General features: G+C 69.3%; 53 protein-coding genes, 3 pseudogenes and 1 riboswitch. Of the genes and pseudogenes, 25 read left to right on the top strand and 31 right to left on the bottom strand.

Annotated elements, in window-relative coordinates; genetic code table 11:
* Nucleotides 1–43: 43 nt before the first annotated feature.
* Both AC1RIF_RS25930 and AC1RIF_RS25925 read left to right on the top strand, forming a co-directional pair.
* Complete coding sequence (locus tag AC1RIF_RS25930) at nucleotides 44–577, top strand: hypothetical protein (protein WP_492604248.1); 534 nt, start codon at nucleotides 44–46, stop codon at nucleotides 575–577.
* 1,148 nt (nucleotides 578–1,725) lie between these two features.
* Nucleotides 1,726–4,488: pseudogene (locus AC1RIF_RS25925) on the top strand (cation-translocating P-type ATPase); the annotation flags it as partial.
* 113 nt (nucleotides 4,489–4,601) lie between these two features.
* Here AC1RIF_RS25925 and AC1RIF_RS25920 read toward each other — a convergent pair.
* Nucleotides 4,602–4,670, bottom strand: a complete 69-nt coding sequence (locus AC1RIF_RS25920) for an Rv1535 domain-containing protein (RefSeq protein ID WP_370654908.1) — start codon at nucleotides 4,668–4,670, stop codon at nucleotides 4,602–4,604.
* 150 nt (nucleotides 4,671–4,820) lie between these two features.
* Between AC1RIF_RS25920 and AC1RIF_RS25915 the strand changes: the two genes are divergently transcribed.
* Entirely contained in the window at nucleotides 4,821–5,105 is a 285-nt protein-coding gene (locus tag AC1RIF_RS25915; RefSeq protein WP_492604247.1) for a hypothetical protein, read from the top strand.
* Here AC1RIF_RS25915 and AC1RIF_RS25910 read toward each other — a convergent pair whose 3' ends face one another.
* Together AC1RIF_RS25910 and AC1RIF_RS25905 are read right to left on the bottom strand one after the other, a co-directional pair.
* Entirely contained in the window at nucleotides 5,106–5,750 is a 645-nt protein-coding gene (locus AC1RIF_RS25910; RefSeq protein ID WP_492604246.1) for a response regulator, read from the bottom strand.
* Nucleotides 5,738–6,988, bottom strand: coding sequence for a sensor histidine kinase (locus AC1RIF_RS25905; RefSeq protein WP_492604245.1), 1,251 nt, complete (start codon nucleotides 6,986–6,988; stop codon nucleotides 5,738–5,740). Before AC1RIF_RS25905 ends, AC1RIF_RS25910 begins: the two co-directional genes overlap by 13 nt.
* Nucleotides 6,989–7,096: 108 nt before the next feature.
* On the opposite strand from AC1RIF_RS25905, the gene AC1RIF_RS25900 reads away from it, so the two are divergent.
* The 5 genes from AC1RIF_RS25900 (at nucleotide 7,097) to AC1RIF_RS25880 (ending at nucleotide 12,477) form a co-directional block, all read left to right on the top strand.
* Nucleotides 7,097–7,867, top strand: coding sequence for an ABC transporter ATP-binding protein (locus AC1RIF_RS25900; protein ID WP_492604244.1), 771 nt, complete (start codon nucleotides 7,097–7,099; stop codon nucleotides 7,865–7,867).
* 2 nt (nucleotides 7,868–7,869) lie between these two features.
* Nucleotides 7,870–10,380 carry an FtsX-like permease family protein gene (locus AC1RIF_RS25895; RefSeq protein WP_492604243.1) on the top strand — a complete coding sequence of 837 codons (2,511 nt, stop codon included), beginning with the start codon at nucleotides 7,870–7,872 and terminating at the stop codon, nucleotides 10,378–10,380.
* A gap of 166 nt (nucleotides 10,381–10,546) precedes the next feature.
* Nucleotides 10,547–11,797, top strand: coding sequence for an MFS transporter (locus AC1RIF_RS25890; protein WP_492604242.1), 1,251 nt, complete (start codon nucleotides 10,547–10,549; stop codon nucleotides 11,795–11,797).
* Nucleotides 11,794–12,090, top strand: a complete 297-nt coding sequence (locus tag AC1RIF_RS25885) for a DUF2470 domain-containing protein (RefSeq protein ID WP_492604241.1) — start codon at nucleotides 11,794–11,796, stop codon at nucleotides 12,088–12,090. The genes AC1RIF_RS25890 and AC1RIF_RS25885 overlap by 4 nt, the downstream gene beginning before the upstream one ends.
* A gap of 27 nt (nucleotides 12,091–12,117) precedes the next feature.
* Entirely contained in the window at nucleotides 12,118–12,477 is a 360-nt protein-coding gene (locus AC1RIF_RS25880; RefSeq protein ID WP_492604240.1) for a zinc ribbon domain-containing protein YjdM, read from the top strand.
* A 9-nt stretch (nucleotides 12,478–12,486) separates the two neighbouring features.
* Here the strand turns inward: AC1RIF_RS25880 and AC1RIF_RS25875 are convergent, their stop codons facing one another.
* Nucleotides 12,487–14,055 carry a carboxylesterase/lipase family protein gene (locus AC1RIF_RS25875; RefSeq protein ID WP_492604280.1) on the bottom strand — a complete coding sequence of 523 codons (1,569 nt, stop codon included), beginning with the start codon at nucleotides 14,053–14,055 and terminating at the stop codon, nucleotides 12,487–12,489.
* Between the two features lie 90 nt (nucleotides 14,056–14,145).
* Nucleotides 14,146–14,242, top strand: a riboswitch (TPP riboswitch).
* Between AC1RIF_RS25875 and AC1RIF_RS25870 the strand changes: the two genes are divergently transcribed.
* The 5 genes from AC1RIF_RS25870 to AC1RIF_RS25850 all read left to right on the top strand — a co-directional run bounded on the left by AC1RIF_RS25870 (nucleotide 14,236) and on the right by AC1RIF_RS25850 (nucleotide 18,562).
* Complete coding sequence (locus AC1RIF_RS25870) at nucleotides 14,236–14,976, top strand: TenA family protein (RefSeq protein ID WP_492604239.1); 741 nt, start codon at nucleotides 14,236–14,238, stop codon at nucleotides 14,974–14,976. Its footprint overlaps the riboswitch before it by 7 nt.
* A complete protein-coding gene (locus AC1RIF_RS25865; RefSeq protein ID WP_492604238.1) occupies nucleotides 14,973–15,998 on the top strand; it encodes an ABC transporter substrate-binding protein in 1,026 nt (341 codons plus the stop codon). Before AC1RIF_RS25870 ends, AC1RIF_RS25865 begins: the two co-directional genes overlap by 4 nt.
* A complete protein-coding gene (locus AC1RIF_RS25860; protein WP_492604237.1) occupies nucleotides 15,976–16,803 on the top strand; it encodes an ABC transporter permease in 828 nt (275 codons plus the stop codon). The genes AC1RIF_RS25865 and AC1RIF_RS25860 overlap by 23 nt, the downstream gene beginning before the upstream one ends.
* Nucleotides 16,800–17,561 (top strand): ABC transporter ATP-binding protein, encoded by a 762-nt coding sequence (locus tag AC1RIF_RS25855; protein WP_492604236.1) that lies wholly within the window; start codon nucleotides 16,800–16,802, stop codon nucleotides 17,559–17,561. The genes AC1RIF_RS25860 and AC1RIF_RS25855 overlap by 4 nt, the downstream gene beginning before the upstream one ends.
* A gap of 305 nt (nucleotides 17,562–17,866) precedes the next feature.
* Nucleotides 17,867–18,562, top strand: a complete 696-nt coding sequence (locus tag AC1RIF_RS25850) for a chymotrypsin family serine protease (RefSeq protein WP_492604235.1) — start codon at nucleotides 17,867–17,869, stop codon at nucleotides 18,560–18,562.
* A gap of 57 nt (nucleotides 18,563–18,619) precedes the next feature.
* Here the strand turns inward: AC1RIF_RS25850 and AC1RIF_RS25845 are convergent, their stop codons facing one another.
* From AC1RIF_RS25845 to AC1RIF_RS25830, 4 genes are all read right to left on the bottom strand, one after another.
* Complete coding sequence (locus tag AC1RIF_RS25845) at nucleotides 18,620–19,207, bottom strand: hypothetical protein (RefSeq protein WP_492604234.1); 588 nt, start codon at nucleotides 19,205–19,207, stop codon at nucleotides 18,620–18,622.
* 52 nt (nucleotides 19,208–19,259) lie between these two features.
* Nucleotides 19,260–20,798 (bottom strand): FAD-binding protein, encoded by a 1,539-nt coding sequence (locus tag AC1RIF_RS25840; RefSeq protein WP_492604233.1) that lies wholly within the window; start codon nucleotides 20,796–20,798, stop codon nucleotides 19,260–19,262.
* 63 nt (nucleotides 20,799–20,861) lie between these two features.
* Entirely contained in the window at nucleotides 20,862–21,398 is a 537-nt protein-coding gene (locus tag AC1RIF_RS25835; protein ID WP_492604232.1) for a VOC family protein, read from the bottom strand.
* Between the two features lie 89 nt (nucleotides 21,399–21,487).
* Entirely contained in the window at nucleotides 21,488–22,360 is an 873-nt protein-coding gene (locus tag AC1RIF_RS25830; protein WP_492604231.1) for a uracil-DNA glycosylase, read from the bottom strand.
* 99 nt (nucleotides 22,361–22,459) lie between these two features.
* Between AC1RIF_RS25830 and AC1RIF_RS25825 the strand changes: the two genes are divergently transcribed.
* On the top strand, nucleotides 22,460–23,230 hold the full coding sequence (locus tag AC1RIF_RS25825; protein WP_492604230.1) for an SIR2 family NAD-dependent protein deacylase: 771 nt from the start codon (nucleotides 22,460–22,462) through the stop codon (nucleotides 23,228–23,230).
* 5 nt (nucleotides 23,231–23,235) lie between these two features.
* Here the strand turns inward: AC1RIF_RS25825 and AC1RIF_RS25820 are convergent, their stop codons facing one another.
* Nucleotides 23,236–25,029 carry an AMP-dependent synthetase/ligase gene (locus AC1RIF_RS25820; protein ID WP_492604229.1) on the bottom strand — a complete coding sequence of 598 codons (1,794 nt, stop codon included), beginning with the start codon at nucleotides 25,027–25,029 and terminating at the stop codon, nucleotides 23,236–23,238.
* Complete coding sequence (locus AC1RIF_RS25815; protein WP_492604228.1) at nucleotides 25,022–25,564, bottom strand: MarR family winged helix-turn-helix transcriptional regulator; 543 nt, start codon at nucleotides 25,562–25,564, stop codon at nucleotides 25,022–25,024. Before AC1RIF_RS25815 ends, AC1RIF_RS25820 begins: the two co-directional genes overlap by 8 nt.
* Before the next feature lie 131 nt (nucleotides 25,565–25,695).
* On the opposite strand from AC1RIF_RS25815, the gene AC1RIF_RS25810 reads away from it, so the two are divergent.
* Nucleotides 25,696–25,965 carry a chorismate mutase family protein gene (locus AC1RIF_RS25810; RefSeq protein ID WP_492604227.1) on the top strand — a complete coding sequence of 90 codons (270 nt, stop codon included), beginning with the start codon at nucleotides 25,696–25,698 and terminating at the stop codon, nucleotides 25,963–25,965.
* Nucleotides 25,966–26,063: 98 nt separating this feature from the next.
* Here the strand turns inward: AC1RIF_RS25810 and AC1RIF_RS25805 are convergent, their stop codons facing one another.
* The 5 genes from AC1RIF_RS25805 to atzF all read right to left on the bottom strand — a co-directional run bounded on the left by AC1RIF_RS25805 (nucleotide 26,064) and on the right by atzF (nucleotide 31,420).
* A complete protein-coding gene (locus AC1RIF_RS25805) occupies nucleotides 26,064–26,762 on the bottom strand; it encodes a GntR family transcriptional regulator (RefSeq protein ID WP_492604226.1) in 699 nt (232 codons plus the stop codon).
* Between the two features lie 21 nt (nucleotides 26,763–26,783).
* Complete coding sequence (locus AC1RIF_RS25800; RefSeq protein ID WP_492604225.1) at nucleotides 26,784–27,599, bottom strand: ABC transporter ATP-binding protein; 816 nt, start codon at nucleotides 27,597–27,599, stop codon at nucleotides 26,784–26,786.
* Nucleotides 27,600–27,634: 35 nt separating this feature from the next.
* Nucleotides 27,635–28,468: an ABC transporter permease gene (locus tag AC1RIF_RS25795; RefSeq protein ID WP_492604224.1), complete on the bottom strand. Its 834-nt coding sequence runs from the start codon at nucleotides 28,466–28,468 to the stop codon at nucleotides 27,635–27,637.
* A 58-nt stretch (nucleotides 28,469–28,526) separates the two neighbouring features.
* The gene (locus AC1RIF_RS25790; RefSeq protein WP_492604223.1) at nucleotides 28,527–29,516 is read right to left on the bottom strand and encodes an ABC transporter substrate-binding protein; all 990 of its coding nucleotides are present in this window, start codon (nucleotides 29,514–29,516) and stop codon (nucleotides 28,527–28,529) included.
* Between the two features lie 173 nt (nucleotides 29,517–29,689).
* The gene (gene atzF, locus AC1RIF_RS25785; protein ID WP_492604222.1) at nucleotides 29,690–31,420 is read right to left on the bottom strand and encodes an allophanate hydrolase; all 1,731 of its coding nucleotides are present in this window, start codon (nucleotides 31,418–31,420) and stop codon (nucleotides 29,690–29,692) included.
* A 228-nt stretch (nucleotides 31,421–31,648) separates the two neighbouring features.
* Between atzF and AC1RIF_RS25780 the strand changes: the two genes are divergently transcribed.
* Nucleotides 31,649–32,293: a DUF4232 domain-containing protein gene (locus AC1RIF_RS25780; protein ID WP_492604221.1), complete on the top strand. Its 645-nt coding sequence runs from the start codon at nucleotides 31,649–31,651 to the stop codon at nucleotides 32,291–32,293.
* A gap of 8 nt (nucleotides 32,294–32,301) precedes the next feature.
* Here AC1RIF_RS25780 and AC1RIF_RS25775 read toward each other — a convergent pair whose 3' ends face one another.
* Nucleotides 32,302–33,444, bottom strand: coding sequence for an alpha/beta hydrolase (locus AC1RIF_RS25775; protein WP_492604220.1), 1,143 nt, complete (start codon nucleotides 33,442–33,444; stop codon nucleotides 32,302–32,304).
* Nucleotides 33,445–33,644: 200 nt separating this feature from the next.
* Between AC1RIF_RS25775 and AC1RIF_RS25770 the strand changes: the two genes are divergently transcribed.
* Nucleotides 33,645–34,763 (top strand): T3SS (YopN, CesT) and YbjN peptide-binding chaperone 1, encoded by a 1,119-nt coding sequence (locus AC1RIF_RS25770; protein ID WP_492604219.1) that lies wholly within the window; start codon nucleotides 33,645–33,647, stop codon nucleotides 34,761–34,763.
* 25 nt (nucleotides 34,764–34,788) lie between these two features.
* Here the strand turns inward: AC1RIF_RS25770 and AC1RIF_RS25765 are convergent, their stop codons facing one another.
* A complete protein-coding gene (locus AC1RIF_RS25765) occupies nucleotides 34,789–35,145 on the bottom strand; it encodes a hypothetical protein (RefSeq protein WP_492604218.1) in 357 nt (118 codons plus the stop codon).
* Between the two features lie 318 nt (nucleotides 35,146–35,463).
* Here AC1RIF_RS25765 and AC1RIF_RS25760 point away from each other — a divergent pair, with 318 nt between their 5' ends.
* A complete protein-coding gene (locus tag AC1RIF_RS25760) occupies nucleotides 35,464–35,982 on the top strand; it encodes an excalibur calcium-binding domain-containing protein (RefSeq protein WP_492604217.1) in 519 nt (172 codons plus the stop codon).
* Nucleotides 35,983–35,999: 17 nt separating this feature from the next.
* Here the strand turns inward: AC1RIF_RS25760 and AC1RIF_RS25755 are convergent, their stop codons facing one another.
* A complete protein-coding gene (locus AC1RIF_RS25755; RefSeq protein ID WP_492604216.1) occupies nucleotides 36,000–36,395 on the bottom strand; it encodes an AMP-binding protein in 396 nt (131 codons plus the stop codon).
* A gap of 49 nt (nucleotides 36,396–36,444) precedes the next feature.
* Here AC1RIF_RS25755 and AC1RIF_RS25750 point away from each other — a divergent pair.
* Nucleotides 36,445–36,822 (top strand): annotated as a pseudogene (locus tag AC1RIF_RS25750) (3-ketosteroid-9-alpha-hydroxylase); the annotation flags it as partial.
* Between the two features lie 17 nt (nucleotides 36,823–36,839).
* Here AC1RIF_RS25750 and AC1RIF_RS25745 read toward each other — a convergent pair.
* From AC1RIF_RS25745 to AC1RIF_RS25715, 7 genes are all read right to left on the bottom strand, one after another.
* Nucleotides 36,840–37,445: a TetR family transcriptional regulator gene (locus AC1RIF_RS25745; RefSeq protein WP_492604279.1), complete on the bottom strand. Its 606-nt coding sequence runs from the start codon at nucleotides 37,443–37,445 to the stop codon at nucleotides 36,840–36,842.
* Nucleotides 37,446–37,493: 48 nt separating this feature from the next.
* Nucleotides 37,494–37,736 carry a hypothetical protein gene (locus AC1RIF_RS25740; RefSeq protein WP_492604215.1) on the bottom strand — a complete coding sequence of 81 codons (243 nt, stop codon included), beginning with the start codon at nucleotides 37,734–37,736 and terminating at the stop codon, nucleotides 37,494–37,496.
* On the bottom strand, nucleotides 37,733–39,934 hold the full coding sequence (locus tag AC1RIF_RS25735; RefSeq protein ID WP_492604214.1) for an acyl-CoA dehydrogenase family protein: 2,202 nt from the start codon (nucleotides 39,932–39,934) through the stop codon (nucleotides 37,733–37,735). The genes AC1RIF_RS25740 and AC1RIF_RS25735 overlap by 4 nt, the downstream gene beginning before the upstream one ends.
* A 6-nt stretch (nucleotides 39,935–39,940) precedes the next feature.
* The gene (locus tag AC1RIF_RS25730; protein WP_492604213.1) at nucleotides 39,941–40,807 is read right to left on the bottom strand and encodes an amidohydrolase family protein; all 867 of its coding nucleotides are present in this window, start codon (nucleotides 40,805–40,807) and stop codon (nucleotides 39,941–39,943) included.
* On the bottom strand, nucleotides 40,804–41,664 hold the full coding sequence (locus AC1RIF_RS25725) for an SDR family NAD(P)-dependent oxidoreductase (protein WP_492604212.1): 861 nt from the start codon (nucleotides 41,662–41,664) through the stop codon (nucleotides 40,804–40,806). Before AC1RIF_RS25725 ends, AC1RIF_RS25730 begins: the two co-directional genes overlap by 4 nt.
* The gene (locus AC1RIF_RS25720) at nucleotides 41,661–42,896 is read right to left on the bottom strand and encodes an amidohydrolase family protein (protein ID WP_492604211.1); all 1,236 of its coding nucleotides are present in this window, start codon (nucleotides 42,894–42,896) and stop codon (nucleotides 41,661–41,663) included. Before AC1RIF_RS25720 ends, AC1RIF_RS25725 begins: the two co-directional genes overlap by 4 nt.
* A 192-nt stretch (nucleotides 42,897–43,088) precedes the next feature.
* Nucleotides 43,089–44,312, bottom strand: a complete 1,224-nt coding sequence (locus tag AC1RIF_RS25715) for a DegT/DnrJ/EryC1/StrS family aminotransferase (protein ID WP_492604210.1) — start codon at nucleotides 44,310–44,312, stop codon at nucleotides 43,089–43,091.
* 381 nt (nucleotides 44,313–44,693) lie between these two features.
* Here AC1RIF_RS25715 and AC1RIF_RS25710 point away from each other — a divergent pair, with 381 nt between their 5' ends.
* On the top strand, nucleotides 44,694–45,290 hold the full coding sequence (locus AC1RIF_RS25710) for a TetR/AcrR family transcriptional regulator (protein WP_492604209.1): 597 nt from the start codon (nucleotides 44,694–44,696) through the stop codon (nucleotides 45,288–45,290).
* A gap of 19 nt (nucleotides 45,291–45,309) precedes the next feature.
* Nucleotides 45,310–45,537: pseudogene (locus AC1RIF_RS25705) on the top strand (pyridoxal 5'-phosphate synthase lyase subunit PdxS); the annotation flags it as partial.
* A gap of 114 nt (nucleotides 45,538–45,651) precedes the next feature.
* Here the strand turns inward: AC1RIF_RS25705 and AC1RIF_RS25700 are convergent.
* From AC1RIF_RS25700 to AC1RIF_RS25690, 3 genes are all read right to left on the bottom strand, one after another.
* Nucleotides 45,652–46,830 carry a hypothetical protein gene (locus tag AC1RIF_RS25700; protein ID WP_492604208.1) on the bottom strand — a complete coding sequence of 393 codons (1,179 nt, stop codon included), beginning with the start codon at nucleotides 46,828–46,830 and terminating at the stop codon, nucleotides 45,652–45,654.
* A 73-nt stretch (nucleotides 46,831–46,903) separates the two neighbouring features.
* A complete protein-coding gene (locus AC1RIF_RS25695; protein ID WP_492604207.1) occupies nucleotides 46,904–47,104 on the bottom strand; it encodes a hypothetical protein in 201 nt (66 codons plus the stop codon).
* Nucleotides 47,105–47,280: 176 nt separating this feature from the next.
* Entirely contained in the window at nucleotides 47,281–48,147 is an 867-nt protein-coding gene (locus tag AC1RIF_RS25690; RefSeq protein ID WP_492604206.1) for an SDR family NAD(P)-dependent oxidoreductase, read from the bottom strand.
* A 141-nt stretch (nucleotides 48,148–48,288) separates the two neighbouring features.
* Here AC1RIF_RS25690 and AC1RIF_RS25685 point away from each other — a divergent pair, with 141 nt between their 5' ends.
* The 3 genes from AC1RIF_RS25685 to AC1RIF_RS25675 are packed head-to-tail and all read left to right on the top strand — an operon-like array spanning nucleotide 48,289 to nucleotide 50,914.
* Nucleotides 48,289–49,524, top strand: coding sequence for a CaiB/BaiF CoA transferase family protein (locus AC1RIF_RS25685; protein ID WP_492604205.1), 1,236 nt, complete (start codon nucleotides 48,289–48,291; stop codon nucleotides 49,522–49,524).
* Nucleotides 49,524–50,483 carry a hydroxymethylglutaryl-CoA lyase gene (locus AC1RIF_RS25680; protein ID WP_492604204.1) on the top strand — a complete coding sequence of 320 codons (960 nt, stop codon included), beginning with the start codon at nucleotides 49,524–49,526 and terminating at the stop codon, nucleotides 50,481–50,483. Before AC1RIF_RS25685 ends, AC1RIF_RS25680 begins: the two co-directional genes overlap by 1 nt.
* Nucleotides 50,480–50,914, top strand: coding sequence for a PPOX class F420-dependent oxidoreductase (locus tag AC1RIF_RS25675; protein WP_492604203.1), 435 nt, complete (start codon nucleotides 50,480–50,482; stop codon nucleotides 50,912–50,914). The genes AC1RIF_RS25680 and AC1RIF_RS25675 overlap by 4 nt, the downstream gene beginning before the upstream one ends.
* 332 nt (nucleotides 50,915–51,246) lie before the next feature.
* On the opposite strand, the gene AC1RIF_RS25670 is transcribed toward AC1RIF_RS25675, so the two are convergent.
* Entirely contained in the window at nucleotides 51,247–52,140 is an 894-nt protein-coding gene (locus tag AC1RIF_RS25670; protein ID WP_492604278.1) for a shikimate dehydrogenase, read from the bottom strand.
* Between the two features lie 132 nt (nucleotides 52,141–52,272).
* Here AC1RIF_RS25670 and AC1RIF_RS25665 point away from each other — a divergent pair, with 132 nt between their 5' ends.
* Nucleotides 52,273–52,968 (top strand): TetR/AcrR family transcriptional regulator, encoded by a 696-nt coding sequence (locus tag AC1RIF_RS25665; RefSeq protein WP_492604202.1) that lies wholly within the window; start codon nucleotides 52,273–52,275, stop codon nucleotides 52,966–52,968.
* A gap of 205 nt (nucleotides 52,969–53,173) precedes the next feature.
* On the opposite strand, the gene AC1RIF_RS25660 is transcribed toward AC1RIF_RS25665, so the two are convergent.
* A complete protein-coding gene (locus AC1RIF_RS25660) occupies nucleotides 53,174–55,078 on the bottom strand; it encodes a sugar phosphate isomerase/epimerase and 4-hydroxyphenylpyruvate domain-containing protein (RefSeq protein ID WP_492604277.1) in 1,905 nt (634 codons plus the stop codon).
* Nucleotides 55,078–55,524 (bottom strand): type II 3-dehydroquinate dehydratase, encoded by a 447-nt coding sequence (aroQ, locus tag AC1RIF_RS25655; protein WP_492604201.1) that lies wholly within the window; start codon nucleotides 55,522–55,524, stop codon nucleotides 55,078–55,080. Before aroQ ends, AC1RIF_RS25660 begins: the two co-directional genes overlap by 1 nt.
* Between the last annotated feature and the right edge of the window lie 324 nt (nucleotides 55,525–55,848).

Here is a 55,848-nt window from a genome sequence, read left to right as displayed (position 1 = left end):
ACTGCAGCCGCGCTCCGACTGCGATTCCGACGATGGGCGTTCGATGGAACAGACTGGGAACACCTCGCACAACGGTCACAGATCCGGCAACGGGCGAATGTCGTTCGCCGACGGAGCCGTGCGGACCGTCTCCGGGATCGCGGAGGTGACCACCGCCTCGATCGGCGCGGTCGGCGGCGCAGCTGTCGGCAGCGTCGTCGGTGGGGTCCGCGGCGCGGTCGGCGGAATGGCCGACGGAGTACGCAGAGGCGTCGAGACCGGGAGTCACTCCACACCGGCCGCTGTGCTGACGATGGCCGCCGCGGGCGCGGTGGGGCTCGTCGAATGGCCGGTGGTCCTGACCGTCGGGGGCGCCGCGCTCGTGTTGAGGCAACTCCACGAGCGCGGCGCGCACCCGGAAGCGGCGATGGCCACCGCTCGATCGAACGCGCCCGCGAAGCCGCAGCGAGCCGGCCCGACGCACACCGCGAAGGCCACGAAAGCCACGAAAGCCACGAAGTCGGCGGCGAGAAAGCCCGCCAAGACAACCGCCACGAAGAGCACGGCATCCCGGCCACGGGGGCGTACCGCTCGGTGAGGATCGCGGGGGTCGGGGCACTTCTCGGGCAGGCACGCGCACTGCCCCGCCGGAGCCTGGACACCGCGCTGACGACAGCGGTCGTCGGCACCGCGGCCACCGCAGGCGTGCTGACCGCGCTCCTCGCACCTCGACAGACCGACTCCCCCGACACCGTCCGTCCACCGCCTCCCGCCTGGGACGACGCCGTGCTCCGTGCGCGGGTGGTCGCGCTCGCCGCCCACTCCGTCGGGTTCGGCGTCGCGGCGGCGGGACGGGTCCTGGCCGTGCCGCGACTGCCCCTCGCGCTGGCCGCGCCGGTGACGGTCCTCGACTACCAACCGCGGCTGCGACGACTCCTGGAGGCCGGGCTCGGACGGGTCGGCGCCGATCTGATCCTCTCCACCGCGACGGCCGCCGGTTTCGCGGCTGCGCAGGCACCGGCCCCGCTCGCGGTCGAATCGCTGTTGCGCGCGTCGGTGGTCGGTGAGGTGGTCGCCAATCGGCACGCGTGGCACCGCAGCCCCCTTCCTCGGAGCACCGGTACCGGCACCGCGGCCCCCGGCGGTGCGGTCGATCGCCATCTCGAACGGGCCGCGTGGGTGCAGCTCGCGGGTTCCGCGGCGGTCGGCGCCGCCACCGGCAGCCTGCGGGCGGCAGGGACGACGGCACTGGTCACCGCCCCGAAGGCCGCCCGCATCGCGCGTGAGTCCTTCGCGAGCACGCTCGGTCGCGGACTCGTCGCCGATCACCGCGTGCTGTGCCGGGGCCCGGACGTGCTGCGCCGCCTCGACGACGTGACCGCGTTGGTCGTCGACCCGTGCGCCCTGCTGACGGCAGATCTGCGGGTGAGCCGGATCCGGGGCGTCGCCGAGGACCGTCGGGCCCGCGTCTGGGAAGTGGCCCGCACCGCCGTCGACGACGGCTCGCTCGGTCAGGGCTGGCATCGCCTCGCGGAACTGCCGGAGGCGGCGGACCTCGCCGACGACCCCGATGCCGCGGTGCTGATCACACCCGTCCGCGATCCCCTGGCCGGCGCACTGCTCGAACAGATCCGACGGTCCGCGGTCACGGTCCACTCGATCGACGACGAAGCCCTCGGGACGCTGCGTTCGGCATTCGACGAGCTCCGAAAACCCAGCAGTGCAGTCGATTCCGACCTGACGGCGATGGCGCTGAACCTGCAGGACGGCGGCGAGGCTGTGGCGGTTCTCGCCGCGGACTGCCCCCAGGCGCTTTCGGCCGCGGACGTCGGGATCGGCCTCGTGCGCAGCGGCACCGTCCCGGCTACCGACTGCGATCTCCTCGTTCCGGATCTGGCCGCCTCATGGCGCGTCGTGCGCGCCGTCCCGGCCGCCCGGACCGCCGCTCGCCGCGGAATCGAGATTGCCACTGGCGCTTCGCTTCTCGGATCTCTCCTGATGCTGCCCGGGACACACGGCCGCGGTCCGGGACCCGTCAGCGCCGGCGCCGGCGCCGCGCTGTGGACCGGCAACCGGCTGGCACGGCGGGTACTGCGCGCGGAGGCGCCCCTGCCGGATCCCCAGCACGACTGGCATTCGATGCCCGTCGACCGCGTCCGCAGCATGCTCGGGACGCCCGGACCGCGGTCGGAGACGGTCGGGGCGGGTCGCATCGTCGCGACGGCGACCTGGATGCGGCGACCGGTGGAAGCCGCGTGGGATTTCGGCCGTTCGCTGCGCACCGAGCTGTCCGACCCGTTGACGCCGATCCTGGCCACGGGCTCGGCGGCGAGCGCCGTGCTCGGCTCACCGGTGGACGCGATCCTGGTCGGATCCGTCCTGGTCGGCAATGCCGCCCTGTCCGCTGTCCAGCGCCTGCACGCCGAGCGGCTGCTGCGCAAACTTCTCGCGGTGCAGGACACCCCGGCCCGCGTGGTCCGCGGAGGGCACGGTGGATACGACGCCGTGGCCGCCGGGTTTCTCCGCGCCGGCGAGGTGATCGAGGTGCGGCCGGGCGAGGTCGTGCCCGCCGACGGCCGTCTGATCGAGGCCGACGGAGTCGAGGTGGACGAGTCCTCACTGACCGGGGAATCCCTGCCGGTCGACAAGCAGACCGAGGCGACGCCGGGCATCCCGCTCGCCGAACGCAGCTGCATGCTCTACGCGGGCACCACCGTGCTGACCGGCACCGCGACAGCGGTGGTGACCGCTGTCGGGGCGGCGACCGAGACGGGCCGCGCAACCGCGCTGTCGCCGACACCGGTCGGACGGACCGGGCTGCAGGCCCAGCTGGGCGAGCTGACCCGGCGGGTCCTGCCGGTCAGCGTCGGCGGCGGCGCGCTGGTCACCCTCACCTCGATGCTGCGCGGCGGCGGGCTCCAGGCCGCGATCACGAGCGGGGTCGCCGTAGCGGTAGCGGCCGTGCCCGAGGGCCTGCCCCTGGTCGCGACCCTCGCCCAGCAGGCGGCGGCCCGCCGGCTCACGCATTCGTCGGCGCTCGTGCGCGCACCCCGCTCGGTCGAGGCCCTCGGCCGGGTCGACGTCGTGTGCTTCGACAAGACGGGCACGCTCAGTGAGGACCGTCTGCGGGTCACCGCCGTCCGCCCCCTGGGCTCCCACGACCGCGACGTCGTCGTCGACGCCGCCGCACGCACGTCGGTCACCGCGGACGGGCAGGCGGCCGCGCACGCCACCGACCGTGCCGTGGTGGAGGCCAGGGCGGAGTCGGGGACCGTCGCGCCGGCCGCCGCGCTGCTGCCGTTCCGGTCGGGCCGCCCGTACGCCGCCGCGATCACCGGCACCGACCTGGTGGTCAAGGGTGCCCCCGAAGTGATCCTGGCCGCCTGCACCGGCACCGCCCCCGCGCGACTCGAGTCGATCGTCGCGGACGTGCAGGCGATGGCCGAGGAGGGCCTGCGGGTGATCGCGGTGGCCCGCCGCACCGTCACCGAGGAACAGGCGGCGGCCGCCGCCGACGATCCCGACGCCGTCGAATCGCTGTGCCGCCGCGGTCTGGAGCCCCTCGGCCTGCTGGGCCTGTCCGACACCGCGCGCCCGGAGGCTGCCGGATTGCTGCCCACGCTCGAGGAACGGGACGTCTCGGTGCGGCTGATCACCGGCGATCACCCCGTCACCGCCGCCGCGATCGCCCGGGACCTGGGCCTCGAACTCGACGCCGACGACGTGCTGACCGGGACCGAATGGGAGGCGCTGTCGCACCGACGGCAGGAGACCGCGGTGCGCGACCGCAAGGTGTTCGCGCGGATGTCGCCGGAGCAGAAGGTGCAGATCGTGCAGACACTCGAACGCACAGGACACGTGTGCGCGATGGTCGGGGACGGCGCGAACGACGCCGCCGCGATCCGCGCCGCGAGCATCGGGATCGGCGTCGCATCGCACGGCAGCCACCCGGCCCGCAGTGCCGCCGACATCCTGCTGCTCGATGGGCACGTCGACGCGATCCTGGACGCGATCGACGAGGGTCGGCAGCTGTGGCAGCGGGTGCAGTCGGCGGTCTCGGTGCTGCTCGGCGGCAACGCCGGCGAGGTCGCCTTCGCCCTGGTCGGGAGCGCGATCAGTGGGCGGGCCCCGCTCAACGCCCGACAGCTGCTGCTGGTGAATCTGCTCACCGACGCGCTACCGGCGGCGGCGCTGGCGGTGAGCCCACCCAACCCGGACCGCGCCTACGACGGCCGCGGGCCGGACACGGCCGCGCTGTGGCGGACGGTGGCCGTGCGGGGCGCCGCGACCGCGGCCGGGGCGGGCGTCGCGTGGGGTCTGGCCTCGGTCACCGGGCGCCCGCGCAGGGCGTCGACGGTGGGACTGGTCGCGCTCGTCGGCGCGCAGTTGGGTCAGACGTTGATCGATTCCCGCAGCCCGCTGGTGGTGGCGACGGCCGTCGGGTCACTCGCCGCTCTCGGCGCGGTGGTCAGCACGCCCGGGGTCAGCCAGTTCCTCGGCTGTACCCCGCTCGGTCCCGTCGGATGGACGCAGGCCCTCGGTTCCGCGGCCGGTGCCACCGCGGCCGCCGCGGCCGCGCCCCGCGTGCTCGGGTGGTGGCAGGCCCGGGGCTCGGCGCCGGCTCAGTCGACGACCAGCACACCGGCACGCAGCAGCACGGCGTACGCGTGGCGCAGCGGGGGCGTCAGCACCGCGGCGACGGCACCGGTCAACGGATCGGTCCGCGACGGAGCGAGAGCCGACGCGACCGCGGACAGCGAAGATAACGAAACGATCACGACTCCCACGATGGCGGGCGCAGGTGTCCGGCAGGTGAACGGCGAGGATGGGCAGGGGAAACGATGACCGAAACAACCATGGACCTGCAGCACCGACTCGATTCGCACCGGGCCGCGCTCGAACAGATCGCCCAGGGCTCGCGCTTCGCGATCCGACTCCCCCTCGTCGGGGACATCGGCGTGCCCCGCCCCGAACAGCTGGCCTACTTCGCCGCCCTCGGTGTCCTCGTCGCCGTCGAGTTGATCGACTGGCCGGTGGCCCTGGCGATCGCAGCCGGGCACGCGCTCGCTGCCGATCAACACCACCGCGCGCTGCACGAGGTCGGCGAGGCGCTCGAGAGCGCCTGATCAGGAGCGCAGGTGCGCGAGGACCGCGAGCACGCGCCGGTGCCCGCTGTCCGACGCCGACAGTCCGAGCTTCGCGAAGATGTTGCCGATGTGCTTGCTCACCGCGGTGTCGCTGACCACGAGCTTGCGGGCGATGTCCGCGTTCCCGAGCCCCTCCGCCATCAGCCCCAGCACCTCCGCTTCACGCGGCGTCAGGGTGCGGACGGGATCGTCGGCGCGGCGCCGGCTCATCAGCTGCGAGATCACCTCGGGATCCATCACCGTCCCACCGTCGACCACCCGGTGCAGCGCGTCGACGAACTCCTCGACCTTACCGACCCGTTCCTTGAGCAGGTAGCCGACGCCGGACGCGCCGCCCGACAGCAACTCCCCCGCGTACCGGTCCTCGACGTACGCCGACAACACCAGCACCGGGAACCCAGGCCGCCGTCGCCGCGCCTCGATCGCCGCCTTCAACCCCTCGTTGGTGAACGTCGGCGGCATCCGCACGTCCAGCACGGCGCCGTCCGGCGGATCCGCCTCGAACGCCGCCAGGAACTTCTCGGCGTCGTCGACCGCAGCCGTCACCTCGATACCGACGCTGCGCAGCAGGAGCGCGAGGCCCTCCCGGAGCAGGGCGTCGTCCTCGGCGATCAGAATCCGCACGGCAGTGTCACCTCGAGTCTCGTCGGCCCGCCGAGCGGGCTCTGCATCGTCATTGCTCCCTCGAACGCTGCCACGCGGCGCCGGATCCCGGCCAATCCGCCGCCCGCGGTCTCCACCGCACCGCCGCGCCCGTCGTCGAGGACCTCGATCGCCATGGTCGCCCCCGCCGCCTCGTCGCGGGTTCGGATCGTCAGCTGCACGTGCTCGGCACCGCTGTGCTTGACGACGTTGGTGAGCGCCTCGGCGACGACGAAGTACGCGGCGGCCTCCACCGCGGCGGGCGCGCGTCGCAGGCTGTCGACGTCGAGCACGCACGGCACCGTGCTGCGCCCCGCCAGCGCCGACACCGCGCCGTCCAGCCCCAGCTCGTCGAGGATCGGCGGATAGATGTCGTGCACCAGCGTCCGCAGCTCCGACAGCGCATCCGACGCGGCGTCCTGCGCCCGGAGTAGCTGTGGCAGCGCCTGATCCGGGTCCACCCGCAGCGACCGCTCGGCGAGCCCGAGCATCATCACCACCGCGACCAGCCGATTCTGGGCGCCGTCGTGCAGGTCCCGTTCGATCCGCCGCAGCTCCGCGGCGTGCGCGTCGAGAGCGGCGGCGCGACTCGCCGTGAGCGCCGAGACCCGTTCGGACAGTTGCGTTTCCCGCCGCGGAGCAAGCAGACGAGCGGCGAGCGCCGCGATGCCGCGGGCCATCGCCGGGATCAGCCACCACCCCAGCACCGCGTACGCGAGCGCGACCAACGGCATGGGCGCCGCGCCCCACCACGAGGTGACCGGGTAGATGCTGCTCACCGGCTCGTCCGGCGGCAGCGCCCACCAGTAGAACGGGATCGCGAGCGAGTTCACGGCCGCGAGCGGGAGAGCGATCGCGAGAAGCCCCGACGCGAGCGCCGCGATGGAGTGGACCGCCACCCACCCGAAGTCGCGGCGCGTCGACGATGCGGCGAGCAGCCGGCGCAGGTCGTCGAAGCCCGGGCTGCCGGGGATCGGCGGATACCGCTCGGACACGTCGCGGCCGGTGTAGGCGGACGACCGTCGCCGGGCCCGGCCCGCCCACCACCGCAGCGCCCGCAGGTAGGCGGGCACCGCGATCCAGCCGACGATCAGGATCAGCATCGACCCGATCACCAGCCCGACCACCAGGAAACAGAGCGAGACGACGGCGGCGCCCGCCTCGACCGCGAGGAAGCGGACGGCGCGCCAACGCTCGTTCAGGCGTTCGGTCCACTGCACCGCTCCAGCATGCCCCACGACGGCGGCGCTGTCGGTACAGCCAGCTACACCATCGATCGGGTACCGCGCAGGATGGTTCGCGCCCGACGCGGTTCCTAGCGTTGAGCCATGCCCTCATTCACCGCCACAACCCCGCTCGTCCAGAGCCCGCCACGGGCCGCCGTCCGCCTCGACGCCGTCACCAAGTCGTACGGCTCGGGCCGCACCGAGGTCACCGCGCTCGACAACGTCAGCCTCACGCTCGCGCCCGGCAGCTTCACCGCTGTCATGGGGCCGTCCGGCTCCGGCAAGAGCACGTTCCTGCACTGCGCCGCCGGGCTGGATCAGCCGACGCGCGGTTCGGTGTGGCTGGGCGACACCGAGATCAGCGCACTGAAGCCCAAGGCCCGCACGGTGTTCCGCCGCGATCACATCGGCTTCGTGTTCCAGGCGTACAACCTCATGTCGGCGCTGACGGTGGAGCAGAACGTGACGCTGCCGCTGCTGCTGGCCGGCCGCGTCGCCGACCGGGCGCACCTCGACTACGTCCTGGACGCGGTGGGGCTCGACGGCAAGCGGGACCGCCGCCCGGCCGAGATGTCGGGCGGACAGCAGCAGCGCGTCGCGATCGCCCGCGCCCTCATCACCCAGCCGCACGCGGTGTTCGCGGACGAGCCCACCGGGGCACTCGACAGCCGGACGGGCCGCCAGGTACTCGACCTGTTGCGCCGCACCACCGCCGACCTGGGCCAGACCATCGTCATGGTGACCCACGATCCGGTCGCTGCCGCCCATGCGGACCGGGTGCTGTTCCTCGCCGACGGACGCCTCGTCGGCCGCATGGACTCCCCCACCGCCGCCGGGGTCGCCGACCACATGACCCACCTCGGGGAGTGGTGACGATGCGGAGGTCGAGGCTGCGGCCCCTCGCCCGCGCCAACATCCGAGCCCAGCGCGGTGGCTTCGCGGCGATGTTCGTCGCGGTGTTCTGCGCCGCGTTGCTGACCTGTGCGCTCGGAGTGTTGTTCGAGTCCGGGATCCGCGGCGGCGTCACCCCGCACCGATACGCCGGTGCCGACGTCGTCGTCGGTGCGCCCCAGGCGCTCGAGGTGAAGGAGGATATCGACCAGCCGTTCGCCGAGCGCGCGCTACTGCCGACCGCGGCCGTCGACGAGTTGGCCGCACTGCCGGGTGTCCGTACCGCGGTGGGCGACGTGAGCGTGCCGCTGACCACCGACGACGGCACGCTGTTCGACGGGCACGGCTGGGGATCGGCCGTGCTCGCACCGTACTCGCTCACCGCCGGACGCGCCCCCGCGTCCGGGTCGGAGGTGGTCGTCACCGGTGGCGCAGTCCCGGGCGATCGGATCACGTTGCGGCACGGCGGCATCGGCGACACCTACACCGTCGTGGGCGTGGCGGCCGCACCGTCGGCCGAACCGGCGGAGCGTGCGCCGGCGGTGTTCCTCTCCGACGCCCGCGCCCGGGAGATGTGGCCGCACGACGACCGCGTCGCGACGGTGGGACTGCTCGCCGAGGAAGGATTCGATGCGTCGTCGCTGGCCGCCCGCGCCCGCGACGCGCTCGCAGGCCAGGAGGTCCGCACCTACACCGGTGACGCGCGCGGCGACGTCGAGTACCTCGACGCGGGCGCGGCCCGCAGCGAGCTGATCATGCTGTGCGGTTCGTTCGCCGGCCTGGCGATCCTCATCGCGATGTTCGTGGTCGCGAGCACACTGTCGCTGTCGATCCGACAGCGACACCGCGAGTTCGCGCTGCTGCGGGCGATGGGCGCCACCCCCGGCCAGATCCACCGGCTGATCGGCAGTGAGGTACTGCTGGTGGCCGGGATCGCCGCGGCGCTCGGCGTGTGGCCGGGCTTCGCCGTCGCCGGGCTGCTGCGGGCGCAGTTCACTGCGGCCGGGGTGCTCCCGTCGGACTTCGCGCTGGCGTACGGACCGCTGCCTGCGATGGTGGGTGTGCTGCTCGCCGTCGGCACCGCGCGGATCGCGGCCGCGATCGCCGCGCGACGTCCGGCCCGGCTCGATCCCACCGAGGCGCTGCGCGAGTCGGCGGTGGAACCGGCCGCCCTCGGGCGCGGTCGGCTCGTGACCGGGCTGGTGTTCGCCGCGGGTGGTCTGGCGACGTCGCTGCTGCCCGCCGTCCTGCCGGGTCAGGCCGCGCTGGCCGGTGCGGGAAGTTCCGCTGTGCTGCTGGTGATCTCGGTTTCCCTGCTCGGCCCGGCCCTGGTCTCTGCCGCGATCGCCCGCTTCGGTGGACCGATGCGGCGCAGTTCGTCACCCGCACTCGTCCTCGCGGCCGCCAACACCGGCGCGCGGGCGCGGCGGCTGGCAGCGGCGATCACCCCACTGGCGCTGGCCATCGCGATCGGATCGGTGCAGCTGTTCTCCCAGAGCACCATCACCGCGGCGGCCGACGACCAGTCCCGCAGCGGCATCACCGCCGATCTCGTCGTGAGTGGTGCCGCCGGACTGGCACCGGACATGGTCGACGCCGTCGCAGCCGAACCGGCTGTGCGCGAGGCGAATCCGATCACCCGCAGCCAAGCGCTGTTCACGAGCTCCGGCAGCGAGGCCCCCACCACCGAGCCGTACCCGGTCCAGGGCATCGATCCGGCCGCCACGGCGTCGACGCTCGATCTCGATGTGCGCGACGGCGACCTGGACGGGCTGCGGGACGGCACCGTCGCGCTCAGTCTCGACGCCGCGTTCGCCATGGGCGCCGACGTGGGCGAGACAGTCCCGCTCCGACTGGGCGACGGAACACTGATCACCCCGACCGTCGTGGCGACGTACGGGCGCGGTCTCGGCTTCGGCGACGTCACGTTGCCGGCCGGGCAGGTCCGCGCCCACACCACCGCCGGCACCGCCGACGTCGTCCTGGTGACCGCCGAACCCGGTCGCGTCGACGAACTGCGACGAGCGCTGCAGGCGATGCCCGGCATCGCCGTCGCTGACCGCGCCGAATTCGCGGCCGCCGGTCAGGACCAGCGGCGCACCCAGTCGTGGGTGAGCATCGTCGCGCTGGCGGTCCTGCTCGGCTACCTCGCGGTGGCGGTGGTGAACACGCTCGTGTCGGCAACCGCCGAACGGGGCCGGGAGTTCGCGCTGCTGCGCCTGGTCGGTGCCAGCAAGCGGCAGGTACACCGGATGATGCGGACGGAGTCGGTGATCGTGGTGTCGGTCGCCGCCGTGGTCGGCACGCTCATCGCGATCCCCCCGCTCGCCGGCATCGCGGCGGCCGTATCGGGTACGCCGATCCCGAGTGTGTCCCCCGTCGTCTACGGCGGCATCATCGCGGCGACCGTCCTGCTGGGTCTGTGCGCGATCGCACTGCCGACACGTGCCGCGCTGCGCCGGGACCCGGTCGAGGCCATCGGCACCCGGGAGTAGCCTCCGCGGACGTGTGATCCTGAAGGATTCCTCCCGGGATCGCGAGAGGAATCCTCCAGGATCGGAGGGAGGGTAAAACCGGTCGCGTACCCACCGCGGGCACTGTTAACTTCGGAAGGCATCACCCATCCGACTCGAAGGCAAGCGCACAGTGACCGTCCCGGACGTGACCACCTCCCGACGGTTCGGGCCGTTGATCCTGCTCAACCTCGCGACGCTGCTGTCCGCGACCGGCAACGGCATCGTCATCGTCGCGCTCCCGTGGCTGGTGCTCGAACAGACCGGACGGGCCACCGACGCCGCGATCGTGGCGGGTGCGGCCACCGTTCCGCTGCTGCTGGCCAGCCTGTTCTCGGGCACGGTCGTCGACCGGTTCGGCCGCCGACCCACCTCGCTGGTGTCGGATGCGCTGTCCGCGCTGTCGGTGGCCGCGATCCCCGTCGTCGCCGGCACCATCGGTCTGTCGGTGCCGGTGCTCGCGGTGCTGGCCGCGGTCGGTGCCACGTTCGACCCGGCCGGGATCTCGGCGCGCGAGTCGATGCTGCCGGCCGCGACGCGGGCGGCGGGGTGGAAACTCGACCGCGTCAACAGCCTGTACGAGGCCAACTACAACGTCGCCTACCTCGTCGGACCCGGAATCGGCGGTGTCCTGATCGCGTGGGTCGGCCCCGAGAGCACCCTGTGGGTCACCGCGGTCTGCTTCGTCCTGTCGATCGTGACGATCGCGTTCCTGCGCCTCGAGCACGCCGGGCGCCCCGACCACGCCACCCGGCCCGCATCGATGTGGACGGGCACGCTCGAGGGCCTGCGGTTCGTGTGGAACGACCGGTTGCTGCGCACCCTCGCACTGGTCGACATGGCGATCGTCGCGCTGTACCTGCCGATCGAGTCGGTGCTGTTCCCCAAGTACTTCACCGACCGCGGCGAGCCCGCCCAGCTCGGCTGGGTGCTGATGGCGATGAGCGTCGGTGGGCTGGTCGGAGCCCTCGCCTACGGCGCGTTGGCGCCGTATCTCAAGCGCCGCAACCTGATGCTGATCGCGGTCAGCGGCCTGGGGTTGTCGATGCTCGGCATGGCGTTCCTGCCACCGCTGTGGGTGCTGCTGGGGCTGTCCGTCGTGATCGGCCTGGTGTACGGGCCGGTGGGTCCGATCGCCAACTGGGCCATGCAGACCCGCAGTCCCGAGCACATGCGCGGCCGCGTCGTCGGCGTGATGACCTCCACTGCCTACGCGGCGGGACCGCTCGGCTTCCTGCTGGCCGGTCCGCTCATCGATCAGCTCGGTGTACGGACGACGTTCTTCGTCCTGGCGGTACCGGTGCTCGCGGTGGCGCTCGTGTGCTTCACGCTGCCGGTGCTGCGCGAGTTGGACGCCGACCGGATGCCACCCACGGTGCAGTTAGGATCGCGCCCATGACATCCTTCGATGCCGCCGTCGTCGCCGCCGTGACCGGCCACATGAACGGCGACCACGCCGCCGACAATCTGATGATCGTGCGCGCGTTCGCCGAGCCCGCCGCGACCGCCGCCCGCATGACCGGGCTGGACACCGAGGCCGGCGAGTGGGCGGTCGACGTCGACGGCGCCGAGCGCGCCGTGCGGGTGCCGTGGATCGGGACGGTCACCGACCGCACATCCATCCGCACCGAGGTGGTCGCGCTGTACCAGGCGGCGTGCGAGAAGCTGGGCGTCGCACCGGACCGGCACTGAGCCGTCCCCGCGCACTACGATCTCCACGTGGACCATCCCCTGCCGCCCTGCCCCAGTTGCTCGTGTGAGTACACCTACGAGATGGGCGCACTGCTGGTCTGCCCGGAGTGCGCGCACGAATGGGCGTCCACGGACGGCAGGGTCGGCGGGGCCGACGGCGACGCGGACGGCGTCATCCGCGACGCCGTCGGGAACGTCCTCACCGACGGTGACACCGTCACGGTGATCAAGACGCTCAAGGTCAAGGGCAGCCCCACCGGCATCAAGGCCGGCACGAAGGTCCGCAACATCCGACTGGTCCAGGGCGTGGGCGACCACGACATCGACTGCAAGGTCGACGGGATCGGCCCCATGCAGCTCAAGTCGAGCGTCGTCAAGAAGGCGTGACCGAGTCTTCTAGCTGAACCCCATCACCTCGTCGCCCCACGCGATGCGCATCGCGTGGTCGGGATCGACCACCAGGCTGTCGTGGGTGTCGATCAGCAGGGTGGACCGGGTCTCCTCGGTGTACGGCGCCCAGTGCTTGGAGCCGTCGAGGGCCGCGGGTACCCGGTGGCGCGCGAAGGCCAACCAGCGTCGCTGCACCCGGCCCGCCACCTCGAGCGCCGTCTTGCGGCCGCCGAGCCAGAAGGTCGGGTCCGGGTTGAGTGTCCCGAAATTGCCGAACACATAGGGCAACTCGGTGGCGTGACCGGCACCGACGCGCGCGGCCTTGAGCATCGGCGCCGCATGGTCGAACCGGTACACCCACGTCGGCGAGTGCCGACTGTGCGCGTCGGCGACCCACAGCGCCGGCATCCGGAACGCGGCATCCCGCGAGATCGCCAGGGCTCCTCGGGGTTTCGCACCGTCCGGATAGGCGGCAGCGATCTCGGCCAACCGCAGCGCCGACAGCCCCGGATTGTCCTGCGCGAGCCCGGCGAACATCTGCTGGACGGCCTCCGCACTGACCGGCAGCAGCGGCGATCGCATGAACTTGAAGATCGACGCCTCGTCCTTGTTGGAACCGATGATGAGCGGGATCCGGTGCGAGTACCCCTTCTGGAAAGCCGCGACCGGGTAGTGCGGGACGAGGTCGCGGTCGACGACGGGTGCCATGGCCAGGGTGCCCGGCACCTTCGTCGGCACCTCGTCGACGAGCAGGTCGCCCGCCTTCACCAGACGCTCGTAGGGCATGTCGAACAGCTCGGCGACCCGGTCGGCCGGCAGGTCGAGGATCTCCAGGAACCGTCCCGCGACGGAGGCCGCGCGCTCCGCGCCGTACACCGACGTCGACGGCGGGCTCTGCGCGATCGCCCGGTGGAACAGGCCTTCGGCGCGGGGCACCGTCATCAGTGTCGTGATCGAACCGCCGCCGGAGGATTCGCCGAAAAGCGTCACCTCACCGGGGTCGCCACCGAAGGCTCGGATGTTGTCGCGCACCCACTCGAGAGCCGCGATCTGGTCGCGGAGACCGAGGTTGGACTCGAACGTCCGCTCGGGCGTCGAGAACGACGACAGGTCGAGGAAACCGAGCGTGCCCAGCCGGTAGTTGAAGGTCACCAGCACCACGTCGCCACGCTCGGCGAGCAGCCGGCCGTCGTAGATGGGCTGGGCCGACGATCCCAGGCAGTACGCGCCACCGTGGATCCACACCATCACCGGGCGCGGTGTGCCGTCCGGCCGCGGGGCCCACACGTTGACGGTCAGGCAGTCCTCGTCGATCCGCATGTCCGGGTCGAGCGGCACCGACGTGTCGTGACCCTGCGGTGCCATGGGACCGAACACCCGGCCGTCGCGGATCTCGGTCCACGGCTGCGGTGGACCGGGGCTGCGGAAGCGGCGCTGACCGGTCGGCGCTGCCGCATACGGAATTCCCTTCCAGGAGAAAACCGAGCCGTCGGCATATCCGCGAACCGGACCGAGCGGCGTCTCCACCACGAGAGTGTCGGGTGCCTGTGTCTCGACGATCTCCACGGCTTCCATCACGCGGCCCTCCTCACCTTCGACCGCCCGCCGACCGAGGCTGACAGCCGACTGCCAACGTACCAATCCGGCGGTGCTAGGGTCGGCTCGTTCACCGACACGGGGTGCTCCGCACGGGCGGGGCTGAGATCACACCCGGGAACCTGCATCAGGTAATGCTGACGAAGGGATGTCACGGCGATGACCACGCCTGTCCACGACAAATCTGTCCACACCAGCGTCGACGCCGCACCGGCCGACACGCGTTTCACCGATCACCTGTGGGAGCGCACCGCAGTCCTGCGCGGCGCGATCGACGACATGGAGTTCCTGCGCCGCCTCGGCGACGGCACGCTGCCACTCGACGTCTTCCGCACGTACGTCGAGCAGGACGCCCTCTACCTGGCCGAGTACGCGAAGGCACTCGCGCTGCTGGCCGCCAAGTCACCCGATCCGCAGACCGCGGCGTTCTGGGCGACGTCGGCGTCGACGGCCGCGGTGGTGGAGACCGAACTCCACGAGAGCCTGCTCGCCGGCGGTGTCCTGCCGGAGGGGGGCGGCGCTCCCGAGCACTCGCAGGCCTGCCTGGGGTACGTGTCGTACCTGACGGCCACCGCCGCCACCGAGTCGTACGCCGTGGCCGCCGCGGCAGTGCTTCCGTGCTTCTGGATCTACGCCGAGGTGGGCCGCAAGCTCGCCGCGAGCGCCGCTGACGTACTGGCCGCGGACCCGTCGCATCCGTACGCGCAGTGGGTGACCACGTACGACGCCCCCGAGTTCCAGGAGTCCGTCGCGACCGCGCGCCGACTGGTCGACGCCGCGGCAGCGGCCACGACGGCCGAGCAACGTGAGGCGATGGTGCGCGCGTTCGTGATCGCCACGCGCTACGAGTTCATGTTCTGGGACACCGCCCTGAACCCGCAGCCCTGGCCCGCATCGTGACGTCGGTGTCCCGGCTGCGCCGGGTCCTGGCGACGTCGGCGATCGTCGCGTCCGCGCTGAGCGTCCTCACCGGGTGCGGCAGTGACGATTCCGCGGACACCATCCGCTTCGCACTCGACTGGACGCCGAACACCAACCACACCGGGTTGTACGTCGCGTTGCAGGAGGGGTTCTTCGCGGATGCGGGTCTCGACGTGCAGGTGCTGCCCTACAACAACACCTCCCCCGACACCCTCGTCGATGCGGGTAACGCCGAGTTCGGTTCCAGCTTCCAGGATTCGGCGACGTTCTCGCGTGCCGCGGGCGCGCAGACCGTCTCCGTGCTGGCACCGCTGCAGCACTGGGCCACGGGCATCGGAGTGAAGGCGGACCGCGCCGATCTCGCGAGCCCGAAGGACCTCGACGGGAAGACCTATGCCGGGTTCGGCGATCCCGGCGAACGCGAGATCCTCCGCCAGGTCATCCGGAACGACGGCGGCACAGGAGATTTCGAGACGGTCGTGCTGGGGACGTCGGCGTACGAGGCCGTGTACGGGGGTCAGGCCGACTTCACGGTGTCCTACTTCGCGTGGGAGGGGGTCGAGGCGGCCCGCCGAGGCACTCCGATGCGCTACTTCCACTACACCGACTACGGATTCCCGGACGCGTACGCGATCGTGGTGAACGGCAACGAGGAATGGTTGGCGGCACACCCCGAGCAGGCCCGCAAGTTCGTGCAGGCGTTGCAGCGCGGCTACCAGGTGGCCGCGGACGATCCGGACCGCGGCGCCAAGGCACTTATCGCCGCGAATCCCGGGGTTTTCAGCGACGAGGAGTTGGTGTTCGAGAGCCAGCGGATGCTGGCGGCCGACTACATGAAGGACGCGTCGGGCCGGGTCGGCACCCAGACACTCGAACAGTGGTCGGGCTACTCCGGCTTCCTGTTCGAGCACGGCCTGCTCGCCGGCCCCGACGGCAAGCCCCTCACCACCGAGCCGGACTGGTCGACGTACTTCACCGATGAGTACCTCGCAGCGCCGTAGGCGCGGAGCACCCGCGGTGCGCGGTGCGGTGCGCCGGTCGCTGCCGGCGATCGTCGTGGTGATCGCGCTCGTCGCGGCGTGGCAGGTCTACGTCGCGGCGAGCGGGATCCGCCCGCAGGTGCTGCCGTCTCCGGTGCGGGTGCTCGAGCAGGGATGGGCGCACCGCGACGACATCGCCGTCCACGCGTGGGCCACCGTCCAGGTGACCCTCGTCGGGTTCGCTGTGTCCCTCGCGGTGGCGTGGGCGCTGGCGATCGCCGTCGACTTCTCCCCCTGGCTGCGAAGAGCTTTCGTTCCCCTCTTCGTGATCTCGCAGACCCTGCCGATCATCGCGATCGCGCCACTGATGATCATCTGGTTCGGGTTCGGCCTGCTGCCGAAGATCCTGGTGATCGCCCTCGCGACGTTCTTTCCCATGGCGATCGGGTTGATCGAGGGGTTCGCATCCGCCGACCGGGATGCGGGCGCACTGCTGCGCAGCATGGGCGCATCGCGACGGCAGCAGTTCCGCTACGTGCGGCTGCCGTCCGCCCTCCCCCGCTTCTTCACGGCGCTGCGGATCGGCGTCACCTACGCCGTGGTGGGCGCGGTGTTCGCCGAATACGTCGGCGCCACTTCCGGTCTGGGCATCTACATGAGCATCCAGAAGAACTCGTTCCGCACCGATCTGGTCCTCGCCGCCGTCTTGGTGACGGCGACGATCAGCGTGGCGCTGTACCTGTGCACGTTCGCGATCGAGCGGATCGTGGCGCCCTGGATCACCCAGCCCATGCAGCCGAGAACGCTCGGTCGGGAGGCGCGATGACCGACTCCCCGATCGTCGAACTGTCGGACGTCACCAAGTCGTTCGGCGCTCGGCGTGTCCTCGACGGCATCGAGTTCGCGGTCCGGCCCGGCGAATTCGTGTCGGTGATCGGCCCCAGCGGATGCGGCAAGAGCACGGTGTTCTCGATCGTCGCGGGACTCGAGGCCCCGGACTCGGGGACCGTGGCCGCACCGACGTGCGCGCACATGCCGCAGAAGGACCTGCTCTTCCCATGGCGCTCGGTGCTCGACAACACCACCCTCGGCCTCGAGGTGCAGCGGATGCCCCGCAAGCAGGCCCGGGCCCGCGCCGCCGAACTCTTTCCCGCATTCGGCCTGGCCGGGTTCGAGGACGCCCGTCCGCATCAACTGTCGGGCGGCATGCGTCAGCGGGCCGCGCTGCTCCGGACCGTGGTCCAGGACCGCGAGGTGCTGCTGCTCGACGAACCGTTCGGCGCGCTCGACTCCCTGACCCGCACCGAGATGCAGACGTGGCTGCAGGACGTGTGGCAGCGGTACCGCTGGACGGTACTGATGATCACCCACGACATCCGCGAGGCGGTGTTCCTCTCGGACCGGGTGATCGTGCTGTCGGCCCGGCCCGCGACGGTCCGCCGCGAGGTGCTGGTGAATCTGCCCCGTCCTAGGGAACTGTCGGTGATGACGTCGCCCGAGTTCGCGGCGATCGAGCACGACCTCATCGAGGTCCTGCACGAGGAATCCCGCCGGGCACTGGCGGAGCAGGAGACCACCGGCTGATCGCAGAACCGGCCGGTCTCGACGTCACGAACCCGAAACTGCCTGCTACTCAAGCGAACCGGTCGGTTCAGACCCGATCGTGATGTATGTCGGCCGACCCTCGACGGATCGATACATCCCCGTTACCCTTCTGTTATGGCGCTGCCCGGAAATGTGACTCCGTAACAGCACCACAACCACGTCGTGACCCCGACCGACGTACTCGGCGTGCCACGACACCCGACCGACCGAAGACTCGCGCAGCTCGCTGCCCCGCCGGTATCCCACCTCGTCTCCGGATGGTCACCATCCGACAGGAAGTGAAGATGACGAAACGAGTCCTGCTGGCCGCACTCGCCGCGTTCGCCGCTCTGGTGCCGGCGCTGGCCGTCACCCCGTCCGCTTCGGCGGCAACGGGGACCATCTCCAACGGCATCGCCTGGACGGCGAAGCCGGACGCCGGTCCGTCGAACCCGCTGGTGAATCAGGAGTACTGCACCCTCGGCGTCGTCGGCACCGACGGTCTCGGCAACAAGATCGCGATCTCCGCGGGGCACTGCGTGTCCACCGCCGCCGGTGGGGCGGCCGACTTCCCCGACGGGGCAACGGTCTACCACTTCGGACCGACCGGTACCGGCGATCCGATCGGAACCATCGCCTACCGTGATCCGAGCATCGACTTCGTGGTGATCGAACTGAACCCGGACGCGGTCCTGTCCTCGAACGGGCCGGAAGTGCGGATCGACAGCATCGGACCGTCCAATCCCGACGGCATGCTGTGCAAGGCCGGAGTACGCACCGGCGTCACCTGCGGCCCGATCTACGGTCAGGCCCCGCCCCGGATCAACTCGTTCGCCACCGCCAACGGCGGAGACTCCGGCGGCCCCGCGTTCGTCAACGACTCCCAGCTGGTGGGGATGACCCGGGGACCGTTCGAGTTCGTCGACTTCGCCGCGGTGCTCGACAGCATCGCCGCGCAGTCCAACCCGGTCGGCAAGGGATTCGTGGTGACGAACAACTAGCCCGGACGCCGTCCGCTCACGCTTGCGTGTGAGCGGACGGCGTCGTCGTCGGCACGTCTACGCGCCGATCAGCTCCTTGGCCGCGGACACCGCGGCGGGACCGTCCAACGGCGGCATGTCGTCCCACTGCCCGCCGGTGATCGTCACCTTGACATCCGGTGTCTGGACCGTTGTGACGATCACGCCGACGACGGACGTCGTCACCGGGAGGGTGTAGGCGACGCCGCCGACCTTCTCGAGTTCGGCATCCGGAAGGACGACGAGCCGGCCGGCCTCGAGGTCGGCCACCGCCGGGACCTCTCCGGTGCCGGGCTCGATGAGGACCTCGACGCCACGGACCTCACTGAGATCCGTGGCGCCGTCGGGGGTCTCCCAGTTGCACAGCGCGCCGTACTCGTCGACCGCGTTCGACGGGCTCTCCTGCAGGCCCGCAATGTACGGCGCGACCGCGGGGGCAACGTCGGCGCAACTCGTGAATCGCGCCAGCACGTCCGCTCCCGACGCGCCCTCCGCGCCTCCTTCGGTCACCGCGACCTCGTCGGCCACGACGTCCTGCGCCGACGAGTCGGTGTCGTCGGAACCGCAGGCACTGACCGCCGCCGCAAGTAGCAGCACCACAGAAACAAACCGGGCATTTCGAATCATGCGGGCAATCTAGCAAGGCGGGCGGTCGGCGGAGAGCACCGGCGCGGAGCGACTACTTGCCGGCCATGTCCATCACGGCCAGGTGGCTGAACAGCATGCTGGTGCCGATCGGGTTGCCACCGCCCGGGTAGGTGGTGCCACTCGGAGCGGCCATCGTGTTGCCCGCCGCGTACAGACCCTGGATCGGGTTGCCCGAGGTGTCGACGACGCGTGCCGAGGTGTCGGTGCGCAGACCGCCCTTGGTGCCGAGGTCGGAGATGCCGAATGCGGCGGCGTGGAACGGGCCCTGCTCGATCGGGACCAGTGCCGGACCGCCCCCGGTGAACGCGCGGTCGTACGCCTCCTCACCACGGCCGAAGTCCTCGTCGACGTCGTTGGCGGCCATCGCATTGAAGCGCTCGACGGTCGCCAGGAGGTTCTCCGCAGGCACACCGATCTTCGCGGCGAGCTCCTCGAGCGTGTCGGCGGTGTGCCACAGGCCGGCGTCGACGTACTTCTCGGTCTCGACCATCGACACGTTCGAGGCACCCACCGGCGGACGCTCGCCCGCGCGATCGTCGTAGATCATCCAGTACGGCAGCGTGACCGAGCCGTCCTCCATGCCTGCGATGATGTCGCGGCCGAGACGGTCGTACGGCGCGTACTCGTTGACGAAGCGCTTGCCGTCGTCGTTGACGAAGATGCCACCGGTGAAGCACAGCGCGAACGCCGAACGCCCGTCCGGATGCGTCAGGCCCGGCGACCACCAAGCCTCACCCATCAGATCGGTGTCGGCGCCGACCGCGATACCGGCCTGGTGCGCCTTACCGAGGTTGCCCCACGGACCCATCGTGTCGCGGGCGACGCCCGGGACGCCGTACTTCTGGCGCAGCTCGTCGTTGCCCTCGAAGCCACCGGCCGCCAACAGAACACCCTTGCGGGCACGGATCGCGATCTGCTCCCCGTCACGTTCGACGAGCGCACCGACCACGGCGCCGTCCTCGACGACCAGCTCGACGAGTGGGGTGTCGAGGTTCAGCTTCGCGTTCGGGTAGTTCCCGATCGCCTTGAGGAAACGTCCGACCAGCGCGCGACCACCGATCAGCATCTCGGGCAGCTCCGCGCCGAGGCGATCGAAGTCGAGCGGGCCACGAACCAGCTTGTGCAGGTCACCGACCTCGGAGCTCGGCAGCGGGCTCGGGATGGTGTGACGCTGGCCGTCGTTGCGAGCCTTGGGCGCCTTGCCGTAGTAGTCGGGCCACGGGTAGGTGGCGAACTCGAGGTTCTCGTCCTGCTCGAGGTACTCGACCAGCGGGCCGCCGCCGCGGACGTATGTGTCCTGCAGTTCGCGCGGGGTCCGGTCACCGACGACGGCATGGTAGTACTCGAGCGCGTCCTCGATCGTGTCGTCGACGCCGGCACGCTTCAGCACCGGGTTGCACGGGAACCAGAAGCCGCCGCCACCGGAGTAGGCGGTGGTGCCACCGAACTTGTCCGTCGCCTCGACCAGGATCACGTCGAGGCCCTCACGAGCCGCGGTGTACGCGCCGGTGACGCCACCCGCGCCCGACCCGGCCACCAATACGTCACATTCTTCGTTCCAGTTGACCATCGTTCAGCCTTTCCCGGCCGTGCCGGATTCTGTTTCCACTCAGTGTGTCTGGGGTGCCGCAGGTCAGGCGATGACGCGAACCGGGTCGGTGCCGTCCCAGGTGCGCGCCTGCTCGATCCCGTACGCGAGCATCTGGCGCATCGCGGGACTCTGGATGTACTCGAAGACGACGCCCGGCTCCGCCGGCGCCCGCAGATAGGCCACCCGCGTGCCCGCGCCCTCCGCGACGAACAACTCCTCGAGGCCCTTCTCCCGCGCCGCCGCGAGAGATGCGTCCAAGTCCTCGGTGATCCACGCGAGGTGGTGTGGGCCCGCGGTCGGCGCACCGGACTCGTCGACGTACGGCGACGGACCCGACGAGGTGGGCTCGATCAACTCGATCTGCATGTCACCGGAGTAGCCCATCGCAACGTCCATGGTCACCACGGTTTCGATGCCCTCGTACCGGCCGTGCAAGGTCACCCCGCGGAACACCGTCCACGGACCGACGCCGACGGAGCCCACCCAGTGCGCGATGCTCGCGTCGAGGTCCCCGACCACGTACCCGACCTGCACTGCGGGTTCGGCCACCACGTGACTCATCAGGACCTCCAACGGCATTCGGACGAAGTGTGATCCTAGCCACGCACCGGGGAGGTGAATCAAGCCTCGTCCCACTGAGAGGACGTTCGCCGTTCCGGGCGTGGCGGTCAGCGGCCCGAGCCGCCGCACCCCCAGCCGAGGCCGGCCAGTTCCTGGCCGCGTGCGAGGACGTCGTCGAGCATCTTCTCGGTGAGTCTGCCGGTGAAGGTGTTCTGCTGACTCGGGTGGTAGCAGCCGATCACGTTGAGCGGTTTGCCGTCCGCCTTGTGGACGACGGCGACCTCACCGTGCCCGAACTTCGGCTTCGGCGAGGGCACCGCGCCGCCCGCCCGCCGCACCGCGCTCAGGGTCGCGTCCCAACCGAAGCCGCCGAGCACGACGACGGCACGCACCCACGGCAGCACCAGCGCGAGTTCGGCGTCGAGCCAGCTCGCGCAGCAGTCACGCTCGTCGACACTGGGCTTGTTGCCGGGGGGTGCGCAGCGTACCGCCGAGATCATCCGCACCCCGAACAGCTTCTGCCCGTCTCCCGCGTACTCGACCTCGCCCTTGCTCGCGATACCGGCGCGGTGCAGTGCGCGGAACAACCAGTCCCCCGCCTGATCGCCGGTGAACATCCGTCCGGTGCGATTGCCGCCGTTGGCTGCCGGCGCCAGACCCATGATCAACAGTTTGGGGAACACGTCGCCGAAACCTGCCAGCGGGCGGCCCCAGTAGGGCTGGTCCGCGAACGAACGGCGCTTGACCTCGGCCGAATGCTCGCGCCAGTCGACCAGCCGAGGGCACGCCCGGCACACACTGATCCGGGCATCGAGCTCCGCGAGGTTCTTCGCGGCGGCCGCCTCGGCGACGACGTCGGCACACGAGTGCGCGACCGGGGTGTCCGGGCCCGCCGGATCGCCCGGCCAGCCGCTGCCCGCAGCAACCGGGGAGGTGAACAGTTCACCGGTGCCGGGGTGCGGCAGGAACTGCACGGTCATCGCAGCACACAGGTAGCCATGAGCCAATTGAACCCGATCCGCCCGGGTGTGCCCCAGTCCGGCTCGGCGCCCGGTCGACCCACCTGCACAATCGTCGGTATGACCGCACACGAACCTGATCCCGCCCTCGTCGACGCCGTCCGCGCCGCCCGTCGCGTCGTGGTGTTCAGCGGCGCCGGGATGTCGGCCGAGAGCGGCGTGCCGACCTTCCGTGACGCGCAGACCGGGCTGTGGGAACGCTTCGAACCGGCCGAGTTGGCGACCCCGGAGGCATGGAACCGCGACAGCGGCCTGGTGTGGGCGTGGTACCAGTGGCGGACCGGACTCGCACGGCGCGTGCAACCCCACGCCGGTCACGACGCGATCGCGCAGTGGGCCGGGCACACCGGAGTGACGGTGATCACCCAGAACGTCGACGACCTCCACGAGCGGGCGGGCAGTCCCGTCGCCGCACACCTGCACGGCAGTCTGTTCTCGCCGCGATGCAGCGACTGCGGTTCGTCCTTCCCCAGCGACGGCGGCGTCGACGCCGAGCCCACCGGCCCGCTCGCACCGCCGACGTGCGAGAACTGCGGCGGTGCGGTTCGGCCCGGCGTCGTGTGGTTCGGCGAGGCGCTGCCCGAGGACGCGTGGGCGCTGGCCACCGAAGCGGCCGAGGACTGCGACCTCATGGTCGTCGTGGGCACGTCCGCAGTGGTGTATCCGGCTGCGGAACTGCCACTACGTGCCGCGCGGGCGGGCGGGACCGTCGTCGAGATCAATCCCGAGGCAACCGGATTGAGCGACCACGTGCACCACTCGTGGCGCACGACTGCGGCCGTGGGCCTGCCGGCGCTGGTCGCCGCCGGTGGCGCCGAACGTCGCGGCTGACGCGGTCAGTGCCCCCGGTAGATCGCCTCGATCTGCTCGGCGAAACGCTCGGAGACCACCTGCCGCTTGATCTTCAGTGTGGCGGTCAGTTCGCCGGACTCCTCGGTGAGGTCGTGCGGGAGGATCTCGAACCGCTTGATCGCCTCCGCGTGGGAGACCGTCGAATTCGCGTCGTCGACGACGGCCTGCAGGGCGGCGCGGAGATCGGTGTCAGTAGCGAGGTCGGCGACCGTCGCCGCGACCGGCTTCCCGTTCGCCGACTTCCAGTTCCCGAACGGCTCGGGGTCGAGGGTCAACAACACACCGATGAACGGTCGGCCGTCGCCCACGACGACAGCCTGTGAGACAAGCACGTTCGACCGCAGGCGATCCTCGAGCGGGCCAGGCGAGACGTTCTTTCCGCCGGCGGTGACCAGGAGGTCCTTCTTCCGCCCGGTGAGCGTCAGGTAGCCGTCCTCGTCCAGTTCGCCGAGGTCCCCGGTGCGGAGCCAGCCGTCGCGGAGGGCGTCCGCCGTGGCCGAGTCGTTGCGCCAGTACCCGGCGAACACGACACCGCCGCCGAGCTCGATCTCGCCGTCCGGCGCGATCCGCACCGAGTTACCGCTCATCGGACGGCCCACCGTGCCGATCTTCTGCTCGCCGGGCACGTTGACGCAGTGTGCGGCCGTGGACTCGGTGAGTCCGTAGCCCTCGTAGATCGGGACGCCGGCACCACGGAAGAAGTGTCCCAGCCGCGGCATGAGTGCCCCGCCGCCGGAGATGGCCCACCAGCACTGATCCCCCAGCGCGGCGCGAAGTTTGGCGTAGACCAGCCGATCGGCGATCGCGTGCCGCACCTTCAGGAGCCGGGACGGGCCACCGGTGTCGAGGGACTCGCTGTAGGCGATCGCGGTGGCCTCGGCGAAGGCGAACACGGCCCCGGGGATGCGGCCCTTGGTCTGGGCCGCATGTGCGGCGCTGTCGCGTACCTTCTCGAAAACACGTGGCACACCAAGGATCACGTGGGGCCGGAAACGTTGGAACTGTCCCGCCACCGTTCCGAAGTTCGACCAGTGCGCCTGGATTCCACCGGCCTCGAACATCGCGAGGGAGACCGCACGGGCGAGCACGTGGGCCAACGGGAGGAAGGTCAGCATCCGGTTGCCGGGTTTTGCCACGTCACCGATCGACGCAGCGAGGATCCCGCGCACCTCGGACAGGAAGTTCCGGTGCGTGAGGATGCAGCCCTTCGGCCGCCCCGTCGTCCCCGACGTGTAGACCAGGGACGCAAGGTCGTCTGCTCGGATCCCGGCCAGCCGCTCGTCGACGGCGGAGTCGTCGATTCGCGCGCCCTCGGCGACCAGCTTCTCGACGGCCCGGTCCTCGATCTGCAGCACGCGCCCCGGACCGGACATGACTCCGTCGAACCCGGCCGCGTGGCTCGCGGTCTCCACGATCGCGAGGACGGCCCCGGAGTCCTCGACGATCCATCGGATCTGGTCCGGTGACGACGAGTCGTAGATCGGCACGGACACCGCTCCCGCCGCCCAGATCGCGAAGTCGAACAGCGTCCACTCGAATCGTGTCGCGGACAGGAGCGCCACCCGGTCGCCGGGACCGACGCCCGCCGCCACCAGACCCTTCGCCACCCCGGTGACCAGGTCCGCGAACTCGTCCGCGGTGACGTCCACCCAGCGGTCCTCGACCGGCCGGGAGAACAGCACGCGATCGGGACTGCGTCTCGCGTGCTCGAACACCGTCCGGACGATCGACTCGTCGTCACCGATGGTGAAGCGGGCAGGGGCGCCGTACTCACGCATGTGTGTCATCTCCAGCAGGTGCAGGGGACCCGGGGGCCCCGTGAATCACAGGTATCTCGGAACCGGCGGGATGTTCCAGGGTTCCGGACGTCGCCGGGCCCACAGCCGCGGCCGGCCCGTCCCGGAAACGCCGCAGAATCAGAGCGAACTGCGCGATCTCGGTCGTGGACCAGCCGTCCACGCGCGCGCGGACGTCGTCGAAGCGACGGCGGTCGGCGGCGGCGAGCACCGCGATGCCCTGGGGCGTCAGGTGCAGGGGGCGACCGGAGCGCACGGGCCCCGAATCGGCTCGCACCCATCCCCCGTCGGTGCATCCCCGGAGCTGCCGCGAAACGGTCGACCGGTTGACACCGAACGCGTCGGAGATGTCGGTGGCGCGGCATCCCGGGTTGCGTGCGACGAACGAGAGGACCGAGTGCTGAGCGAACGACGGACCGCCCTGCGCGTCACGGCCGCCGGCCACCAGTTCCCGGGCCAACTGCACCAGTTCGGCGTGCACCGCCGCCACCTGATCGACCTCGCCGCCATGTTGCACAGTGCAACTCTACGCCGTCGGTCTCACCGTGCAGCGGTCGCGTACCGGAAGTAACGTTCGAACGGCAGATGCGACTAATTGTGTGACAGCAACGCATCAGCGCCTGCCCGACCGAGACCCGAGGAGACGACTTGTCCGTTCAGACCGACTCGATCGCCGTCCGTGCCGTTGGATCGCACCGGACCGCCGACGCGGCTGCTCTCGACCGCCTCGAGCAGGAGATTGTCGACCTGGATGCGCAGATCCTGGCCGCGGTGCGTCGCCGCGCCGATCTCGCCCGCGCCCTCGCACCGGCCGAGTCGGAGCTGACCGACACCGCGTCACGCTTCGACGAGCTGGGCTCGGACGGCCCCGTCCTCGGACGCACACTGACGCGCCTGAGCTCCACCGAATCGCGGTAGCGACAACCCCAGGGCTCACACGCAGAAACCGCCTCCGCTCAGTGACTTCGGTCACCCCGCGGAGGCGGTTTCGTCGTCTGCGGCAGGTCTCCCGGCCGTCAGCGCCAGCCGTGCAGCGCGTGTGCGGTCACGGCGTGGACGGCACGCTCCTCGACGACGTCCAACGACTCGCCCACGTGGGCGTGCAGCGCAGCGAGGGCACCGTCCAACGCTCCGTCGAGGACCTGCTCGACGATGGCCAGGTGTTCGGTGATCGTCGATTCCACCCGCTCGGGCGTTTGGTAGTCGTGCATCCGCACGAGCCGGATCTGACTGTTCACCGCCGCCAGCGCCCGGGTCAGCGCCGGGTTTCCCGCCGCCGTCGACAAATCGAGGTGGAACTGCTGATCCAGCTGGACGATGTCGCGCGACGGTGCCGGCGGGTCGGCCTTCAGTGCCTGCCACTGCGCGCGTATCGCTTCGAGCAGGGCCACGTCGAACTCCAGATCCGCATTCTCGAGGTGCCGGGAGATGCCCCGCAGTTCCAGCGTGATCCGCAGCTCGTACAGGTCACGGATGCTGCCGAGATCGGGGAACGCCGGATAATAGCCGTCCTCGCGGCGGGTGACGATACCGTCGGAGTGCAACCGGACCAGCGCCTCCCGCAACGGCGTACGGGACACCCCGAGCGACTCGCACAGGCGTCCCTCCACCAGTCGGGCGTGCGCGGGAACCTGCCCGCTCATGATCTGCTCCCGCAACTCCAGGTACACCTTCTCGCGCAGGCTGATGCCCGACGATCCGTCGGCAGTGGTCATCTCGTAGCTCCCTTCGACGGGTCAGTGAATCGGCTCGTGCACCATCGCCGCGATCCGGCGTTCGAGGTCGTTGAACGCCACCGACGTGACGTCCCGCTCGTCGCCGAGGTCGATCTCGACGATGTCGCGGATGTGCCCGGGAACACCGTGTGAGGCACCCCCGGTCATCACGACGACACGGTCCGAGAGGTACACGGCCTCCTCGATGCTGTGCGTGACGAAGATGACGGTGGTGCCCTCCGCCCGCTGGATCCGGGCGAGTTCGTGCTGCAGCGTCGTGCGGGTCAGCGCGTCGAGGGCACCGAACGGCTCGTCCATCAACATCACTGCCGGGTTGTTGGCGAGGACCCGGGCGATCGCCACACGCTGCTGCATGCCGCCGGAGAGCTGATGCGGGTACTGGTCCGCGAAGCGTTCGAGTTGCACCGCCCGGATGTACTTGTCGGCCTGTGCGGTCGACTCGGAGCGTCCGAGCCCGCGTTGGCGTGGCCCGTAGGCGACGTTCTCGCGGACCGACATCCACGGGAAGAGACCGTAGTCCTGGAACACCACACCGCGGTCCGGGCCGGGCCCCCGAACCGGGGTTCCGCCCACCAGGAGCTCTCCCCCACTGTGAGATTCGAATCCGGCGAGCATGCGCAGGAGCGTGCTCTTGCCACATCCGCTGGCACCGACGAGGCAGACGAACTCGCCCGACGCGATGGTCAGGTCGACACCGGCCACCGCCTGCACGGCTCCGGTCCCCTCCCCGTACCGCTTGGCGAGGTCGCGGATGACGATGTCTGCGGCCTGGTTCGACGTGGCACCGGTCGGTGCCGTCGCGACTGGATAGGACATGGGATGGCCTTTCGTCGAGAGAAGTGTGTTGCGGGTCAGGACAACCCGGGGCGGCCGCGTGTCGCGACCCGCAGGAGTCCTCCCATCAGCCGATCGGTGGCGAAGCCCGCGAGTCCGATGAAGACCATGCCGGCGATGATCAGGTCGGTGCGGCTCATGTCGCGTGCCTGGGTGATCAACGCACCCAGACCGGTCGAGATGCCGACGGTCTCACCGACGACCAGCACGACCCACGACAGGCCCAGCGCGATCCGCAAGCCGCTGGTGATGCTCTGCATCGCGCTGGGGATGACGATCTTGTAGAGCGTCTCGGCCTTGGGCGTGCCGAGCATCGCGGCGGCCTCGAGCAGTCGCGGAGGCACCTGGGCGACACCGACGGTGGTGTTGAGCAGGATCGGGAAGAACGCCGCGACGAAGATCAGGAAGATCGTGGAACGGTCGCCGTAGCCGATGATGAGCAGGGTCAGCGGTGCCCACGCGGTCACCGGAATGGGGCGGACCAGATTGACGGTCGTCTCGAGTGCCCGGCGGACCGGACCGAACCGGCCCATGAGGACACCGAGCGGAATCGCCAGTGCCGCCGCCGACAGGAAGCCGTTCAGCACGCGGAGCGTACTGGCCGCGAGGTGCCTCCACAGCGAACCGCTGTAGGCGTCGTCGTGGACTCCACCGACCGCGACGTCCCACATCCGTCCGGCCACCTCGCCGGGCGGAGGCAGGTACTGCATCTGGATACCCAGTGGCAGCGTCCATCCGAAGCGGACGCCCACGCTCCAGAATCCGGCGAGCAGAATCAGTGCCGGAAAGCCGTACAGCACTGCAGCTTTCTTCTTCAGGGCGGCGGCGATCGGGGCAGAGGCTGTGGCCACGGTGACTCCTCGAACTGGTGGCGGAACGGCAGGTTCAGGGGGGCTCGCAGGAGACCGGTCAGGCATGAGCGGACGCGGTCAGGAACGAGTCGTCGACGAAGGCGGCGAGGTCGGGTTCGACCGGGATCTGTCCGAGCGCCGCCATCTGACGAGTCAGCGCGCCCACCTGGCTGCGGTAGTCGGCGGACAGGTCCGCACGCGGCCAGATGTTCGCGATCGCGGTCGCGGCGACGTCGCCGTCCAGACCGAACTCGTCCACCACACCGCGGTGCCAGGCGTCACGGTCGCCGTCCATGAAGGCCGCGGTCTGCACGTGCACATCGACCATCGACTGCACCAACTCGGGCCGCGCATCGATCGTGCGCTGGGTGGTCGCCAGTCCGATGTTCACCCGCCCGACCGGCGTGTCGTACGGCGAGACCAGGCTGTGCGCCCCGGCCTCGATCGCGGTCGCCGGTCCCAGCTCTGCCGACGCGAACGCCGAGATCTGTCCGGTGGCAAGCGCCTTCGCCATGTCCGAGAACGGGAGATTGACCAACTGGACGTCACGGGCGGGGTCCAGGCCCTGCCGGGCGAGTGTGAGCCGCAGGAGGATCTCCTGCGACGAACCGAGCGGGAACCCCACCTTCTGCCCGCGCAGGTCGTCCACCGTGTCGATGCCCGGTGCCGCGACGATGCCGGTACCTCCGTCGGCCGCCGACGCGATCAGCCGGATGTCCTGTCCGGCCGCCGATCCCGAGAGGAAGGCGGGGACACCGGCGACACCGAAGTCGATCGCGCCGCTCACGAGCGCGTTCTTGATGTCGGGCGAACTGTCGAACACGACCACGTCGACCGCGGTGCCGGCCGGCGCGAACCGTTCGTAGAAGAAGGGATGGAACAGATGCGGCTGGCCGCGGAGGGTGCCGACCTTGACCACCTTCGTGCTGTCGCCGGCCCCGGCGGGCCGCGCCGCGAACGTGGAGTCGATGCTGCTGCACGCGCTCGTCAGCAGTATCGCGAGTACGGAAGCGATGACTGCGAGCCACCTCATGGAACGAAGGGGCATGGAACTCTCCTGGGGTAGAAATGCCGAAAAGCACTGCGCCGAGTCGGTATACAGCGACGTATCCGCTCGCCCACACTGTTTCGCGACGCGTTTACGGCCGATGGTCGCCCCTGTGATCGCCGTGTTAACGAAACGGCCCCCGCCGCGCCGCCCGTAACACGTCCGTCACGCCGTCACGCGGGGACGCCGCCCAGAAAGGCACGCCAGCCTCCGAACTCGGTGATGTCCACCCCGGCTGCGGCAGCGGCGGGCGTACAGGTGAACCCGACCGCGACGGTTCCGTCCGCGAGGGTCATCGACGTCAACGCCATCGGCGCGGGCAGCGCCGCGAGGAAGGCGCCGAGTCCCGCCGTCGAGATCCGGTACAGCTCACCGGGGAGCGAGCGGCCCGATCCGTCCGGCACGTGCACCAGACCCGGCTTGGGCGGAACCGAATCCAGTCGCACCATCAGGTAGTCCGCGGTGGTCGCGACGGCCCGCTCGAACCGCGCCCCCAGCGCCTCGAGTTGGTGATGCAGCGGCTGACCACGCAGGTGAGCCCCGAACACCGCGAGCCCGATTCCCTCCTCCGAGAGCAGATCCGACGACTCGACACCCTGGAGGCGGGCGGCCACGTCGAGCGCGACCTGATCCCCGAACGCCGGGGCCACCGTCATCACCCCGAACGATTCGCCGGGTTCGGCCTCGGCGGGCACCGCGACGGCGGCCAGGTCGAGCAGGTTGCAGAAGTTCGTGAACGTGCCCAGCCGCCGGTTGATCTCCATCGGGTCCGCGAGCACGTCCTCGATCAGGGGGTGCTCGGTGGTGGTGGGCAGCAGCAGGACGTCGACGTCCGCGAACAGCCGCCTGGCATGATGCTGCGCGACCGCGAGCGTGCCCATGTCGCGCACGAACTCGTGGGCCGGTTTCGACTCCGACGCCCGGACGATCGCGGCGACCGTCGGGTCCAGCACGGCATCGGGACGGTCGACGACGAACCGGCCCACCGCGTCGAAGCGCTCCGCGACGAGGGCGCCGTCGTAGAGCAGGGTCGCGGCCTCGAGCAGCGGCGCGATGTCGACCCGCACGACGTCCATGCCGGCCTGCGAGGCGCGCGCGACGGCCGCCGCGAAGCTGCGCCGATAGCCGTCGGAGAGCGTGTCCAACTGCTCGTCGACCGGCACCCCGACGCGCGCCCGTGTCGGGGCGGACAGCAGCACGTCCGCGGGCCAGCTACGGCTGCGCGGGTCGTCGACGTCCGGCCCGATCATGATCGCCATCGCACGTCCCGCGAGGTCCACCGTGGGTGCCAGGACGGTGACGCAGTCGAAGTCCGCGCAGGCCGGCACGACGCCGACGGTCGGCACGAGCCCGAGGGTCGGCTTGATGCCCACGACACCGTTGAAAGCCGCCGGCACCCGGCCCGAGCCGGCCGTGTCCGTGCCGAGCGCGAAATCGACCAGCCCCAGCCCCACCACCGCTCCGGACCCCGAACTCGACCCGCCCGACACGCGGTCCGGGTGGGTCGCCGACCGCACCACCCCGTAGGGGCTGCGGGTACCGACGAGCCCCGTCGCAAACTGGTCCAGATTGGTTTTGCCGAGGACGACCGCCCCGGCACGCTGCAGCCGTGTCACCGCCGGCGACGACGCCTGCGCAACGTAGGCGAACTCGGGACAGGCTGCCGTGGTCGGCAGACCCGCGACATCGATGTTGTCCTTGACGGCGAACACCGTTCCCGCCAACGGCAGTTCCTCACCCGCCGCGAGCCTGCGCTCCACGTCAACCGCGTCGGCGACGACGTCGGACACCGCACGCAGCGTGATCCAGACCTCCGGCCGCCCGCACTCGTCGATGCGCGCGAAGGCGTCTCTCACGCGGCCGGTGGGGGTCGTGGTGTCGGTGCTGATGGAGGAGTTCGTCATCGTCGTCGGCCGCCTTCTCGCGTGGACCGCGAATGACGGTCCAACCGTGTATACGTCGGTGAATACGCTAGGCAAGCTGCTGTTACATCCGCGCTACCCGACGTGACGATCTCGTATCGAGCGGCTCCGGCGCCGACACGGACCCCGGCGAGGCGACCAACGCGCGGGCGCGACGCGTGGGATATTCGCAATGAACCCGACCCGACGACAGCTCGAGGAGAACCAGCCATGAATCGCCAGTCGCCGCTTGCCCGCAGTCTCGGAGTCCTGGGAATCGCGGCGGTGCTGGCCGCCGCGGGATGCAGCACGGACGAGGACGGCACCGCGGAGGCAGCACCGAGCACCTCCTCAGCAGCCGCGTCGGCGTCCACAACGGCTGCTGCGGCGGCTGTTCCAGCGATCACCACCGCGAACGCAGCCGGTTCGACGTTCACGCCCACCGCGCACCCCGACGGATGCGCCGTGAGCGAGCTGGAGTCGACTCTCGGCCAGGCGCAGGGCGCGGCCGGCTCCACCGAACTGCCGCTGATCTTCACGAATGTCGGTGGGCGCGATTGTGTTCTCGACGGCTTCCCCGGCGTCTCGTACGTCCAGGGCGGCGCTGACGGCGCCCAGGTCGGTTCCGCCGCAACACGTTCCGGCGAATCTTCGGGCGCCGTGACGCTCGCACCGAACGCGACCGCGACCGCGACGGTGCGGGCGGTCAACGTGGAGAACTACCCGGCCGACACCTGCTCACCCACCGACGTCGCCGGACTGCGCGTCTACCCACCGAACGACACCGGCTCGATCTTCGTGCCGTATGCGAGCAAGGGCTGCTCGGGTACCGGCGAGGGCCTGAACCAACTGTCGGTTCAGGCCGTCACCGGCTGATCCGGCCGTCAGGCGAGACCGAGGGCCCGCTCGAGCGTCGGCCACGACTTGGGCAACTGGTCGCGCCAGTAGTCCCAGGCGTGCACGCCTGTGCCCTCGTAGTCGACGGTCACGGGGATCTGCAACTGGCCCAGTCGCTCCTCGAGGATCCGGGTGCACACATTGGAGGCACCCTCGATGACACCACCCAGGAGCAGACGTCGGACGTCGGCGGTCCCCTGCTCGTGCGTTCCGGGTAGGCCCGTCGCCACCGACAGGTAGATCGCCTTGCCCCGCAGCTTCTCCGCGTTGCGCACGGTGTCGTGGGACAGCCAGGCCGGGCCCGACGCGTCGGACCACATGTTGGCAGGATCGCCGCCCTGCGACGTGACGGTGGTCTGGACCACGAGCCGGCCCAGCGGATCGCTCGTGGAGTAGCACCCGCTGAGTGCCGCGACACCCTGGTAGAGGTCCGGGTGCCGATGCGCCAGCATCATCGCCGACTGCGCACCCATGGAGTTACCGGCGATCGCGTTGACGCCGTTCGTGTCCAGCTTCGCGTCGATCAGCGGCGGCAACTCCTCCGCGATGAAGGTCTCCCACTTGTTCAGCCCGAGCTTGGGGTCGACCCGGTCCCAGTCGGTGTACAGGCTTCCGGGACCGCCGTTGGGCAGCACGACGTTGACGCTCTTGTCCGCGAAGAAGGTGGGCGCGTCGCCGAGGGTCTTACTCGTCCAACTGCTGCTGTTGTCGCGGGCGCCCGCGCCGTCGAGGAGGTAGAGCGTGGGCCGCGGTGTGGACCGGTCCTTCGGGAGCAACACGTCGACGGTCACCTCGCGCCGCAACGCGGGCGAGGCGACGCGGTACCGGACCGCCTGCGCCGACACCACCTTCTCCTGGGTGATCGCGGCTGCCGTGATGTCGTCACGGGCCGGTGGGGCCGACTCCGGGTTCTGCTGAAGCGACTCGGGTATCGACGACCCGGGCCCGACGCTCCCGGCACCGGTAGCCGTGCCGCCCGGACTTCCGGTCGCCGGCGCCGCGCTCGCGGTGCCGCTTCCCACGGCGATCACGATCGACGCCGCGACCGAACCGAGACCGACGACGGTCCGGCCCCACCGACGCCGCAACCGATCGTGGCTCTCCCCGGGTCGATCCTGCTCGAAGCGCATCGCACTACCTCCATGACGTGTGTGTATCGCTGGGGAGGGTAGTGCGCGAACGGACGAAACCGAACATCCGTTTCGATAACGAACCTTCCGGACCGGTCACCTGTTCGGGTAGGCGACGGCGGGCGCGATACCGTATCAGTACCGCACAGGTCCGGGCGACACTTCCGGTCCGGGCGGTACGACGTGAAGCAGGGGGTTCCGTGTCCGAGTTCGCAGCCAGGTCCGGCACCGGTGATTTCGACCGTGAAGTCGCCGTGGCGTGGGCCGCCTTCCGCACCTCGCTCGCCGATCGGATCGCCGCGATCTCCTCCGACGACCAGCTGATCCTCGAGACCGTGTGCGAGACCGACGAAGCAGATGGACGCGTGCCGTTCCTCCAGTTCAACGCCGTCACCGGGCCCGACGGGCCAGCCGTCCGGTGTGAGCTTCCCGCCGATGTCCACCTGCCGCCGCGTCGCCGCTTGACCGCGGCCGACGAAGCCCGCCTCCTGACCCAGGGATGGACACATCCCGCCCCCACCGACGACGCGGAACCGGAACTCGATATGGGCGACGTGCCCGCATTGGTCGTCGAGAAGGCACCGCGGTGGGCAGACCAGCTCGCGTCGATGGCGGTGTCCGTGTTGCGGGACACCTGGGACGTGCCACATCCCGCCTTCCTGGCCCTGCACCATCTCGGCGGAGATCCGGAACCGGCACTCGACGCGGCCGTCACCCCGGTGCGGACGGCCCTGGACCGCCACGTCTCGATCAGGCCCCGCGACACCGCCCACCTGCGCGAGGTGATCGCGCACACCCTGACCGACATCTACGGGCAGGCGCCCGAACTGGACGCCGACGGTGACGTGGTCCTGCGCTTCGGCTCCGCACTCGCCCTCGTCATCGCGAACGAGAGCACACCCGAGGTGCAGTTGTGGGCACCGCTGGTCCGCGACATCAGTGGCCGCACCCGAGCGTCCGAACTCATCACCGACCTCAACCGGCGCTGGCCCTACCTGCGCTTCGCCCTGTTCGAGGATCGGCTGCGCGTCATGATCGACATGCTCGCCGACCCGTTCGTCCCTCAGCACCTCGCCGACATGGTCGAGCACATGTCGGATTTCCTCGGCGGCGTCGACGAGGAGTTCGCGGCGCACTTCGGCGGCGTGCTGCACTTCCCGCCCGCCCAACCGACCACCGCACCCGAGACGACATCGGGCGCGGACGCGGTTCCGGACGCATTCGTGCCGGAACCGGAGCAGGAGAGCCCGCCCGAACAGATGGAACTGTTCGACGACCCGGTCCAGCCGTCGCTGTTCGACGATCTCGACGACCAGTAGCAGCTCCGCACGGCAGGAGCTGGGATCAGCAGGGGCTCGGCTCGCCGATCTTCACGACGGACAGCACCGCCTCCGCCTCGCCGACTGGCACTCCCACGGACGGCTGCTGACCGACGACGATCCAGTTCGCGTCGAGTACCTGCTTGCGACCCTTGCCGGATGCGTCGGCGCTACGGGAGAAGAACACACCGTTCTCCTGGATGAGATCCTGTGCGTCCTGCAGGTTCATGCACATCACGTCCGGCATGAGCACCCGCGTCGGCGCCGGAGCCGGGGCCGCCACGGGGATGGACGGTGCGACCTCCGGCGTCACGACCGCGGCGGGTGTCGAGGGATCACGAGGTGCCGGAGCGACGACCGACATCGTGGTGGTGGCGGCCACGGTCGTGGTCGTAGTCGACGTGACAGATGCGGAACTGGTTTCCCCCGAACCACATCCGGCAAGTACACCGATCGCCAGTGCACCTACGCCGACGGCGGTCGACCGCACGAGGACACTCTTCGAAGAAACGACAGCCACTTGCAAACTCCCCCAGTAACCGGCCCCTGCCGGACATCGTCTGAACCCGCGAGAGCGTACAACACCCACCGCGCCGAAAACACCCAAAACCGACCGATCGGTCACCGAGCGGCTGCAGCGTCTGCGAGAATCACCCGACCGCCACGGCGGGAATCACCGACCATACGAGGAGATCTGTCCATGAAGACCCGGTACACGTTCGCCGTGATCGGCTGTGCCGCAATCACACTCTGCGCACCCGCCACGGCGCAGGCATCGACGATCCACGACTTCCTTCCCGCCCCGGTCGCCGACGCGGTGCCGCAGTTCATCGCCGACGCCGTGCAGCCGTTGTTGCCGCCGGCCCCCGGTACGCCGATGCGTCCCGGCACCGTCCACGACTTCCTGCCGTTGGAGATCGCCGACATGATCCCCACGGGATCCGCCGATGCGCTCCGCCCCGTCCTGCCGCCGGTTCCGGGTCTTGTCCTCGCCGCTCCAGCACCGGCACCGGCACCGGCACCACCCGCCCCTGCTCCCGCACCCGCACCCGCACCGCAGGTCAGTCCGCGCGTGGCGCCGGCACCCGCTCCCGCACCGCGGGCCGGATACAAGAACTGCACCGAGGCGCGCAATGCCGGGGTCACTCCGATCTACCGCGGCCAGACCGGATATGCGCCGCACCTGGATCGCGACAACGACGGAATCGCCTGCGAGTAGCTGAACGTCCGGATCGGTCAAGCGTCGCTCATGGTCGGGGTGATCACGATGTTGATGGGCCGCTCCTCGGGATGGTCACCGCGGAGCAGTTCGATCCCGTCCTCGAGGCGATCGAAACCGAGGACGTGAGTGCGCATGCGGCTGAGCGGGAATCGACCGGACGCGACGATGCTCGCCGCGTGCTGGTAGGCGCGCACACTCGATCCGCCGCACCCGATCAGGCGAACGTTCTCGAGCGTGAACAGGTCGATCGGGAAGTTCGCGAGCAGGAACCGTCGCGTGCTCGGTGGACGCCCCAGCTCCGCCGTCAACGCATCGTTGTACCGGTGGAAATCCACCGCGGCCAACATGTTCCGCACCGAATGCGTCGCGCCCTTCGGCCGACCCGTCGTCCCACCGGTGAACGAGATCACCGCGGGATCATCCTCGGTAACCTCCGGCACCGGCAACTCAGCCCCGGCCGAGTTGACTTACCACTACCCGAATTTCGACATCGACTCGATCCTGATCAACTGCCACTACCCCGTTTCTCCTAACGAGTTCGTGCTCATGTACGGCATCAAGGTCAGGCACACCGAGGCGATCGGTTTCGAGCAGGACGTCGCGATCTGGAAGAACAAGACCCGGATCGAGAACCCGCTGCTGCGCGAGGAGGACGGCCCGGTCTACCAGTTGCGCCGCTGGTACGAGCAGTTCTACGTCGACGTCGCCGACATCACGCCGGACATGGTGAACCGTTTCGAGTTCGAGATGGACACCACCAAGCCCGTCGCGGCCTGGCGGCGGGAGGTCGCCGAGAACATGGAACGCCGGGCCACCGAACTGGCGGACAGGAACTGACGGCGAAGACACTCGTTTCACCTCATCCGGAGCTGGTCGCCGAGTACCAGCCGCGACACGTCCTGGACGTTGCGCAGCGCCTCGGGGAATCCGATTCTTCCGGTCGTCCACAGGACGAGCGAGTTGAGCATCGTGCTGCCGATCGACAGCGACGCCAGGCGTGCCCGTTCAGCGGGCACGCCTTCCATCAATTCGAACAGCGCCGTCCGGTTCGCGGCGGAGCGTTCGTCGAGAGTGTCTCGCACATACGGATCGTCGGAGGTCTGCAGTTCGACCTCGAGTCGCGCGAAGTTGGGTCCCCTCTGGAATGCCTTCATCTGCCGCGTGTAGAGGTCCACGACGCGCTCGAGGACCGATCCGTGCGCACTTCGGCGCCGACCCGACTCGCGTTCCTCGGCCAATCGATCGGCGAGAATGTCGTTCCAGGCGACCATCGCGGCGGCGAGGAGATGCTGCTTCGCGGGGAAGTACCGGTAGAGCGTCCCGAGGGCCACTCCGGACCGCTCCGAGACTTCGCGCATCTGTATCCGGTCGGGACTCGTCTCGGCGAGCATCTCGATCACGGTGTCGAGAAGGTGCCGCCGACGCGCGCGCTGCGCGTCGGTCATGTCGTCGGGGCTCATCGGCACGGCCACGGATTCGGTCACGAAGGCAGCCTAATCGTCAACCGGTCACCGCCGACTCCGGCGCCGGGAACTACGGCCGGGGTACCCGCCCAGGACGTCGTTCCATTCGTCGGCAGACGTGTTGAACACCATGCGATCCCGGGTTATGTCGGCGTCGTCGACGAGGATGTCGATTCGGCCGCACCGCTCGACCGCGAGTGCGACGAGTCGATCCGATCGCTGCGCGCGTTGATCACGAGATCGGCGACGGTCTGCGCGAGCGCGGCCGCCCAGGAGTCGAGCGGTCATCGCGGCTCCCGCGGCAGCCCGAGGATCTGCTCCGAGATGACGTTGAGCTGGATCTCCAGAGTCCCACCGCCGATCAGCAGCTTCGGCGTCGCCAAGTACGCCTTGGCCGCGCGCCCACCGCCGGTGACGTCGTCACCCAGGCTGCCCACGGCCGCCGCCGGCCCGAACCATTCGAGCACCTGTGCGGTGGCGTCGGTGATGTGGTGTGCGGACGCCGCCTTGAGCGCACTCGCCTCGACACCCGGGTTGAGGCCCGACAACCGCTTCAGGACACTGCGGTGCGCGAGCGCGTCGAGGGCCCCGGTGGTCGACGTGATCCGGCCGAGCGCGGGCAGCGCGTCGTATCGGGTGTCGGGATCCAGCGACCGCGCCACCTCCACGGGATCGAAGCGATACCCGCCCCCCACGGGGGTGTTGCCCATTGCGACCCGCTCGTTCGCGAGCGTCGTGCGGGCCACCTTCCAGCCCTCCCCCGGCGCACCCACCAAGTCGGCGTCCGGGACGAAGACACCGTCGAGCGCGACCTCATTGAACATGCTGTCGCCGTTGGCCTCCCGCAGCGGCCGAACCTCCACCCCCGGCGCCGACATGTCGACGAGGAAGAAGCTGATCCCCCGATGCTTGGGGGCGTCCCGGTCGGTCCGCGCGAGGCAGATCCCCCAGTGCGCCTCGTACGCCTTGGAGTTCCACACCTTGTTTCCGTCGATGCGCCAGCCTCCGTCGACCTTGGTGGCGAACGTCGTCAACGACGCGAGATCGGATCCCGCACCGGGCTCGGAGAACAGCTGGCACCAGATGATCTCGCCGCGCAGGGTCGGAGACACGAGGCGCTGCATCTGTTCCTCGGTGCCGTACTGGAGGATCGACGGCAGGGACCACTCACCGATGACCGTGCTGGGCTGAGCGATTCCGGCTCGCTCGAACTCCTCGGCGATGATCAGCTGCGCGGCGGTGTCCGCACCCAGGCCGAACGGCTCGGGGTAGTGCGGCGCGACCAGGCCGCGATCGGCGAGCAGCACCCGTGAGGCGACCGCGTCGAGTGCTGCGGCCTCGGCGATCGTCGCCGCGACACCGGCGCGGAACTCCGGACGATCCGGGACACCCAGCACCGACTCCCGCTCGGTGGTCAGCGCCAGTTCGCCGGCACGACGGCCCCACGCGTCCTGCGAACCGCCGAGCGCGAGCAGACTCACGACGCGCCGCCAGTACAGGTGGATGTCGTGCTCCCACGTGTTGCCGATACCGCCGAGCAGCGTGAGCGCCTCGAGCACCACGTCGACCGCCTCGCGGCGCACCGCCGTCGCCGCCCGGGCCGCCGCGAGGGCGAGCTGCTGCCGGTCGCCGCTGTCCGCGGCCGACGCGGCATCCCACACGGCGCTGGTCATCACCTCGATCCGGATGAACAACTGCGCGCACTTGTGCTTGATCGCCTGGAACGACCCGATGGGACGCCCGAACTGCTCGCGGATCTTCGCGTACGCGAGACCGGTCTCCTGCGCCCAGCGCGCGACGCCGACGGCCTCCGCGCACTGCAGCACCGCCGCGAGCGCGGCGACTTCGTCCGCACCTGCCCCCAGCACGTTCTCGGCAGGGATCCGCGTGTCGGACAGCCGCACCCGGCCGATGTCCCGCGTGAGGTCGACGCCCCCCTCGGCGAGGACCTCGACGCCGGCGTCGCTCGCCGACACGGCGAACCACACCGGCCGCTCACCGGACTGTCCGGCCAGGACCAGGATCTCGGCACCGAGCGCACCGAGTACGGGCACCGTCTCTCCGGTGGCCACCACCTCGTCGCCGTCACCGTCGAGAGTGACGGTGCCCGTCCCGAGGGCGACCGCACCCACGGCACCGCCGGCCAGCCGCGGGAGCAGCGCCTTTCGCGCCGCATCGGTGCCGTGTGACTGGATCACGGCGCTCGCGGTGACCGTCGGCAGCAGCGGGCCGGGGATCAGCCCGTGCCCGGACTGTTCCAGCGCGACCGCGAGTTCGAGCAGGCCCGCGCCGGCCCCGTCGTACTCCTCGGCGAGGTGCAACGACGGAATCCCCATTCCCACCAACTGTTCCCAGAAGGCCGGCCGATCGCCCCGCGCGAGTTCCTCGAACAGCCCGCGGGTCCGTTCCAGGGGTGTCTCGCGGGCCGCAAAACGCGCGAGCGAGTCGGCGAGTGCGTCGTGATCAGCTCCGATACCGATCGGCATATCCGATCAACCTTTCAGTTTGAGCACCTTGCGGGCGTTCTCGTGCAGGAACTTCGGCCACACCTCGTCCTTGAACGGCACGCCCGGCATGTCACCGAAGATGCGGTCCAGGGTCAACCCCGCCGGGAAGTACCCCGCGTAGATGATCTTGTCGGCGCCGCGAGTGTTCGCGTAGTCGACGATCGCCTTCGGATAGTGCTTGGGCGTGAACGCCGAGGTCGAGTAGTACAGGTTGGGCCATTTGAGCATCAGTTTGACGGCCAGGTCCTCCCACGGCTCGCAACCGTGCCGCGTGACGAACACCAGATCCGGGAAATCGAACATCACATCGTCGATGAGTTCGACGTGCTGCACCGCTGACTTGACTCGCGGACCGGCGATTCCGGCGCACGCGAAGATCGGGATGTCCAGCTCCACACACTTGGCGTAGATGGGGTACATCTGCGGGGCATTGAGCGCGACCTGCGGGAACGTCCCCGCCGCAAACGAACTCACCGAGACGATGCCGAATTCCTCGTACTCGCGCGTCATCCGGTTCAGCGTGCCCATGATGTCGTTGGGGTCCACCGCGGAACCCTGTGGCACGAATCGGTCCGGGAACATCCGCACCGCACGCTGCCCGGATTCCTTGGCCATGCTGACCATGCCGAGCTCGATGCCATGCTTGTCCATCTGGTGCAGCGTCACCGAGATCGGATCGTCGGTGGCGAGATCGTCCGGCACGCCCTTGAACATGTACTGCGCCGGCATGCTGAACTCGTCGCGGCTCTCGCGGTCCTTCGTCTGCTGCGTGATGAACGCGTACTCGTCGTAGCCGGCCTCACGGAAACCGATGTGCGTGTCGACGATGGGGATGCCGTCGTAGGGCGTCATGCGTTCTGCTCCTTCGCGATAGGCCTGCCTTGTAGATCCCGGACAGTGAGCCTCTCACGTTCGAGGATGTCCAGACTCGCCTCGATGTTGCCGGTGTAGTGCGTCGTGGCGCCGCACAGCCACGTCGCCGCCTCGGCCATCTCCTCGAGCGACTCGGGGACGAACCACCGGGAGCCGACCATCTTGGACGCCACCGACATCGCACCGGCGGTCGCGACCGCCGAGCGCGGACGCACTGCGTTGACCCGGATTCCGGTGCCGTTCAGTTCGGCGGCCAGCCCGGCCGTCATCCGGTCCTGAGCTGCCTTGCTCATGCCGTACAGCGTGGTGCCGTGGATGTCGGCGTCCAGATCGGTCTCGCCCTCGGGCAGCGGCTCGACCGGCCGGATCCGCGCAGTGCCGCTGGTGATGTTGACGATCCAGCCCTCGCCCCGCTCACGCATGCCGGGGATCACGCGCTGCGCGAGGTCCAACGGCGCATGTACGTTCACCTCGAACGTCAGGTGCGCCCGCTTGGACGGATAGTCACGCAGCGGCTGGAAGATCGCGGCCGCGGCGTTGTTGACGAGGATGTCGATCGGTCCGCCCAGCGCCTCCTCGGCCGCCGGAACGATCCGTCCGCGGGACTCGGGGTCCTCCAGCGCGGCAGGCACGATCGCGACCGTGCCTCCGCCCGCGCGGATCAGATCGGCCGTCTCGGCGAGGGTGCCGTCGAACCGCCGGTCCGGTTCGTCGACCGTGCGCGCGACGATCGCGACCGCGGCTCCTTCCGCGGCGAGCCGCTGGGCGATCGCCGCCCCGATGCCGCGGCTGGCACCGGTGACGATCGCCCGACGACCCTCGAATCGCCGCGTCACGCGCTCAACTCGGCTTCGAGCTGCTTGGCGAAGGACTCACGGAGCAGAACGTCGTTGGGGTTCTCGGGCAGCTCGGTGAGCGGCTGGGCGACCTCGGACGGGGTGGGGCCGTACTTCGCCGCCAGCGGGGCCAGCGCGTCGAGGTCGAAGTCGTACAGCTCGGCCGCGTTCTCCGCGAACAGCTTCCGCAGCTCCGCCTCCTCGACGTCGTGCATGACCTGGCGGACGCACTCGCGGGTGAACGGGTAGGTGCCCTCGTTGTGCGGGTAGTCGCTGCCCCACATGAACTTGCCCTCGCCGAGCGTCTCCCGCGACGCCATGTCCTGCGCCGACGGCATGGTCGCGCCGACCCACACGTTGCGGCGGAAGTACTCACTCGGACGCAGCGGCAACTGCTCGTCCTCGCTGTAGAACAGCTCGCCGATCCGGCCGGTGCGCTTGACGCGCAGGTCGACGGTGTCGAGCTGGCGCATCAGGTCCGGGGCCCACGAGCAACCCTGCTCGGAGACGGCGAACTTGAGCTTGGGGAACCGCTCGAACACGCCCGAGAGGATCATCTGCACGAGCGGACGCATCGAGTAGAAGCCCACCTCGTTGATGTAGAGCATCGAGGCGGTCTTGTAGCGGCCGTAGTCCGGCAGACCGGTGCCCGCGTGGCTGTTCACCGGCACGCCGAGGTCCTCGCAGACCTCCCACAGGCGGTCGTACTCGGGGTCGTACAGCGGCTTGACCCACTTGACGTCCGGCGCGAGATTGGGAAGCAGGATGCCGCCGCGCAGTCCGTTCTCCTTGACCCACTCGACGTCCGCGACGGCCTCGTCGACGTCGTTGAGGAACACCTGTGCAACGCCGGCACGCTGCGCGGGAGCGTCATTGCAGAAGTCCTTCAACCAGCGGTTGTGTGCACGCACGCCGGCGAGACGCTTCTCGAAGTCCTCGGCACGCGGCGGGCCGGCGAGCACCGCGGCGCTGGGAAAGAAGGGCGGGACGGTGTTCGGGAACAGCACCTCTCCGACCGTGCCGTCACCCTGCGTTTCACGCAGCCGACGCTCGTTGTCCCAGTTGCGGGTTCGGCCGTCGTCGACCAGGTCGCGGTACGGATTCTTGTACTTGCCGCGCCAGGCGTCGAACTCCTCGTGCCACTGGGAATCGAGGTACTCGCGGTAGGTGGCGTGGTCGGCGCCGGCATGGCTGTCGGCAGAGATGAGGATGTACGGGGTTTCGTTCGTCACGATGACACTCCTGATCGACGGCATGATTGAAACCGTGTTCTATGTACTTGCTTCAGAGTAGCGCGGATCAAGGGCATGTCAAGACGTGAACGCGAGCTTTCCTAGAACCTCGTTTCACGTAGCGTCCGACCTGCCCCCGGAACGCCACGAGCCCCCGCCAGCAGGCCGGGGGCTCGTGCAGAGAGTGGAACGCTACTGCTTCGCGGTCGCGAACTTGGAGGCGAAGGCGTGGATGCTCGCGACGACGTGATCGAGTTCCTCGTCGCTCATGCCGTGGCTCATGCCGAGCGACATGCCCCGCTCGAAGACCTCGTCGGCGAACGGCAGGCCGCCCTCGGGGATGCGGTACTCGACATTGCGCATCATCGGGTGACGCGTGACGTTGCCGCTCCACACCGTGCGCGTGTCGATGCCCGCCCCCTCGAGCGACTCCTGCAGATCCCCACGCTCGAAGCCGGCGTCCTCGCGGATCGTCACCGGGTAGCACAGCCACGCGGTGTAGAAGCCCTCCAACGGCTTGGGCAGACGGAACAGCTCCGGGTAGGCGCCGAACGCCGCACTGAACGCGTCGAAGATCTGGTGACGTCGCCTGTAGTTGACCTCGAGCTTGCTCAGCTGCACCAATCCGAAGGCCGAACCCAGCTCCGACGGTTCGAAGTTCCACGGCAGGACGTCGAAGATGAAGTCGTTGTCGTAGGCGACGCCGTCCAGATCCTCACGGAAGACACGGCCGGTCTTCGCCTGCTCGGATCCGAACAGGTGCGGCTCGGAGCGGCGGCCCCAGCGGCGGAGCATCAGGCCCTTGTCGCGCAGCTTCTCGTCGTCGAGACACACCATGCCACCGTTGCCGGCAGCCGTGATGATGTGCGACATCGCGAAGCTGGTGACCGTGATGTCCGAGCGCGAGCCGGTCTTGGTGCCACGCAGAGTGGTGCCGATGCAGTCGCACGAGTCCTCGATGACCCCGAGATCGTGCTTGTCGGCGATCTCGCGGATCGCATCCCAGTCGGGGGCGTTGCCGGCGAGGTTCGGAACCAGGATCGCCTTGGTCTTGTCGGTGATCAGCTCCTCGATCTTGCTGACGTCGACGTTGTAGGTGTCCGGCTCGACGTCGACGAACACCGGGATCCAGCCACCACGGACGATCGGCGACACATCCGTCGAGAACGTCAGCGGCGAGGTGATGACCTCGGAACCCTTGGGCAGATCCAACAGTTCGAGCGCCAGGTAGAGCGCGGACGAGCCCGAGTTGCACATCAGACCCAGCTTCTTGCCGTACAGGTCGGCGACCTGGCGCTCCATCTCGGCGACGTTCTTGCCGATCTTCAGCGCGAACGGGCCACCGCGCAGAACCTCGAGGCAGGCCTCGATCTCACGCTCGTCGTGAACACTGCGGGCATAGACAACCCTGGTCATTGGATCTCCTCGTGTTTTCGGGAAGGTGTCCGCGTGGGCGGTTCGCGAGGTTCCGAGAGGTCTCGTGCCACGAACCGGGCGGAAAGTGCATGGGCAGGAGTCAGATTCGTGCGAGTCCCGCGTCGCAACGGCCGCGGGCTCACCCCATCCGGTGGCGCCACCCTCTTGCCTGAACAACGTAAATTGAACGTTCATTCAAAGCGAATATAGGTCGGGGAATCCGAGCCGTCAAGACGGAGTCGCCGCGTCGCTCATACCCGAATCGAAAGGCCGACAAACAGGTTCGACGGCCTTCCGGATGCCGACGTGGTGCCGCTTTGACGCGACGCAGCGTTCGCAGTTAATGTCGTTGAATGAATGTTCAAATCGGAAGGGACTGACGTGCCGGAACCCCACGACAGGAAGTCCGAGATCCTCGACGCCGCGGCCGGCCTGTTCGCGGCGCGTGGCATCGCGGGGACGTCGATGCGGGAGATCGGCGACGAGGTCGGCCTCAACGCCGGGGCGCTGTACCACTACTTCCGATCGAAGGGCGCCATCGTCAACGAACTGGTCACCGCGTTCCTCTCGGATCTCCTCGCGAACTATCGTGCGACGGGACTCGAACAGCTCGAACCCCGTGCCCGGCTGAAGGCGATCGTCGACGTCTCACTCGCGATGGGCGCCGTCCGTCCCGACGCGACGAAGGTCTATCACGCAGAGTTCCCCAACCTGCGCAAACTGCGTGACTTCACCGAGGCGAATGCGCTCGCAGACGAGATCCAGACGATTTGGCTCGACGCCATCGAGGCGGGCAAGGATGCGGGCGTCCTCCGAAAGGACGTACCTTCCAGAGTGTTCCACCGCTTCCTCCGAGATTCGGTGTGGTTCACGGTCTACTGGCGCAAGCCTGACGATCCCTACACTCTGGGCGAGCTCTCCGAGGACTGCATCTCCGTGTTCCTCGACGGCATGGCCACGCGCCGCCCCGAGCACTGAACGTTCTCCCACTCCCCCAACCTCCCACTTGCGCAAGATCCGCCAGGAGCTCCGCCGCCCGACCTCGCTGCCCGAGGACGAGCTGTACGTCGCCGCCAAGGAACTGCAGGCCCCGTACGATCTGTTCGCCGCCGGTGGCATCGCGACCCCCGCGGACGCGCCGATGATGATGCAGCTCGGCGCCGAGGGCATGTTCATCGGCTCGGGCATCTTCGAGTCCGGCAACCCCGCCGCCTCGCCGAGCGCGGCTGGTGATCTGAGCAGACTCGCGACCGTTGCTCACCCCGACGCACGACGCCCGCGGGTCTTTCCACCCGGAGCGGCTACACGATTCCGATGCCAGAACGCTTCCGGCGGGTGCTCACGACTCGCCTCGGGCGGTCAGTGCAGCGATGTCACCGCCCAGTGCACTCCGATAGGTGCCCATCAGTTCCTCGACGCCACCGAACTGATCGCCGACCTGATGCGTGTTGTCGGCCGACAGCTCGCGGTTGCCCGAACGGGCGATCAGGTCGTCCATCCGGGTGTCGAGGCTGGTGGCCCAGCGCATCGACGCCATCGCCTGAAGCTGAGTCTCGGCCTGCGACAACAGGTCCCCGATCCGAGCCAGCGCGGCGACCCGGTCCACCAACTGGTCCCACACCGGCGCCAAGGCGTCGTGCCGGGACTGCACGTGGTCGCGGGCAGCCGGCGTGGAGGTGAGTGCGTTGTCGAGTTCGCCGAGGATTCCTTGCAGTGCGACGGTGTCCACCGCGATCTGGGTGAGTTCCTCCGCGAGATCCAGCTGGGCACGCTGCACCACGAAGTGCTCCGAATGCCACGCGGGCGACCCCTCGATGCGATCGTAGAGCGAGCCGGCGAGGAACAGCAGGGTGTCGTAGCGGTCGACGAACCGGTCGTCGTCCGGTTCCACAGCCCGTTCGAGTGCATCGGCCGCGCGGCGACCCGCCTCCTCGGCCCGGGTGTGCTCGGACAGCCGGGCCACCCGCTGCGCCGTCGACTCGAGCACCGCATTGCGGAACTCGTGCAGGTGCCGCCTCTCCAGCGGCAACGGAGCGGGCGTGTGCTGCAACGCCGCGAACAGCGCGTCCCGCTGCCCGGGGTCCAGGTGGACCCCGTCACGACGCTCCCGACGAATCGCCCGTACGCCGCCGGCGTAGTGCATGTTCGACATCGTCAGCGTCGAACGCAGTCCGTCGATGCGCTTCGCCAGCTCCGCCGCGCGATAGCGGTGAGCCAACTGCACCGGACCGGGCCGCAGCGATGCCGCCCGGGCGGCGATCCTCGCGTGCTCGTCGGTGAGCAGGCGCAGAGCACCGAAACCACCGATCGACGGAATCGTCCGGCCCGCGCTTCGACGGGCGCTCAGGGCGTGCCGTGTCGGCCCGTCCACCCGCCCCGCGGCGATCAACAGCGCGGAAGCGTCGGACAGCGGCGAGTGCCGACCGTCGAGTCGGGCACGCTCACAGCAGCGACGGACCTGGTCGTTGATGCGGGCGCGCCGTTCGGTCACGGCAGCGGACGGGTCGGGTGCAGGCATCGCGCCTCCTCGAGGGGCTCCTGCCCACCACTGTCCCAGAAATCCGGAAACTGCGTGGCGTCGAACGGCGCCGTCAGCCGGCGATTCGGCCTCGCGGTTCGAGGCGGCCGTGCGATTCGGCCCGGATGCGGAGCAGCAGCAGCCCCGACACCGACGCGACGATCAGCGCGACGACCGTGGTGTGCACGTGCAGCTCGGCCACCCCGACACCGGCCACGACCAGGCCTCCGAGGAACAGACTCAGCAGAACGAACTTGATTGCGGTGGACTCCATGACGACTCCCTCACACGTCCCGGCGCGTGATTTCGACTCGGGTGTGCGGACAACGACAGCTACGCGGTAGTTCACGTCCGCCGCGAACGCTAGACCCGACGGTCGCCCCCACCGGGACGACACGTCGGGTCCGCGCAGTCGATACCGATCCGATACGAGTCCGCTGCAGATCGGTGTCAGTCGATGACGGCGTCGGAGAACACGGGCGGGTTGCCGAGGAACTGACGGTGCGACGGCGGCTGCTTCCCCTCGAGGTCCTCGACCCCGAGCTCCTCCGCGACCTCGGCGCCGACGAGCACCTGTCCGCTGCGCTTCATCAGCTGGGGGTCGCGGGCGAGGGCGTCGATGACGCGCCCGGGGAACTCCGCCGACTCCGCGGTCGCCGCCAGGCCGTCGTACGCGCCCGGGTTCGCGTCGAATCCGGCCTTGGTGCGCTCGGTCATGAGCAGACCCATCCAGAGCGAGACGACCGCGACGTTGAACGGCCGGAAGTCGACGGCCATGTCGTGGGCCATCTTGTCGACTGCGGCCTTGCCGGCGCCGTACGCGGGACCGTGCATGTAGCAGGTGCCGCCGAACGACGACGTGTTGACGACCAGGCCCTCACCGTTGGCGGCGAGCAGCGGCGCGGCGTAGTAGCTCGAGACGTAGCTGGACCGCATGCCGACGTCCAGCACGTCGAGCAGCGACAGCGACTTCTCCCAGAACGGGCCCTTCTTCGTCAGCTCGTCCGGCACGTTGAGCGCGTTGTTGACCAGGATGTCGAGGCGTCCGTGCTCGTCGCGCAGCCGCGCGAAGAACGCCTCCACCTGGGCGTCGTCGCTGTGATCGAGGACGACCGGAACGCCCTCGCCACCCCGGCGGGTGATTTCCTCGGCGGTGGCGAACACCGTGCCCGGCAGGGGCGCGTCGCCCTCGGTCTGTGTCCGCCCGGTGACGTAAACCTTCGCACCGGTCTCACCGAGTGCCAGCGCGATGCCCTTTCCCGCGCCACGACTCGCGCCCGTGACCACCACGATCCGATCCGAACTCAGACCCACCATGCACTCCAACCGTTGTCGGGCGACCACACGGGAGGTGTGGCCCACGTCTCATCCAGCACACCGTAAGCGCCTTCGGACATGCATGTCATTTCCCGCTGGTCGGGAGAACCACGATCCGGCGGCAGCTGATTGAATCGAGGGATGACGCAGGACATCCCGACCCGGCCCCTCGCGGGCGTGCGCGTGCTCGAACTGGGCAACTACATCGCGGCCCCCACCGCCGGCCGGTTGCTCGCCGATTTCGGCGCCGAGGTGATCAAGGTCGAGCGACCCCGCACCGGCGACGAACTGCGCAACTGGCGCCTGTACTCGGGTACGACGTCGATGCTGTACCGCACGATCAACCGCAACAAGAAGTCGATCGTGCTGGACCTGCGCACCGCGGAGGGCCGGCAGCTGGTGCTCGACCTCGCGGCACGGTGCGACATCCTGCTCGAGAACTTCCGGCCCGGCACGCTGGAGAAGTGGGGCATCGGGCCCGAGCAGTTGGATGAGGTCAACCCCGATCTGGTGATCACCCGGATCTCCGCGTTCGGTCAGACCGGTCCGCTGGCCGAACGGCCGGGCTTCGCGGCCGTTGCCGAGGCGCTCGGCGGCTTTCGGGAACTCGTCGGCGACCCGGACCGTCCGCCGGTCCGGGTGGGTGTGTCGATCGGCGACTCCATCGCCGGCCTGTACGCCGCGTTCGGCTCGGTGATGGCGCTGTTCCAGCGACAGTCCCGCACGGGCGAGTCGCTCGCGTTGTCGCAGCGGATCATCGACGTCGCGCTCAACGAGTCGATCATGTCGATGATGGAGTCCCTGATCCCCGACTACCTCGCGTACGGCGTCAAACGTGAGCGCGTCGGCGGCCGGATGGAAGGCATCGCGCCGTCCAACGCGTACCCGTGCAACGACGGCACCAGCATCATCATCTCCGGCAACGGTGACGCGATCTTCCAGCGATACATGGAGACGATCGAACGCCCCGACCTCGCCGCCGACGAGGAGCTCCGGACCAATGCCGGACGCTGGGCGCGCCGCGACGAACTCGACGCCGCGATCGGCGCGTGGACGTCCCGCCACACCCGCGACGACGCGCTGCGCATCCTCGACGAGGCGAATGTCCCGTCCGGGCCGATCTACACAGCCGCCGACATCGTCGACGACGATCAGTACAACGCGCGCAACATGATCCAGACGTTCTGGGTGGACACAGGCGACACCTCCGCAAAACCGGTGGGCTTCCCGGGCATCGTGCCGGTGATCGGCGACAAGTCGCTGCCGATCACCACCGTGGGCCCCGACCTCGGCGCACACACCCGCGAGGTGCTCGCCGACGTGCTCGGACTGCCCGACGCCGAGGTCGACCGGATCGTCGCCGCGACGGAGGCATGATGAGCTACTCGTTTACACCGCAGTCGATCCTGCGCGACGTGACGCTGCGCGACGGGCTGCAACTCACCGGCAAGGTACTGCCCACCGACCGTAAACTGGAGATCGCGCGCCGACTCCTGGCACTCGGGGTCCCGGAACTCGAGATCGGGTCGATGGCGCGGCCGGACCTGGTGCCGCCCATGGCGAACACGCTCGAGGTGATCGGCGAGCTGACGTCCGAGGAACTGGACCGCTGCTGGGTGTGGGTGGCCACGCCCCGCCATGTCGAGAAGGCCGCAGCCGCCGGCGCCCGCAACTTCCAGTACTGCTTCTCCGCGTCCGAATCGCACAACCGCGCCAACATCGGCCGCTCCACCGACGACAGCCTCGCCGCGATGCCGGCCGCGATCGAGTTGACCCGCGCGGTCGGCGGGCGCATCCAGCTGTGCATCGCAACGTCGTTCACGTGCCCGTTCGAGGGCGAGGTGCCGGCCGATCGGGTGCTGGCGATCGCGAACGATCCGCGCGGCGACGGCGCCGACGACATCGTCCTCGCCGACACTCTCGGTCAGGCGGTGCCCGCACAGGTGGCGGGACTCGTCGGCCGGGTCGCGACCGAAAGCCCGAAGCGGCGCATCGTCTTCCACGGCCACGACACGTGGGGTCTCGGCGTCGCTAACACGCTCGCCGCGATCGCCGCCGGGGCGTCCGTCGTCGACGGGTCGCTCGGCGGCCTCGGTGGCTGCCCGTTCGCCCCCGGCGCGAGCGGCAACACGTCCAGCGAGGACATCGCCTTCGCGACGCGGCCCCACTGGCTCACACCGAGCAGCCTGTCCGGGCTCGTGGACATCGCCGTGCCGATGCTCGCGGAACTGGGAGAACCCAATCGCTCCCGCACCGCGGAGGGAACACGCTCCGAGGCACGAGCATTCGAGTGGGTGCGGCCGACCGGCTGGCGCCCGAGAGAGGAGCCGTCATGACGTTCACCGACGACGAGGTCGCCTTCCTGCGGTCGCAACCGCTCGCGCGACTGGCAACCACGGCAGACGACGGCCAACCCGACGTCGTGCCACTGGCCTTCGAGTTCGACGGCACCTACTTCTGGATCGGTGGCACCGGTGAGGCCGTGCTGTACACCCGAAAGTTCCGCAACATCCTCGACGGCCACGACAAGGTGGCACTCGTCGTCGACGAACTGGTGTCGCTCGACCCCTTCACCGCCAAGAGCATCCGCGTCTACGGGATCGCGGACCCGCCGATCGAGCGCGTCGGGATCGTCGGCCCCGGGCTGTACTCACGGATCACCCCGACGGTGTCGTGGAGTTGGAACATGGCGGGCGAACCGGCGGGCGACGTCTGGTACGAGCCGCGGCGAGCGGTACACACGACGGCCGCGGATTCGAACGACTGATTGACGTCACCGGCCCGGATCCGCTGCTCGATGATTGAAGGGGACAGGTCGTAGCGATGCAGTCGTCGCGTCGGCCGACGTCAACGCATCGCCTGTGACACTTGGTACGGGGCACCGATCAACGCAGGGGTCAATATGTTCCAGGTTCAGAACGACACGGCTGTCCTCCGCTCTCGCGCCAGTGCGGAGGGCACACCAGTCCCGCTCCTGCGTCGTCGGACATCATCGACCGGATGCATTCTCGGTGGGCGCATCGACGTGGTTGGCCACAACTGGATCAGATTCCCCTCGACCGGCGGCTGGAAACCAGCGCCATCGGCATATGGGCGGATTCAAGAGGGATGCGAATCATCCTCCGCGGCAAGGATTCGCCTCATGTGTTCCGTCATTCGCGCCTCGTCCGGTTCGAGCCCGGTGAAGATGCGGAACGAGTCGACAGCCTGACCGACCGCCATGCCGATACCGCTGATGGTCCGGGCCCCGACCGCCCGCGCCCGGCGCAGCAACTCGGTCTCGGTGGGGCGGTACACCACGTCCGCAACCCAGAGGTCGGGGCGGAGCAATTCCGGGTCGAGGGCGATGCCTGGATGCGCGGTCATGCCGATCGGCGTCGCGTGCACCAGACCGTTCGCCGCTCGGACCGCGTCTGCGACGTTCCCGAGGCCGCCAGACGCGATGGTGCGGCTCGGGAACTGCGCGCCGAGCTGGGCTGCGAGAGCAGTCGATCGTTCGGGGTCGGCGTCGACCACTATGAACTCCTCCGCGCCGCGCTTCAGAGTCGCGTAGGCGACCGCGGCACCGGCGCCACCGGCACCCAGCTGGACCACCCGACCCAGCGGTGTGTCGCCGAGGCCTGCCTCGAGGTTGCGCGAGAAGCCTGTCCAGTCGGTGTTGTGACCGACCAGTCGGTTCCCGTCGATCTTGATGGTGTTGACGGCGCCCAGCATCCGGGCGTCCGGAGAGAGGTCGTCGACCAGCGGGATCACTGCTTGCTTGCAGGGATGCGTCACGTTGAGGCCGTCGAACCCGAAATCGACTGCAGCGCTGATAATACGGGGAAGTGTCTCCATCCCTCCATACGAATCGATGTCGAGGATCCGGTACACGTACCCAACGCTCTGGGCGCGCCCCTCGGCCTCGTGCAGCGCGGGCGTCAGAGACCGGGCGATGCCGGACCCGATCAGCCCACAAAGGAACGACGGGGCGGCCTGCGCCTCGATGCGCATCGGCGGGGACGGGACGGGGAGGGCGACGAGTGTCATTCGGTCACTTCCGCGTAGAATTAACTATCTGGTGAGTTAATTCACCGTAGCATACGATTGGGAACGCGAACACCACCGAAATCCCCAGGAGAGGCGATGGCGCCGGCCGAAACCAACCAGAAGGCAACCGCAACGAAGGCGGCGCGAGGAAGCAAGACCGGACGAACCCGGGACCCCGAGCGCACGCGCGAGGACATTCTCCGAGTCGCCACGGCGGAGTTTGCGAACAAGGGCCTCTCGGGCGCCCGTATCGACGAGATCGCGGCCAAAACCTCGACCACAAAGCGGATGCTCTACTACTACTTCGGCGACAAGGAGGGCCTCTATCGGGCCGTTCTGTCCAACGCCTATCAGGAGATCCGATACGAGGAGACCCAGGTCGACATCGACCACCTCAACCCCGAGGACGCGATCCGCACCGTCGCCGAAATCACCTTTGACCACCACGAGGCCCATCCGGACTTCATTCGGCTGGTGTCCATCGAGAACACCCATCGCGGCGAGAATCTCGCAGCCATCGAGGGCATGGAGGAGACCCAGCAGCCCGCAATCGAGACTCTCGAGCGTGTCCTGGTCCGCGGCCGCGAACTCGGACTGTTCCGCACCGACGTGTCGTCGCTGGATGTTCACATCTTGATCAGCTCGTACTGCGTCTTTCGGATCGCCAATCGCCACACCTTCCGCACCCTCTTCGACTGGGATCCGGCGTCTCCCGAACACCGTACCCACCTGCGGACGATGCTCGGGGAGGTCGTGCTGTCGTACCTGAAGTCGCGACCTAGCCATTACTGAATTAACCAGTTCGACCATTGATGCGTGCTGTGACCGGTGTTCCTCGCGTATCGCGCGTCATGTCGGCCTCAACCTCGTGGGTGAACTCCCGTATCCAGCTTGCGGATCTGGACAACGACGCGCCGGAACGGGCCCTCGCCCTGTCTGAACCGACTGAATGTCGGGCCCCAACCCGATCACGGTTGGGGCCCGATAGCATTCGGAGTTACGCCCGCAGCTGCGCCGCGAGCCGGACAGCCGCATTCGCCTCGCCGTAGCCACGGTAACCGCGAACCCGCTGCACCACCTCGAAGAAGAAGTCGGCGCCGACTGTCGGTGTGAACAGGTGGAAGAACTCTCCGCTATCGTTCGCGTCGTACAAGATTCCTGACTCGGCCATCGGGTCGAGCAGGGCACGCGGCAGACCGAACCGCGCGTCGAGGTCATCGTAGTAGTTCGACGGAATCGGCAACGGCTCGAATCCCCGGGCACGCATCGCGGCGGCTGTGGTGAAGATGTCACTGCACCCGAAGGCCACGTGCCCAATACCGCCCCGGCGCGCCACACCGAGATGAGACGTGACCGAACCGGGCACCATTCCCAGCGTCAGACGTAACGGGTTCGCGCCGCCGGCCGGCTCCTCGAACGAACGGTTGCGCAGCATGCCCACCGCGTCGGTCACGTCGAGGCCCTCGTGCGGTTCCATCGCGAAAACCGAACGAAGCAACAGCTGCAAACCATCCCAGTTGTCGGCCGGAATCGCCAGGCCGACATGATCGACGTCGCTGAACAGCGGCACGTCATCCTCCCAGCCGCGACCGCTGGGGTACAGGTTGAACGCCGCCTCCCACGCCTCCGCGCTGGCCGGCCCGCGGACGTCGAGCGACGTCGCGTTGGTGATGTCGAGTCGCACGACGTCCGTGCCGGTGCCGCCGTCGGCGCCGGGCATGGCGACGCCACGGGCGCGGACCTCATAGGCACGGGCCCGCGCAGCCCACGACGCCGGGTCGACCGAACGAACCCCGATCTGGGTGAGCACGGGCAGGTGCGCCGGAAGGCCAGGCGCGGTCCAAACCGTGCCCGCGCTGGCATCGACGACTATCGTCACCCCGGCATGCCGCCAGAGCTGGAGGCCGTGTGAGCCATGCTCGCCCGCCAGCCGAAACCCGAGCTGATCGAGCACGCTGCGCAGCGCATCGTTCTTCCCCGGCCCCGCGGCGATCCGCAGGGAGACAACGCCATCCAGGGACGAGGCGGGCGGGGGCGCGAACAGCCCCGGAGCCGCGGCCTTCGTGTCCGCCGCGGCCTGACGCGCCACCTCTCCTTCCAAGTACAGCAGCGATCGGTGGGCGTCAACGGCGGTCCGGCCGGTGTCCGATCCGCGGAACGTGTCGTTGAAGATCTCCAGTGACCACGGGCCGCGGTAGCCGGAGGCATGGACATGGGTCCCGAACGCGGCGAGGTCGAAGTTTCCTTGTCCCGGGAAGTTCCGGTAGTGACGGCTCCACTGCAGCACGTCCATCGCCATCGCCGGCGCGTCCGCGAGCTGCAGGAAGAAGATCTTCTCCCCCGGGATAGCGCGGATACCGGATGGGTCGTCGCCACGCGAGAGGATGTGAAAGCTGTCGAGACACACACCCAGAGCGGGGTGATCGGCGGCACGCACGATCTCCCACGAGTGCCGGTATGTGTTGACGTGCGTGCCCCACGCCAACGCCTCGTACGCGATCCGCACGCCGCGCCGCTGCGCGGCGTCCGCCAGGACCGACAACTGCTCGGTGAGCAGATCGTCATTGCAGACCGCCTGCGGCAGCGGCGACGAGCAGACCAGGAGCGTGTCGCAACCCAGTTGCTCCATCACGTCGAACTTGCGTTCAGCGCGAACCAGATTGCGGGCAAAGGTGTCCGGGTCGGCGGAGTCGAGGTCGCGGAACGGCTGGTACAGATCGACGGTGAGGCCGAGGTCCTGCGCCCGCGCCGAGAGATCCCGTGCGGACAGTGGTGACCCGACGAAATCGGGCTCGAACGCCTCGAGCCCATCGAATCCGGCAGCTGCGATCGCGGACAGTTTCTCGTCGAGAGTGCCGCTCAGGGAGACGGTGGCGATGGACGTGCGCACCCGGTTCACGATCAGCTCCTGCCACAGATGTAGTCGACGGCGAGGCCGTAGCCGGCGATGCCCAGCCCGGCGATCACCCCGGTCGCGACCGGCGACACGTACGAATGATCGCGGAAATCCTCACGGGCGTGCACATTGCTGATGTGCACTTCGATGAGCGGGACTTCGACGGTCACCAGTGCATCACGCAACGCGACCGACGTGTGGGTGTACCCACCGGGATTGACGACGAGACCGGATGCCTCGGTGCGCGCCTCGTGTACCCAGTCGATCAGCACGCCCTCGTGGTTCGACTGACGTGCCTCGACGGTCCGACCGAACCGACGGGCCGTCTCTGCGCACAACGCCACCACGTCGTCGAGCGTCTCTTGGCCGTAAACCGCGGGTTGCCGCTGACCCAGCAGATTGAGGTTCGGTCCGTTCAGGACGTAGATGGGACCTGGTGTTGTCACGCCCATGCTCCTTATGTACTAAATAGTGAGTTAGTTCGTGACCAGGATAGCCGCCAGGCAACGAAGGCGCCGCGCCGAATCGGTGGGACACAGCAGTCTCGTTCACACGACCTGCTGCAATGCAGGGTCGGGCCTGCACACGAAGATCGTCAGGTAGCCACGTCGCACCCCGTCCCGGCTGCACCTCGAACCCGCAGCCACATCACCGTGGAACGAAAGTGCGAATCGAGTCTGCTCCGCCCGACAGCGCGACAGCGCGACAGCGCGACAGCGCGACAGCGCGACAGCGCGACAGCGCGACAGCGCGACAGCGCGACAGCGCGACAGACG

This window comes from Prescottella sp. GW823-FHT02E09 (genome assembly GCF_058797375.1).
This window is presented reverse-complemented; position numbering and strand designations above follow the sequence as displayed.

Bases quoted from the DNA above. Each gene is read 5' to 3' on its own strand.
- AC1RIF_RS25900 (WP_492604244.1), top strand. From the start codon at position 7,097: ATGCCCTCATTCACCGCCACAACCCCGCTCGTCCAGAGCCCGCCACGG.
- AC1RIF_RS25760 (WP_492604217.1), top strand. From the start codon at position 35,464: ATGAAGACCCGGTACACGTTCGCCGTGATCGGCTGTGCCGCAATCACA.
- AC1RIF_RS25665 (WP_492604202.1), top strand. From the start codon at position 52,273: ATGGCGCCGGCCGAAACCAACCAGAAGGCAACCGCAACGAAGGCGGCG.
- AC1RIF_RS25825 (WP_492604230.1), top strand. From the start codon at position 22,460: ATGACCGCACACGAACCTGATCCCGCCCTCGTCGACGCCGTCCGCGCC.
- AC1RIF_RS25870 (WP_492604239.1), top strand. From the start codon at position 14,236: ATGACCACGCCTGTCCACGACAAATCTGTCCACACCAGCGTCGACGCC.
- AC1RIF_RS25835 (WP_492604232.1), bottom strand. From the start codon at position 21,398: ATGCCGTTGGAGGTCCTGATGAGTCACGTGGTGGCCGAACCCGCAGTG.
- AC1RIF_RS25855 (WP_492604236.1), top strand. From the start codon at position 16,800: ATGACCGACTCCCCGATCGTCGAACTGTCGGACGTCACCAAGTCGTTC.
- AC1RIF_RS25930 (WP_492604248.1), top strand. From the start codon at position 44: ATGGAACAGACTGGGAACACCTCGCACAACGGTCACAGATCCGGCAAC.
- AC1RIF_RS25695 (WP_492604207.1), bottom strand. From the start codon at position 47,104: ATGGAGTCCACCGCAATCAAGTTCGTTCTGCTGAGTCTGTTCCTCGGA.
- AC1RIF_RS25740 (WP_492604215.1), bottom strand. From the start codon at position 37,736: ATGACCGCTCGACTCCTGGGCGGCCGCGCTCGCGCAGACCGTCGCCGA.
- AC1RIF_RS25805 (WP_492604226.1), bottom strand. From the start codon at position 26,762: ATGACCACTGCCGACGGATCGTCGGGCATCAGCCTGCGCGAGAAGGTG.
- AC1RIF_RS25915 (WP_492604247.1), top strand. From the start codon at position 4,821: ATGACCGAAACAACCATGGACCTGCAGCACCGACTCGATTCGCACCGG.
- AC1RIF_RS25885 (WP_492604241.1), top strand. From the start codon at position 11,794: ATGACATCCTTCGATGCCGCCGTCGTCGCCGCCGTGACCGGCCACATG.
- AC1RIF_RS25700 (WP_492604208.1), bottom strand. From the start codon at position 46,830: ATGCCTGCACCCGACCCGTCCGCTGCCGTGACCGAACGGCGCGCCCGC.
- AC1RIF_RS25840 (WP_492604233.1), bottom strand. From the start codon at position 20,798: ATGGTCAACTGGAACGAAGAATGTGACGTATTGGTGGCCGGGTCGGGC.
- AC1RIF_RS25850 (WP_492604235.1), top strand. From the start codon at position 17,867: ATGACGAAACGAGTCCTGCTGGCCGCACTCGCCGCGTTCGCCGCTCTG.
- AC1RIF_RS25800 (WP_492604225.1), bottom strand. From the start codon at position 27,599: ATGTCCTATCCAGTCGCGACGGCACCGACCGGTGCCACGTCGAACCAG.
- AC1RIF_RS25715 (WP_492604210.1), bottom strand. From the start codon at position 44,312: ATGACCAGGGTTGTCTATGCCCGCAGTGTTCACGACGAGCGTGAGATC.
- AC1RIF_RS25790 (WP_492604223.1), bottom strand. From the start codon at position 29,516: ATGCCCCTTCGTTCCATGAGGTGGCTCGCAGTCATCGCTTCCGTACTC.
- AC1RIF_RS25735 (WP_492604214.1), bottom strand. From the start codon at position 39,934: ATGCCGATCGGTATCGGAGCTGATCACGACGCACTCGCCGACTCGCTC.
- AC1RIF_RS25830 (WP_492604231.1), bottom strand. From the start codon at position 22,360: ATGACCGTGCAGTTCCTGCCGCACCCCGGCACCGGTGAACTGTTCACC.
- AC1RIF_RS25745 (WP_492604279.1), bottom strand. From the start codon at position 37,445: ATGAGCCCCGACGACATGACCGACGCGCAGCGCGCGCGTCGGCGGCAC.
- AC1RIF_RS25845 (WP_492604234.1), bottom strand. From the start codon at position 19,207: ATGATTCGAAATGCCCGGTTTGTTTCTGTGGTGCTGCTACTTGCGGCG.
- AC1RIF_RS25875 (WP_492604280.1), bottom strand. From the start codon at position 14,055: ATGGAAGCCGTGGAGATCGTCGAGACACAGGCACCCGACACTCTCGTG.
- AC1RIF_RS25860 (WP_492604237.1), top strand. From the start codon at position 15,976: ATGAGTACCTCGCAGCGCCGTAGGCGCGGAGCACCCGCGGTGCGCGGT.
- AC1RIF_RS25680 (WP_492604204.1), top strand. From the start codon at position 49,524: ATGAGCTACTCGTTTACACCGCAGTCGATCCTGCGCGACGTGACGCTG.
- AC1RIF_RS25670 (WP_492604278.1), bottom strand. From the start codon at position 52,140: ATGCGCATCGAGGCGCAGGCCGCCCCGTCGTTCCTTTGTGGGCTGATC.
- AC1RIF_RS25730 (WP_492604213.1), bottom strand. From the start codon at position 40,807: ATGACGCCCTACGACGGCATCCCCATCGTCGACACGCACATCGGTTTC.
- AC1RIF_RS25775 (WP_492604220.1), bottom strand. From the start codon at position 33,444: ATGCGCTTCGAGCAGGATCGACCCGGGGAGAGCCACGATCGGTTGCGG.
- AC1RIF_RS25820 (WP_492604229.1), bottom strand. From the start codon at position 25,029: ATGCGTGAGTACGGCGCCCCTGCCCGCTTCACCATCGGTGACGACGAG.
- AC1RIF_RS25675 (WP_492604203.1), top strand. From the start codon at position 50,480: ATGACGTTCACCGACGACGAGGTCGCCTTCCTGCGGTCGCAACCGCTC.
- aroQ (WP_492604201.1), bottom strand. From the start codon at position 55,524: ATGGGCGTGACAACACCAGGTCCCATCTACGTCCTGAACGGACCGAAC.
- AC1RIF_RS25685 (WP_492604205.1), top strand. From the start codon at position 48,289: ATGACGCAGGACATCCCGACCCGGCCCCTCGCGGGCGTGCGCGTGCTC.
- atzF (WP_492604222.1), bottom strand. From the start codon at position 31,420: ATGACGAACTCCTCCATCAGCACCGACACCACGACCCCCACCGGCCGC.
- AC1RIF_RS25690 (WP_492604206.1), bottom strand. From the start codon at position 48,147: ATGGTGGGTCTGAGTTCGGATCGGATCGTGGTGGTCACGGGCGCGAGT.
- AC1RIF_RS25895 (WP_492604243.1), top strand. From the start codon at position 7,870: ATGCGGAGGTCGAGGCTGCGGCCCCTCGCCCGCGCCAACATCCGAGCC.
- AC1RIF_RS25780 (WP_492604221.1), top strand. From the start codon at position 31,649: ATGAATCGCCAGTCGCCGCTTGCCCGCAGTCTCGGAGTCCTGGGAATC.